Origin of the sequence: Anaerococcus sp. AGMB09787 (genome assembly GCF_022808955.1) — a bacterium.
Taxonomy (GTDB): domain Bacteria; phylum Bacillota; class Clostridia; order Tissierellales; family Peptoniphilaceae; genus Anaerococcus.
In genome coordinates this window covers 1-57,671 of the sequence record NZ_JAKZEY010000045.1, presented here as the reverse complement: position 1 = coordinate 57,671, position 57,671 = coordinate 1, and the positions used below count along the sequence as shown (strand labels likewise).

Below are 57,671 nucleotides of genomic sequence, written 5' to 3'. Positions count from 1 at the left end.
TTGAGGAAGTAAATAGCAAGCTATCTGATATTATCTTTAGGACTAATATTAGACTTAAGGAAGTTGATATTAACAAGGCTAAGAATAATTTGGTCAAGGTTTTTAGAAAGCTTGTTTCCAAGAGAAAAAGTATTAACTACGAGCTAAAGAAACTAAAGGAAGAAAAGTATAGATAAGTAGGGGCTGGTGAAAACTATGAATAATTATCGTCCCATCCTTAGAAGATTCTCTTAGACAATTTGAGGCAAGCCCGCCGGCTCATGGAGGCAAGCCTGCCGGCTCGTGGAGGTTCTTCTAACGATTTTGGGTCGATTTATTCATTCTGCAACAGCCCCTTTTGTAGGCTTACTTGTAGGGAAGAAGCTTATTATCTATTAGCCTATCTATGGCATGGCCGACTCCTGACCTAAGGTTACTCTTGGTTATAAAGTCAGCCTCATCCTTGACCTCACTTACGGCATTGGCCATAGCGACAGAAAATCCAGCTCTAGCAAGCATGGGGATGTCGTTTTTTTCGTTGCCAATAGCCATTATTTCATCTATACTAACTCCAAGCCTATCTGCCAATTTCTCTATGGCTACCCCCTTGTTGGCAGACTTATTCATAACCTCTATCATAAAGGGGGAAGTTTGGACTGGGTAGTAGGAATTTTTTAGGTCATCTGGCATATTTCTTATAAATCTTTTAATCTCAGATGGTCTACCTAGGATTAGAAATCTCCCAAAGACCTTGTCAGCTGGCCAGTCTTCGTAGGCAACGACTGTAAGGTCTATATTTGAGATTTGGGCATCAATTTTGGAAAAGATACTCGGATTTTTATGCCTAGTATAGAAGCCAAAGTCATCCATAGCAGCAAGTTCAAGCCTGTAGCCATCTAGCATTTTATCAACAGCTATAAGCTCACTCGGTCCTTGGCCTATACTTTCGATGGGTTTTTGCTCCTTATTATCAAAAATATAAGACCCATTTTGGCAAACAGAATAAGAATTGAATCCAGTAAGGTCAAGCTCTTCTAGTAGTGGATAGAGGCCTTTGAAGGGTCTACCAGATACTAGGGTAAGGGTAAGGCCATGGTCTTTGGCTCTTTTTATAGCAGCTTTATTCTTTTTTGTAAGTCTTTTAAGTGGGGTGACGAGAGTCCCGTCCACATCTATTGTAATTAATTTAATCATAAGATAATTATACCTTGCCAGTAAACTTTTTTGAAAAATAAAGTATATTTTTTCTATGGAAATTAACAAGAAAAGATACAATGACCTAGATTCATTTTTCAAAATAAAATTCAAGAAGAAAATTATCAGGCTTCCCCTAGATGGTGGATTTACCTGTCCCAATCGTGACGGGACCATCTCGAGAGAAGGCTGCATATTTTGCTCAGATAGGGGAGCTGGGGAGTGGACCCTGGGAGCTGACTTCTCCATACCTAGTCAAATAAGAGACCAAAAGTCCAAGCTCTCAAAGCCAGGGAGAAAAGAAGGCTACCTTGCCTACTTCCAAAACTTTACCAACACTTATGGCGAAGTCCACAGGTTAAGAGACCTTTATGAAGGGGCCCTAGCAGAAGATGATATAGTGGGGATAGCCTTAGCTACTAGGGGAGATTGCTTGTCTGATGAGGTCCTTGATTTACTAGCCGACCTTAATCAAAAAACTTTTCTCATAGTCGAGCTTGGTATGCAGAGTGTCAATCCAAGGACAATTGATCTTATAAATAGGGGCTACGACCATGAAGTCTTTGATAAGGCTGTGGTAAAACTTAAAAATTTGGGCATAAATGTATTAGTCCACATTATAGTCGGGCTTCCTTACGAAACTTATGAAGACTGGATGGAAGATGTTGACTACATCAACCGTAGAAAGCTTCGGGGAGTCAAGATTCACAACCTCTTTGTAGAAAAAGATTCCAGGCTCATGAACTTTTATGAGAAAAACAACCTATCCTACCTTATGACAAGGGAGGACTATGTAAAAATCTTGGCAGCTATCCTTAGGAGGCTCGATAAAGATATTGTGATAAATAGGCTGACAGGAGATGGGATAAGGGAGAAGATAGCCTACCCAGACTGGTCAAAAAATAAGGCCGGCATCTTGTCATCCCTAGATAAGTACATGAAGGATAAAAATTATAGACAGGGGGATTTATGGACAATTTAGACAGAAAATACTACATGAAAGGCTATGATAGAGATAGTGCTACCTACAGGAAGGATGAAAAAATCTTGCTCCTGGTTGTAGACGAACAACCAAAGCTAATGAATACCATGGACAAAGGAGAAGAGGCTATAGCAAACACCCTAGTCCTAATAAAGACCTTCAAGGAATTTAACCAACCTATCCTTGCAACAGAGCAATATCCAAAGGGACTTGGTAGGTCTGATGATAGAATCCTAGAAGAACTAGAAGAAGATCAATTTATAGCAAAAACCGTATTCGATGCAGCAAGACCAGAAGTCATCGACTTCATAGAAAAAGAAAACATCAAAAAAGTAGTCATAACAGGAGCAGAGGGCCATATCTGTGTTTACCAAACAGCAAGGACTCTACTAAACAAGGGCCTAGAAGTATATTTGCCAGTCGATGCCATAGCATCATTCAAAGATAGCCAAAAAGAAAGGGCAGCCAGGACCAACGAAAATATGGGAGCAGTCCTAGTATCCACAGAAACAATCCTCTACGACCTAGCCTACGACTCAAAAGACCCACATTTCAAATTCATCTCAAACTTAGTGAAGGAGCTTAGAAAGTAGGTAATATAAAATTAAATATCAACCAGGCGGACTTGCATGATGATAGCAGGTCTGCTTTTTATTTAAAATAACCTCCCTAAAAAATTTTTTAGTATTGACAAGTTTTAAAATAGTGATATACTAGAATTAATTAAAACGCTTTAATGAGGTTAATTATGCCAACTATAAAAGATGTAGCCAAGCTTGCTGGTGTTTCTATAACCACAGTATCCATGGTGCTAAATAAAACCAACCACAAGATATCTGATGGAACCAAGAAAAGAGTTATAAGAGCGGCAGAAGAAATAGGATATAGGCCCAACAATATTGCTAGGAGTCTAGCTACTAAAAAGAGCAAGTCCATAGTTCTTATAATTCCAGACCTGGTAAATCCCTTTTTTAGTTTCCTATCAGATAGAATTACTATGTGGGCAGAAAAGTTAGGATATTTTTTGTATATCTACAATAGCCGCAATCAAAAGCTCGATGAAAAATCTTTCACCTCCCTAGTAGAGAGAAATTATATTCAATCAGCTCTAATAGTCGATAGGCGAATCAAAACATTTGATGAAGAAATTATTAGTAGGCACAATATCGTTTTCTTAGATGAATTTGACTACCAAAAGAAGGACATTAATATTGTTACAGGCAACAACGAAGAAGGCGGCTATATAGCTACACAGTTTCTAATTGATAGGGGCTTTAGAAATATAGGCCTAAATATTGGCCCGTCCAACACAGCCAACTCAACAAGGAGATTGTCAGGGGCACTTAAGTGCATGATTGACAAGGGCATTACCTACGATGTTAAAAATATCTTCCATGGTAATTACACCTATGAAGGAGGTTTTGAGGCTGGACGCTACTTTGCTCAGAGGAAGGTAGATGCAATCTTTTCCTTTTCAGATATGAGTAGCTACGGGATATTGGAATATTTTAAGAAAGTTGGGATAAGGGTACCAGATGATATATCTTTGATAAGCTACGACAACCTTTTTATAAACGATATACTAAGTCCCAAGATAACTTCAGTAGATCAAAATATAGACGAGATAGCCAAGCTATCTATCCAGATGATAGACGACTTACTTAATAATAATCTCAAAGAGAAAAAAATTCTAGTAAGCCCTAAAATTATAGAAAGGGAAAGTGTAAAGGAGGATAAGGGGTGAAGATTTTAAATTTTGGCTCAATAAATATTGATAAAGTTTTTTCCCTAGATCATATAGTAAGACCAGGGGAAACCATTGATTCAAAGACTTACGAAGAAAAGATAGGGGGCAAGGGGCTAAATCAATCAGTAGCCTTAGCCAAGGTATCTGACCAAGTCTACCATGCAGGAAAACTGAATTATAAGGATTCTTTCATAGTAGAGTACCTAAAAATAAATGAGGTAAAGACTGATTTTATAAAGATGTCTGATAAACTTACTGGCAGCGCCTTTATCCAAGTTGATAAAAATGGAGAAAATTCCATAGTACTTGACCATGGAGCAAACTTCGCCATAGACAAAGAAGAAGTCGATTATGTCCTAGCATCCTTTGGTGAAGGGGATATACTTATTTTACAAAACGAAATAAATAATTTATCCTACATTATTGATGAGGCTAGGAAGAATAATATGCTAATAGTCCTCAACCCTTCTCCTATAAATAGTGATCTATTAGAAATTGACTTAAATTTAATTGATCTAATTATAATGAATGAGTATGAAGCAAGGCAAATTACTAATAAGGATAAAGAAAACGATATTATTTCAACTTTGAAAGAAACTTACCCTAATACAAAATTTGTCATCACTAGGGGTAGGCAGGGATCTATATATTTTGATAAGGAGCTTTCTTTAAGCCAAGAAATATATGAGGTAGATACTATTGATACTACAGGAGCTGGGGATACATTTACAGGCTACTTTGTGGGCCTTATATCAAAGGGATATGAGATTAAGGAATGCTTGAAATATGCTTCAGCTGCTTCAGCACTTGCAGTTACACAAAAGGGAGCAAGTAATTCTATACCTGATTTTAATAGGGTAGAGCAATTTTTAGAGGAGAGCTTATGAAAATAAAGGGGATTTTAAATAGCGACATAGCTAGGGCCTTGGCAGATCTAGGCCATACAGATTTGATAGCTATAGGCGACTGTGGACTTCCCATAGATAGGGATAAAAAGATTGATATTTCGTTAAAGTTGGGCGTGCCTTCTTTTATAGAAGTCCTAGAGGAAGTATTGAAAGATTTGTCTGTGGAAAAATATATTTTGGCAAGTGAAATAAAGGATGAAAATCCTAACCAAGAGAATAATATCAAGAATTTACTTGAAGATGTAGATTGTCAATACATAAGCCATGAAGCCTTCAAGGAGAAACTAAAGGATGTTAAGTTTGTAATAAGAACAGGAGAGAATACACCCTATTCAAATATAATCCTCCAATCAAAGAACATATTTTGAGGTAGTTTATGAGAGTAGAATTAAAAGATATTTATAAAAGTTTTGGAAATAATGATGTGTTGAGGGGAGTAGACTTTGATATAAGGGAGGGAGAGATCCATGCCCTGGTCGGAGAAAATGGTGCAGGAAAGTCTACCCTAATGAATATATTTACAGGTCTTCTTCCAAAAGACTCGGGAGAGATTTATATAGACGGTAGGAAAACTGATATAGATTCGACCGAAGCTGCAAGTGATTTAGGGATAAGATTTATCCACCAAGAACTAGTTGACTACCCACAATTAACAGTGGTAGAAAACTTATTTATGAATAAGGAGCTCAAAAAGGGCTTTTTCCTAGATTATAAAAAAATGGAAGAAGAAGCGAGGGAAATATTTAGGGAACTAGACTTAAATATTGGCCCTAATGACTTGGTCAAAGACCTCTCTATTGGTCAAAGGCAAATGCTTGAAATAGCTAAAGCAAATATGGGTAAGATCAACATCCTTATCCTCGATGAACCAACTACCGCCTTAACTAATGTCGAAATCGATAAACTTTTTAAATTGATAAAGAAGTTAAAAGACAAGAATGTATCCATGATCTACATATCCCATAGGATGGAAGAAATATTTGCCCTAACCGATAGGGTTAGTGTAATGAGGGATGGTAAATCAGTTGGAGTCTTTAATACTAGTGAAACTAATGAAAGCGAGCTAGTAAAGCACATGGTTGGTAGGTCTATTGGAGATTTTTACCCCACAATAAAGTCTAATCCTGGGAAAATAAGATTAGAAATTAAAAATTTCACTAGAACAGGCTACTTTGAAGATATAAATCTAAATGTCAGGGCCAATGAAGTTATAGGTATAGGAGGCCTCATGGGAGCTGGAAGAAGTGAGATATTTAGGTCTGTTTTTGGAATAGATGAGAAGGATTCAGGAGAGATTTTCTTGGATGGGGAGAAAATAGATATAAAAAGCCCTTCCGATGCCATGAAAAATAACATTGCCTTCCTAACTGAAAATAGAAAAGAAGAAGGGCTTATCTTAAATGAAACAATTAGGGAAAATATAAGCCTTACCAATATCGATGAGATTAAAAAAGGCATCTTGCTTGATCTAGATAAGGAAAAAAGTATAGCAGAAAACTATAAAAGCGGTCTAAAAATTAAGTGTGAGGGAGTAGAGGATAAGATAGAAGACCTCTCTGGTGGTAATCAACAAAAGGTAGTCCTTGCAAAATGGCTCGGTATCAATCCCAAAGTTTTGATCCTCGATGAGCCGACCAAGGGAGTCGATGTAGGAGCCAAAAGAGAAATCTATGACCTAATCAATAAGCTTGTAGAAAATGGCCAATCAGTCATCCTTATATCTAGCGACCTACCAGAGTTACTAAGCCTATCTGATAGAATATATGTAATTTATGAGGGCAAGCTTCAAGGAGAAATAGGAAAGAATGAGAAGAGTCAAGAGAGGGTTATGACTCTAGCTACTGGAGGAAAGATATGAAAAAAGTTAAAGGGAAGTCTCTAAAAGACAATCCAAATTTTGGTACAATTATAGCTTTGATTTTGCTTGTTGTAATTGTTAGCATTCTAAATAGCAATTTTCTACAAGTATCAAACTTAATGAATCTATTAAGACAATTAATCATTAATGGATTTATTGCTTTGGGCATGACTTGTGTAATCCTAACTGGAGGTATAGACTTATCAGTTGGATCTACCCTGGCCTTTACATCTGCAATCTTTGCAAGCCTATTAAATAATGGTCTCAATTCAATTCTAGCAATCCTTGTAGCGGTAATTATAGGAGGAGGCTTGGGCTTTATAAATGGAATGTTTATAACAAAGAGCAAACTAGAACCCTTTATAGTAACCCTCGCTACTATGACAATTTATAGGGGAGCGACCCTAGTCTTTACTAAGGGAAGACCAATTCCTGGACCTAGGGATAATTTTATATTTGCCTTCTTAGGTAGGGGAAAGGTATTTGGGATACCATTTCAAGTGATAATGTTTGCAATAATTTTTGTCATCTTAATGGTTATTTTAAGCAAAACATCCTTTGGAAGAAAGGTCTACGCTATAGGGGGCAATGAAAAGGCAAGCTTTATTTCTGGTATAAAAATAGACAAGGTAAAGTCTATGGTCTACACAATATCAGGTGTACTTGCGACTATATCAGGTCTTGTTCTTACATCTAGACTAAACTCTGCTCAACCAACAGCTGGATCTGCTTATGAGATGGATGCTATAGCGGCGGTAGTTTTAGGTGGCACAAGTATGACAGGTGGTAGTGGATCTCTAGTCGGAACCCTAATAGGAATTTTGATCCTAGGAGTATTAAATAACGGACTAAACCTACTAGGGGTATCAAGTTTTTACCAACAAATCGTTAAGGGTGTTGTTATCCTAATAGCTGTACTTATAGATAGGAAGAGAAATAAATAAAATTTACTTAACTAAGTTTTTACAGAGAAAGTCAACAAGAAATTAATATGTACCAAAAAAGATTTTTCTATCACTAAGTGGCCATATAACTATAGCTAATAAATATTAGGCTAAGGCTAAATTTATATCCTTAAAGGAGGGGGAGATAGGCCAATAGTCATTAGAAACTAATATTTAAGTTAAAATCACTAGGTTGTATCTTCTATATTTAGATGGATTAATCTTTGTGGGGCATAAAGAATATTTAAAGTCAGGCTAATACTTAAAATTAATTTATTAGGAGGAAAGTATGAAAAGAATTTTAAGAACTATATCTACTTTAGCGCTAACATTATTGGTACTTGTTGGTTGTAGTATTGAGGGTCAAGAGAAAGCAGAAGAAGCTAGCACAGAGAAGGCTCCAGCAAAGCAAGAAGCTAATTCTGACGATAATTTTACAGTAGGTGTATCTATATCAACCCTAAACAACCCATTCTTTATTTCATTAAAAGATGGTATCGAGGCTGAAGCCAAGGAAAAGGGACTAGAAGTAGTAATAGTAGATGCACAAAACGATAGCTCTACACAAAGTAATCAATTAGAAGATCTAATAACCCAAGGTGTTGATCTAATAATTATCAACCCAGTAGACTCTACTGCAGTATCTCCTTCAGTCTTATCTGCTAATGAAGCTAATATACCAGTTATTTGTGTAGATAGGGGCTCTGATGAAGGTGAAATAGTCAGCTTTATAGCAAGTGATAATGTCGAAGGCGGAAAAATGGCTGGAAACTATATACTTGAAAATATAGGTGAAAATGATAAAATCGCCCAATTAGAAGGAGTTCCTGGAGCAAGCTCAACTAGAGAGAGGGGAGAAGGATTTATCCAAGCCATAGAAGGTAAAATTGAACTAACAGCATCTCAAACTGCTAATTTTGATAGGGCAGAGGGCCTAACAGTTATGGAAAATATGATTCAAGCAGAACCTGATATTAAAGCAGTATTCTGCCAAAACGATGAGATGGCCCTAGGAGCTGCAGAAGCCCTATCAGGCAAGGACAATGATATAATCATAGTAGGATTTGACGGAAACGAAGATGCCATAGAGGCAGTAAAAAATGGCAGCCTATCAGCAACAGTTGCTCAAAAACCAGAAGAGATGGGTAAGATTGCCCTAGAAACAGCTTCTAAATACCTACATGGCGAAGAAGTAGACGAAAAAATTTCTTCACCACTAGAATTAATAACCCAATAAGTAAATCCAGAATAAAGGCTATTTAAATAGACCTAAGCCCTAAGTTTTCTTACATTAAGGATTTTACAAAAACTTCAATGTTAATTAAAACATATGACTTTAAAATTTATAAGTAGGTGGTGGGATATTCTGCCACCTATTTTTGTACAAAAAAGAGGCGTTAGTGCCCCTTTAATGTGCTTATAGGCTATAAGCTACTATTTTGTTTTCGTCTAGGATCCTTAGAGTGAAGGATTCTGATATGAATAGGCCTACATTTTGTGGGTCAGCTTGGTGGTAGCCTATTGATAGGTCATGACCTAGGGTAAATTCGTAGTCATCATGCTTGTGGGCTAGTAAGATGGCACCATTCGAGGCCTTTGATTCGATTACTTCTCCTCCTAGTTTTTTCCTTACTATGTCTAGGAGGTAGGCTCCGTCTACTACCCTATTTAGTAGGTCGTAGGCTTCTTATGATACTATTAGGTCAAAGTCACCTGATACATAAGAATTTTTGAGATCTCTTAGGCCTTGGCCGATATTTTTTAGGATTTCGTTGGCATCCCTACCAAGTTGGTACTTGTGGCCTGCTCCTTGGCTAAGTCCTACTATTTGGTCCTTGTAGCCGTTAAATAGAACATTATCTTCGAAGAGGGCAATTTTTTCACAAGCCTCTTCTAGCTTATCTAAGTCTGCATCCTTTGCTCCACGGTCTAGGTTATCAAGTTCAAACCTATTTAGGTTGAAATTAATCCTTGCTTCAAGAAGTGGAGCTACTTTGTAGGTACCTGTACATACCTTAGATACTTCTGTATCATCTCTGTCTTCTTCTATAATATCTAGGCGACCCTCTGCTACAGCTGGGAAGTCCCAACCCTTTGGTCCATTTATTTTTAAGGCCCTCTTGCTCTTAGGGTATTTACTAGTACGTCTCTTGCACTTTCATCAATTTCCCTCCAAGCTTCTTTGGAAATTGGTGCTTCTTCTCTTTTTAAAATATTCACAGTGTCCTCCTTACTTATTTCTATCTTAAAGTTCTCCTATACCTAGGTCGCTTGCATCTTCGCTTGATGAGTGATCCTCTTCATTTTCTTCGGCATCCATTATAGAACCATCTGTAAATAGGTAGGTACGCATTTGCTCATCCCAACCATCTTGGTGGCGGCGTACCCACTCTAGACTCATCATGGCATGTTCCATTTCTTCAACGGCATTGTGCCACATTATTTCCTTTAATTCTTCGTCATCTGATACCTCAACTCTTTGAGTGTACCAAAAAACTGCTTCTATTTCCTCTATTAAAGATTTAAGTCCACGAATAATATCTCTTGTTTCGCTAGACATTTCTCTTGCTGGTTCATGATAATCTGACATTCTTTCCTCCTTAAGTGTACTTGTATTTTCCTCTTTATTTTATTCTTGCCCATTAATCTTTGCAGCAAACAAGTTAAATAAATTTTCCTGTTAGCAAAAGAATGCTAATTTAGTTTCATTATACTTAAGTAACGATTATCTTTTGCCAATGGTAATCTCTAAAAAAATGTGTATACTTAATATAAGTAGGTTTCTATAATTAAATTATAATATTTTAGTGAGGATTTTAATGAAGGACGCATTATTTTTTATAATATCAGAAAAAAAGAAGGCTAACAGTATCCTGGCAACTATCCATGAGATAGGTATTGGTGGAGGCACTGTTGTTCATGCTGAAGGAATAGCACCGGAGAGCTTCTTGTCGAGGCTTGGATTAGTTAAGAGGGATAAAGAGATGATTATGCTTACCTTTCCTAGGTCAAGAGAAGATGATATTATCAATATTTTGAGAGATAAGTATCACTTTGATGAGAAGAATACGGGGATAGGATTTTCTATGCCCATCCTTAGCTTTAATGGCCACTACAATGACAACATCGAATCTAGTGACTTGTACTGCCTCTTTGTAATTATTGAAAAGGGACAAAGGTCCAAGGCAACCAAGGCGCTCTACCAGGCAGGTCAAAGAGGAGCAAGTATTTTAATAGGAAGGGGAGCGGGCCTTCCTACATCATATGCCTTTGATTTTGTCATAGAAGAGGAGAAGAATATCTTGCTTATGGTAGTAAATGCCAAGGATAAGGATAGAGTTGTGAAGGAAGTAGGCGAAGAGCTTGATATAGAAAAGAGGGGAGCAGGCTTTATGTTTTCTGTCCCTGTTTTATCTACTGTAGGTATCAATAAGGAAAAGGAGGATTTAGATGGAACTGATTAAGGAAAAAAGTAAGGAAGTCTTGGCATCCTTGCTCCCTATTATGGGCTTAGTCTTTGTAATAAATATGACCCTAGTGCCAGTTGACTTAGATCTTGTAGGGAGGTTTATCCTGGGTGGTCTCTTCCTCTTTGTGGGTCTAAGTGTATTTTTGATAGGGGTCGAGGTCTCCATGGAGAAGATTGGTAAGTATATGGCTGAGGAGATAGTTACCTCTAAGTTTATCCTAAAGGCCATAGGGCTTACATTTGTCCTTGGATTTTTGATAACTGTAGCTGAGCCTGACCTCTTGATCTTAGGTAAGCAGATAGAAGATGCCAGTGGAGGAGATCTTGGCTCTAGCCTTATAGTCTATGTGGTAAGCTTTGGTGTAGGTCTTATGATATCTCTTGGTATAGTGAGGACCTTTAAAGGATTTGCCTTCAATAAGTTAATGGCTATAATTTATGGCCTTATCTTTGTCCTTACGATTTTTGTAGCAGAAGAGTTCCTTGCCATATCCTTTGATGCTAGTGGGGCAACTACTGGAGCCTTGACCACTCCCTTTGTCCTAGCCCTTGGTAATGGGATAGCCAGATATAGGGGAGGAGAAAATAGTGAGAAGGATTCCTTTGGTCTGGTAGGCCTTATGTCATCAGGACCAATCCTTGGAATCATGTTCTTATCCATCCTAAGTGGTCAAAGTAAGATAGAAGGAGGAGGGGAAGCCTTTGAAGTAATCGAGGGGGTCTTTGCTCCAGTCTTTAGCGAGCTTCTTTCAACCCTACCCGAGGCCCTTACGGCAATCTTGCCCTTGGTCTTACTTTTTCTTGCCTTTAACTATTTTAAGTTTAAACTCGATAAGGAAGAGATTTATGCCATCCTAGTGGGAATAATTTTTACAGTCCTAGGTCTGGGCGTCTTTCTCGCAGGAGTCAATGCAGGATTTATGGAAATGGGGAGGACCTTAGGCATGGGACTTGGAGAAAATTATGTAAAGCTCCTTCCTATCATAGGCCTTATTATGGGGATGATAGTCGTCTTAGCTGAGCCTGCTGTCCATGTACTTGGAGAGCAAATAGAGGATGTAAGTGGTGGATCTATCCCACAAAAGGCAATAAAGATTACCCTATCTATAGGGGTGGGAATAGCTATCGGCCTTTCTATGCTTAGGATTATGATAGTTGACTTAAAACTATGGCACTTCCTCTTGCCAGGCTTTCTCCTTGCCATTATCCTATCCTTTTATGTTGATCCAATCTTTGTTGGGATAGCCTTTGATGCAGGGGGAGTAGCTAGTGGGCCGATGACTGCAACCTTCATCCTTGCCTTTGCCCAAGGGGCAGCAGAGCTTATAGACAGTGCTGATGTCTTGGTGGATGGCTTTGGAATAATAGCCATGGTAGCCATGACTCCGATCTTATCAATTATGCTCCTCGGTGCCTTATTTAAACTAGAAAGGAAGAAGGCAGACCTTGATGAAGTCCAAAGCTATGAGCCATCCGAAATCCCAGCCTATGCCTACCAAGATGTGGCTGTAGTAGCCATAGTTGATAGGGGGAGGGCTGATGAAGTAGTAGACATAGCAAGGTCTGAGGGAGCTACTGGAGCGACCATCCTCCATGCTAGGAGGTCAGATAACCCAGCCTCAAGAATCTTTGACCTAGAACTTCAAGCAGAAAAGGAGATAATCTACCTAGTAACAGACCTTGGCTCATCTCATAATATAGTAAATGCTATAGTTGATGAGCTTGATCTAAGCCATCATAGCGAAGAGCTAATCTTTGTCCTACCGGTAGAAGCTTCCATGTCAACAGCCCTATAAACCACGCTCCAGGCTAAGTAAACTGACCCCCAAAAGTTTGAACTAAAAAATAACTTAAGGAGGTCAGTTTTTTAGTGGCAAAATATAGTACAGAATTCAAAATTAGAATCGTAAAAGAATATTTGGAATCTAAAAATTCATATAAATATTTATCAGAAAAATATTGTATCCTGGTTAGGATATAATAAATAGGAAAAATTAAAACTGAATAGATATAATAGAAATAATCCACATACCCCCATACACACCAGAAATGAACCCCATAGAACAAATAGGCAAACAAATAAGGACTATGGGATTTAAGAATGAATCATTCAATTCATTAGCTGATGTAGTTGATAGGCTATGTCAAAGAATAAATAAATTAACTAAATAAATGGTTAAAAGTATTACTCATAGGGATTGGCTATCATGTCTATATTCAACAGGATATAAGTAGTAAATAAAAATTTTAGACTCCTTAATAAATTATTTTAGTATTTACTAGCAATCAAATGTTTAGAGTTAATAAGTTTGTGGTATATAATAAAATGACAGTAGCAATGAAGTAAAAATATAAGGAGATATTATGGATATTAAAAAAGTAGTAGTATGTGGCGGTGGAGTTTTGGGAGCACAAATCGCTCTACAAGCTCAATATAGTGGATTTGATACAACAATTTGGTTAAGAAGTGAAGGTTCAGTAGAAAGAGCTAAACCAAGACTTGAAAAATTTACTGAACAACGCCTTAACGATCTAGAGCTAATGAAAGAAGAACAAACAAAATTCAATTTTGCAGGTGGTCTTGTTGACTCTTACGATGATTTTGATTATGAAGCAACAGTAGAAAAAGTTAAAAAAGCTCATGAAGAGCTAACTCTTGAAACAGATATGGAGAAGGCTTTTGATGACTGTGATTTAATCATAGAAGCTATGACAGAAAATCTTGATCAAAAGAAAGAATTCTATGAATCTATCCAAGAATACCTACCAGAAAAAACAATAATTTGTACAAACTCATCTTCACTACTTCCATCAGAATTTATGGAAGCTACAGGAAGACCAGAAAAATTCTTAGCCCTACACTTTGCAAATGGTATCCACAAGATGAATGTTGTAGAAGTTATGAGAACTTCAGAAACTGAAGATGAATATGTGGAAATAGTAACTCAATTTGCTAAGGATATTAGAATGCAACCTCTAGTACTTAAGAAGGAAAAAGCAGGATATCTATTAAACTCACTACTAATTCCATTCTTAACATCAGGTCTTGACCTATATGCTACAGGTGTTGCTGACATTGAAGATATAGATAATGCTTGGAAGATAGGAACAGGCGCTCCAATGGGACCTTTTGATATATATGATATTGTAGGTCTAAAGACTCCTTATTCTATAAACGAAGATTTAGCTAAAAATCCAAAAGAAAACTTCGTATATGACTTTGATAAAATGCAAGCTGTATTAAAGGAAAAAATAGATGATGAAAAAATAGGTGTAGAAACTGGAGAAGGATTCTACAAATATGATGAAGATGGAAACAAAATAGACTAAGTAAAATAGAAAGGTGATGTTGTAAAATAGGTAATTCTATTCTGCTCATCACTTTTTTTTGCCCACTTAAGTGAGTTGAGCGAACGAAAGAGAGCAAAACAAAAAACACCTGTGCTTGAGGTGGAGGAAATTAGCTTCAAGCACCAAGAAAGCCTCCTTAAAGTATAACTGTGATAATCACACGCACAATTAAATAGGAAGTAATCATAGCAAAAAATACTTTATCACATAAAGCCTACGATGCAAATATCATATAGTATTTGCACCAATAGACAACTACGAAAAGGATATAGCTAGTATACTTAGAGAATTATGTTCAAGGATATAAATAAACATAATAGAAGCAAAATTGTGTCCAGACCATGTCAATATGTTAGAGATACCACCGAAATATTCAGTATCAGAAATAATGGGATACCTGAAAGGAAAAAGCTCATTAATAATCTTTGATAGACATGCTAACTTGAAATACAAATACGGAAACAGATATTTTTGGTGTAGAGGATATTATGTGGACACAGTTTATAGGAATGAAAAGAAAATAAAAGAATATATACAAAATCAATTAAAAGAAGATTATTAAACAGATCAAATAAGTATAAAAGAATACTATGCTCCTTTTACGGATAAGGAAGTCAAACAAAAATAAAGGAAACTCTAAAGCAGTAGTTGTGATAGTGGTGCATGTGAAAAAATATTCGACAGCCCCAATAGGGGCGTGCCGGTATTAGCTCATTTAGGTGCTGTGGAAACTTTAAGCTTTGTTGATAGTTTTGATTTTATGGACTTTTGCAACAGCCCTTGCTATCTCTCGTCTAATTTAATATATTTATTATTTTTTGAAAAAGATTTGTAAGCTGGTCTTATTATTTTATTATCTTGAATTTGTTCTAGTCTATGTGCGGACCAACCACTAATTCTAGATATTGCAAATAGTGGGGTATAAAGCTCTTTTTCTATATCAAGTATTTCATAGACGAATCCAGAATATAAGTCTACGTTTGCACAAGCAGGGTAGGGATTTTTATATTTTTCTTGGATTAGTTTTCCTCCTATTTCTTCTACGGATTCTATGAATTTGTATTTATCTATGAAGTTTTTTTCTATTGCAAGCTCTTTTGCTTTTTGTTTTAAAAGTTTCGCCCTAGGATCTGATAAGGTGTATACTGCATGACCTAGTCCGTAGATTAGTCCTTTTTTATCGAAGGCTTTTTTTTCTAATATTTTATTGAGGTAGTCTTCTATGGATTTTTTGTTTTCTATATTGTCAATATTTTTTTCTATATCATCTAGCATTTTGGATACTTTTAGGTTGGCCCCACCATGTCTTGGACCTTTTAAGGAAGCTAGTCCTGTAGCTATGGCTGAATAAGTATCTGTTCCTGAAGATGATACTACATGAGTTGCAAAGGCGGAGTTGTTTCCTCCACCATGTTCTGCATGGATTATTAGTAGTAGGTCTAAGATTTTTGCTTCTAGGTCAGTATAATTGTCTTCATTTCTTATAAGGTGGAGGATATTTTCTGCTATTGATTTTTCCTTTTTAGGATAATGTATTACTAGGGATTTTCCATCTATGAAATGTTTTTTTGCTTGGTAGGAATATGCCATTATAATGGGCATTTTTGATATTAGAGATATACTTTGTTTTAAAACATTTAGGGTATCTAGATTATCAGGATTTTCATCATAAGAGTATAGGTTTAGCATTGAAAGCATCATCTTATTCATTATATTTTTACCGGGTATTTTTAATAAGACATCTTCCAGAAAGTTTTCTGGTAGTTTTCTTTCTTCAACTAAGATTTCTTTGAAAAAGTCAAGGTCTTTTTTACAAGGAAGTTTATTAAATAGTAAAAGGTATATAACTTCTTCAAATCCAAATCTTTCACTTTCATCAAAATCTTTTACAAGATCATTTATTGAATAGCCTCTATAAAATAAGGATCCTTCTGAGGGGGTTTTTTCCCCATTTTCTATTTTATATCCAGATACATCTCCAACAGATGTTATCCCTACTAAAACACCTGTTCCATCTTTATTTCTAAGTCCTCTTTTTATGTCGTATATATCATATAGGTTTTTATCTATGGAATTATATTTTTCTATATAGTTAGCAAGTTTTTTTATTGATTCATCCATTTTAAGCTCCAAGATTTTCTATTATTTTTTCAGTGAAATTTGAAGTGGAATTTTCTCCTCCTAAGTCTCTTGTGTAATTTTCTTTAAAGGATAGGCTTTTATAGATTGCCTTTCTAATTTTTTGAGAAATTTCTATCTCTCCTATATCATCTAGCATTAGGCAGGCTGTTAATATCATGGCTGTTGGATTAGCTAAGTCCTTGTTGGCTATGTCTGGAGCAGAGCCATGGATTGATTCGTATATAGAAATATTATCTCCCTTATTAACTCCAGGCATTAGACCAAGTCCTCCAACTAAGCCGGCTCCTAGGTCAGATAGGATATCTCCATATAAATTTTCTGTTACCAATACATCAAATTGTGATGGATTTTTTACCATTTGCATTGCACAATTATCTACTAATATTTCTTCGAATTCTATTTGTGGATAGTCTTTGGAAATTTTCCTAGCACATTCTAAAAAGAGACCATCAGTTAGCTTCATTATATTTGCCTTAGTTACTACGCTTACTTTTTTTCTTTTATTATTTATTGCATATTCAAAGGCAGCTTTTATTATTCTTTCTGATTTTTTTCTTGTTATAATTTTTATTGAATGATATTCATCATCTGAAATTTTTTCTTCAATACCAGCGTATAGGTCTTCTGTATTTTCCCTAAATATAGTAAAGTCTACATTATCATATTTTAAATCTAAAGGCCCTGGCGCTTTTATAGGTCTAATATTTGCATAGAGGTCGTATTTTTTTCTTAATTCTACATTTATTGACCTAAAGCCATGACCTATGGGAGTTGTTATAGGCCCTTTTATGGCTATTTTATTTTTTTCTATTGACTTATATACATAATCAGGAATATAAGTTCCTTCTTGTTTAAAAACAGTCTCTCCAGCATTTACTTCTTCAAATACTACTTTAGAGCCAGCTTTTTTTAAAACTTTTTTCATGGCTTCTGCTACTTCAGGGCCAATTCCATCTCCCTTTATTAGTGTTACTAGCATATTAATCTCCTAAATTTAAATTTTTGGCGTAATTTAAGTACCCGCCTTCTAATAATATTTCTTTTTCCCTTTTTGAAAAATCACCAATAAGTTTTATGGATATATTTTTTGTTTTATCTATCAAGGTGAAATTTTTTGAATTTAAACTGTCAAAAGTATTTGCTATTTCTATTTGATCAAATTCATCAATTTCTTCATAGTCATTTTTATCTTCAAATACTAGGGGAATTATTCCAGAATTTATTAAATTAGACCTGTGAATTCTAGCAAAAGATTTTGCCACAACTGCTTTTATACCTAAGTAAAGAGGGATAAGGGCAGCATGCTCTCTTGAAGATCCTTGACCATAATTTTCTCCAGCAACTATAATACCACCATCATTTTCCTTACATCTTTGGCTAAAATCATCAATTATAGTTTTGAATGAAAATTCAGAAAGATAAGGAATATTTGACCTATAAGGAAGAAGTTTTGCATTTGAAGGGCATATATCATCAGTAGTAATTCCATCTTTTCCCTTAAATACAACTTTTTGTTCTATTTTTTCTAAAAGAGCTCTCGCAATAGGATATGGCTTTATATTTGGACCTTTTATAGTTTCTTTTGGTCTATCTTCCTTTTTTAAAGGCTCAATGAAGAAAGATTTAGGATGGTTAAAATTTTTTGGATTTTCAAATTCAAACTCATATTCTAGTTCACTTGGATCTGCAATATATCCTAAAATCGCTGAGACTGCACAAGTTTCTGGACTTGCAAGATAAATTTTTGCATCTAAGGTTCCAGAACGTCCTTTAAAATTCCTATTAAAGGATCGTAAACTTACCCCATTTGATTTTGGAGCTTGTCCCATACCTATGCAAGGGCCACATCCTGCTTCTAAAATTCTAGCTCCAGCCTTAATCATCTTTGCTAAGGCACCATTTTCAGATATTTTTTCTAAAATTGTAGCTGAACCAGGTGATATAACAAGTGATACGTCAGGGTGAACAGACCTACCATCCAAAATAGATGCTACCTTCATTAAATCTTGAAAAGATGAATTTGTACACGATCCTATTGCAACTTGGTCAACTTTAATTTTATCTAAATCTTTTACTTTCTCAAATTGATCAGGAAAATGAGGTTTTGCCACAGAAGGAACTATTTTAGAAAGATCAATTTCTATATATTCATCATAAGAGGCATCTTCATCTGCAAAAATTTCCATATAATCATCTTCTCTATTTTGACTTTTTAGATATTCCAAAGTATTTTCATCTGATGGAAAAATAGAAGTTGTAGCACCTAGCTCTGCTCCCATATTGCAGATGGTTGCCCTATCTGTTACTGAAAGAGATTTCACACCTTCACCAGAATATTCCATTATATATCCTGTAGCACCTTTTACAGTTAACTTTCCCAAAATTGTTAAAATAAGGTCTTTAGCATTAGAAGTTTTTGGAAGGCTATTTATAAGTTTTATATTGAATATTTTTGGAAGCTTAACAAAATAAAAACCCTTTGCCATAGCAACAGCAACATCAAGCCCACCTGCTCCAATTGCAAGAGAAGAAAGGGCTCCAGCTGTTGGAGTATGTGAATCTGAACCTATAAGGGTTTTTCCTGGTTTTGCAAATTGTTCTAAGTGAACTTGGTGGCAAATGCCATTTCCTGCTTTTGAAAAAGTTATTCCATATTTTTCACAAGCAGTCTTTATAAATAAATGATCATCTGGATTTTCAAAACCAGTTTGTAAGATATTGTGGTCTATGTAGGCTAGAGATTTTTCAGTTTTTACTTGGTCAATATCCATGGCTTCCAATTGTAAATAAGCCATAGTACCTGTAGAATCTTGTGTTAAAGTTTGATCTATTTTTATTGCTACTTCATTTCCTTCTGTTAGATCTCCTGAAAGAAGATGCTCTTTTATAATTTTCATAGAAATTGAATTTCCCATAAGTACTCCTATTTATTAATTTAACTCAGAATTAATATAATTCTATATTGTAATAAATTATATAAAATATTAAGTTATAAGTCAAGAATATTAGTCCATAGTATAAAATATTATGTGTAAAATAGAAAAAGAGAACTCAAACTTGTAAAGTTTTGTTAAGAAATAAAAGAAAAACATAAACTAACAAGGAGTTCTCTTATGAATAATTTTAACACAGATTTAATGCAAATACTAGCCCAAGGATTAGATATTAATGAATTTTTTAGGCAACAGTTAGAAATAGCTATTAATGATTTACTAAAATCAGAACTAACAGTATTTTTAGACTATGAAAAATGGGAATATAAAGGCTATGGCTCTGGCAATTCTAGAAACGGATATTATCACAGAAGCTTAAAAACTAGATTTGGAGAGCTTGAGCTTCAAATGCCAAGAGATAGAGCAGGTGAATTTAAGCAAGAAACAGTAAAGGCATATGCTAGAAACACAGATAATCTTGAGAATATGGTCATCACTCTATACAAGAAAGGTATAACTACAAGATAAATAGCAGATCTATTAGAAAAAATGTATGGAAACAATTATTCTCCAACAACCATATCAAACATCTCAAAGGTAATGAAAAATGAAATAGAAGCCTACCACAATCGCAAAATCAAAAAAGACTTTGTAGTTTTGTATTGTGATGCTACATACTTACCAGTAAGAAGAGATTCAGTAGCAAAAGAAGCCCTACATGTAATAATCGGTATAGATCCAAAAGGAAACAAAGAAGTATTAAACTATTCATTATTCCCTGAAGAATCAGCAAATAACTACAAAGAAATGCTAATAAATTTAAAATCAAGAGGATTAGAAAATGTACTGCTTTTTGTAAGCGATGGACTTGTAGGATTAAAAGAAGCACTTACAGACTTATACCCAAAATCAAAACATCAAACATGCTGGACACACTTAATTAGGAATATAGAAAATAAAGTAAGGGCAAAAGATAAACTAGAAGTAGCAAAAGATGCTAAACTAATATATAACTCAGATAATATAGATATAGCAGAAAAAAGATTAGCAGAATTTTTAACGAAATGGTCAAGAAAATATCCAAAACTTAGAAAAATGCTAGAAGGTAAAGATAATTTATTCACCTTTATGCTATTTCCAAAAGCAATAAGAAGAAGTTTGTATACCAATAATATATGTGAAAATTTCAATAAAGATATAAAAAGAAAATTAAAACAGAAAGTTCAATTTCCAAATGAAGAAAGCCTTGATAAAGCAATTTATATACTAGTATCAGAATATAATAATAAATTTTCTAATAGGACCCATCTTGGATTTGGATTGGTAAGATATGAGCTTAAAATGATGATAGAGGAATTAAGATAACAAAATTTATAAGTTGGAGTTTACACAAAAAATTTGACAATACCTAATTTTCAGATGGATACTGGGGGAATTGAGAAGAAAGAAAAAGAAGACTAACTAATGCTGGATATGATTATTATGTTATTCAGAGAAGAGTGAATGATATGTTACAGTTTTAGAGAATGAAATTCTATATAATTATGAAAAGTCAATAAGTATCCAGACATAGTATTATTGGAAAAATTTTGTGATAAATAGACAATATATACGTGGATATATAAAATTTAAAAATTCCAATGAGCAAATTTGATTTTGATTTTGGATAATTTCTTGATGTTGGAGTTAATGGATCTGTGAAAAGTTTTGTATATTAGATATATGTGATAGCTTACTAAAGTAGAAATTGATTTGACGATATAATAATATATGAGATATACTATTAGTAGTTGGCAGTGCAATATAGTATTCTACAAAATTTATTAGGAGAAGATATGAAAATTAAAGATTTTGAAGTAAAAGATGATAAAAGAAAAAAAGAACTTGAAGAAAAACTAAAAAATAAAAAAATAGAAAATGTATTGAGCTTATGGTATTTAATTAGATCAAAATCTAGATCTACTATAGCTGGTTCAAAGGACTGATTTTAACTAGGTTTATATTGCACTGTTAATGTTTATAAGAAGGAGTAAATGATTGGAATTAAAGGATTATTCATTAAAATTCAAAGATAATGTTTTATTTGAAGATTTAAACATCACCTTTAGAGAAAAAAAAATACACCATATATTAGGTAAAAATGGATCTGGCAAGTCTTCCTTTGCAAAGTCTGTTTTAGGGGCAGTCGATTATAAAGGAATGATAGATGTAAATAATAAGAGAACTATAGTAATAGGGAGCTATACAAATATACCTCTTGAATATAAAGTAAAAGATATTTTAGAAATTTTAAAAAATAAGTATAAAAATAAGTATAATGTTAATATTTATGAAAAAATTATAATAGCCCTAGATATAGACAGTATTCCTAGTGAAAATAAATTAGGAAATTTAAGTGATGGACAAAAACAAAAATTGAAATTATTATTTTTTTTGTCAAATAAGCCAGAATTGATTGTTTTAGACGAATTCACAACCTCTTTAGATAAAAAAACATCTATTGAAGTTTATAAATTTTTAAATGACTATATTGTAAATTTTGAATCGACAATTATTAATATAACTCATAATCTTTCTGACTTAAAGTACATGCCAGGGGTGTATTATATAGTTAAAGAAAGAAAGATACAAGGGGGCATAGATATGAAAGATGCGATTGACTTTTATATAGGTGGAGATATTTATGAAGAATGAATTTATAAGAGCGTTTAGAAATAAGTTTTTTTTATTTTACTTAGGAATTGGATTATTGTTTATTTTACTTGGTTATATATTATTAATCACTATAGATAATGTTAAAAATATAACTTTTCCAGATTTATCTTTAAGCGTGTATACGGTTTTTAGCCAATTTGGTCCAATGATATACACAGCTTTAATTATAACTACAATTAGTTCTGATTATAAGGACAAGAATATAGTATTCTATAAAGAAATGGGTAATAGTTCTGTCAAATATTTTTTGAAAAAAGTAGGTGTTATTTTTATAATATCTGTTTTTACTAGCTTCCTAGTTTCATCTATAGTGTGTCTTTTATATAATAGAATAGATATGTTATTGCCATACTTATTGAAGCTTGAAGCTTTGCTGTTATCTTTTGGCATACTAAATCTTATAATAGTTTTTGTTTTTAAAAATTTTACAAAATCATTCTTCATTAATCTTATGTTGTGGATAGGTGGCATTGTACTAGCTGGTACTAATGATAATTTATCATTTCTAGCATATTTTGATGCTTCTATGAATAATTATAATACTTTTGAACGAATTATAGATAAAAAGATTTTAAACCCTTACACTCTAGTATTAAATGATTATTTATTTGTATTTATTATATTAATACTAGCAATAGTAATGTCTTATATATTAAAAAAAAGGTGGTGGAAAAATGGAATTCAATAATGTTGCTATACTATTAACTGAAAATTGTAATGCTAGATGCGAAATGTGTTGTGATAGTAGAGGTCACGTTGTAGGAAAGACTTTAGATATTGACGAGATTGATTTGATTTTACAAAATATTTATGATGTAAGATCTATAAATCATATTAGCATAACCGGTGGGGAACCAATGCTATATAAAGATAGAATCGAATATATATTAAATTATAAATTTGATAGAAAAGTAAATATAAGCTTAAAATCTAATGGGTTTTGGGGAAAAGATTACTCGAAAGCAGAAAAATTTATATCTAAATACGCAAAAAAGATATCAAAGATATCTTTAAGCTATGATGAGTTTCATATACCTTTTATCAATGTAGATAGTTTAAGAAATATAATAAAGATTTCAACTAAAAATAATATTCCAACTGAAGTTGTAGCTTGTTTTATAAAAGATTCAATGAAGCCGGGAGATATATTAGATATGTTAGGAGATGATAGTTACTATACAGATTATTATTTCCAACCAGTTATAAAAACTGGCTCAGCTAGTAAATTTGATAATGATAAGTATATAAAACTGTTAGATGCAGATAGTGATGTTTTAGCTTGTATATCAACTAGCGACCCCGATCTAACCATAAATCCTAATCTTGATGTGTTTCCTTGTTGTTCTCAAGTTATAGAAAATACAATTTTAAAAATAGGAAATTTAAAAGAAAGTAACTTAATAGATATAATTCAGTCAATTTTACATAATGAAGTTTTTTGTACACTGTTTACTGAGGGATTTACCCCATTTTTGAATCTACTAAATAAAAACGATATTAACTATCCTAAAAAACTTGCGAGTCCCTGTGAATTTTGTGAGTTTTTGTTTAAATCAGATTGGTTTTTAAAAATATTGGAAAATGAAAAATTCTATTCATCTTCTAAGAAGCAGTGACAAAGAAATAATGGTTGGGGTAGATGAACAAAAATGCATAGTAAAATTAGATACAAATTATTATTTCTTAAATCATGATGAGTATAAAGTATATTTTAGCGATTTTAAATTATATGACATGGGCACTATACAAGATTCTCCTATTTTAGCATTTTTTATGTTAAGCACTATAATTTTTACTATTGTTGTTTATTTTTGTAACTTTAATTATAAGTTATATGATAATAATTTTATTTATGCAAATATCGTGTTGATACTAAACATTGCAATACATGAATGTGGACATGCCTTAATATTAAAGGGTTTTAGAAAGGAAAGTAAAATAAAGATTGGGTTTAAAATTTACTTTATATATCCAGCTTTTTATGTAGACACATCAGATAGTTATTTCCTTCCTAAGTATAAGAGAATAGCAGTATACTTAGCTGGGAATTTTTTTAATTGCATTTATATACTATTAACATGCTTGTTTATGCCAAGTATTGTAAAATACAATTATGTGCTAATATCCACTATTTTAATAAATTTTTTACCTATAATAAAATCAGATGGATACTATACAATAAAAGCCTTTTTTGGCAAGTACAACTTCGACATGTCGAAAAAAATAAAATTTATAGATGATACGGTCAGAGGTATGATAATGTTTATTCTTTTATATGTAATTAGCAAAATTTAATATAAGTGCATATTAAATTAAGATTATAATCTTTTGATAAAGTCCGTATAATTGTGTAAAAAGAAAAGGTCATTCAAAACCTAACTGGTACAATGTTTTTAACAACCAAAACTAAACCAGGAGGAATCAAATGACCCAATTACATTTTACGATTAGTTCAGAAGATATTCAAAGTTTAATTAAGGAATCTGTAGATAATAAAATAGCTAGAGATATACTAACTAAATTGTTCAATCAATTAATGGAAAAAGAAAGAAACGAATACTTAGAAACTGAAGCTTATCAGAGAGACCCAGATAGAAAAACTTACCGTAATGGATACTATAATCGTGCCTATACAACAAAAATAGGTAGCATAACTCTTAGAGTTCCCAGGAGTAGAGATGGAAAATTTTCTACTGAACTTTTTGAAAGATATCAAAGAAATGAAAAAGCTTTAATCTCGACCATGCTTGAAATGTATGTTCAAGGAGTATCAACTAGAAAAGTAACTAAAGTTATGGAAGAATTATGTGGACAAACCTACTCAAAGTCCTTTGTATCATCTTTAACAAAACAACTTGATAAAGATGTAAATGAATGGCTTAATAGAGACATAAGTATAATTAAATACCCATATCTTCTAGTAGACGTAGTTTACATAAAAGTAAGAGAAAACAGGAGAGTAGTATCTAAAGCTTGCCAGATTGCAATAGGAATAAGTGAAAAAGGTAAGCGTGAAATACTAGGTCTAGATATAAGCCAAGGAGAAACAGTAAGTAGTTGGTCCAATTTCTTTGAATATTTGAAAAAAGAGGGATATCAGGACTTAAAATGGTAATAAGCGACTCACACAAAGGTTTAGTTAGGACAATAAAAGAATCTTTTACAAATGTTTCTTGGCAAAGATGCCAAGCACATTTTATTAGAAATATATTAGAAAGATCACCAAAGAAAAATACGGAAGAATTTAGAGCCGATGTTAAAGCCTTATTTAAAATCAAAGATATCAAATTAGCTAGAAAAGTTAAAGATGAAATTTTCAACAAATATGAAAAAGATAAGAGATACGAAGCAAGTCTAAAAATATTAGATGAAGGATTTGAAGATTCAATTTGTTACTTGAGTATACGTAATTCTCATTCAAGATTAAAAACAACGAATTGTCTTGAAAGGCTGAATCAAGAAATTAGAAGAGGTGAAAAAGTGATTAGGATATTTTCTAATGAAGATTCAGCTATACCATTAATATCTAGCCCGTCGGCTTTTGGAGACCAATCCTCATTGATATCAATGAGGACCTCCTAACATCATCTAGATTGTATATCAAAATATAATAACGAATATTGTACTAGACTTATTTACACAATATTAAGGACTTGACTCTTTAATAGTTCCAAGAAAAATCTTTACTATGTTTAAAAACTACTTTAAATAAAAAGTATCCAATGAAAAATAATATTAGTGACAATGTAGATAAGAAAAGTAAATTTATACTTATATTTTCTCCCTTTATAATTTTAGGTAAAATTATAGTAGTATAACTTATGGGATTTGTTAAAGCTACACTCCTAGGTAGGTTCATAATTCCTCCCGACAGAAATAGTACTATATAGGATATAATTGTCTCAAAGGACGCTGTCTTAGTATATATCAATGTAAGAGCAGACATAACAAAAGATATCCCGAAAATTCCAACACTTTCTAATAGGATAGTCGCCATGATGGGTAAATTTATTAGCAATTCATTAAAAACAAATATTTTAAGAATTATAGAAATTATCATGATTTTTATAAAATTAAATAAATACCAGATAAAAACTTTAGCGAATATAATTTGAAATATTGTATAAGGCTTAATCATTAAATTTTGTAATGTTCCTAACTGTTTTTCAGTCGATATACACATAACTGATTCCGATAATATCCCACTTATCAGCACCCACGATACATAGGAAAAGTAAGTTGAGTTCAAATCATTTCCTAGTCTAAGTATTACAAAAAGTATTAATAGCTGTACTACAGTTCCTACTATATAATCTGGATAGTAAAATTTCATTTCTTGTTTAATCTTATTAAATTCCGCTTTTATTAGATTCATTTAATTTCTCCATTAAAATTTCTTCCAAATCTATCTCCGCTCTATTAATTTCAATAATATTTTCTAGTTTTATGCTATATAAAGTGTTTATTATATTGCCACTAACTTGTTTACTAACTATCTTGGACCCTTCTTTATACTTTATCATAAATTTTTTCTCATACTCATGTAAACTAAAGTCTTCAATCATACCATCTTTTAATAAAATAACTCTACCATTTATCTTTTCAACAACATCTATTTGATGTGTTGTAAGTAGTATAGAAATTTTCTTTTGTATGGCTAAATCTTTTAAAATCTTAATAATTGATACTTTACTTTCTATATCTAACCCTAAAGTAGGTTCATCTAAAAGTAGTAATTTAGGTTCAGATAATAAAGAGATTATTATAGCTAATTTTTGTCTCATTCCTAAAGAATATGTGCCTACCTTTTTATTCTTAAACTCATAAATAGAAAACTTGTTTAATAAGAAATTTACATACTCATAGTTAACATCTATATTGAGTAACCCAGAAAAATACTCTATATTTTGCATAGCTGTTAGATAACTATAGACATTAGCAGATGACTCTAGTAAAGCTGATACTTCAGAAAAGTATTTTTTAGAATTGTAGTCAGATATCTCTATATTATCAAATAGTATATGACCTGAGTCTTGCTGTAACATTCTTAAAATACAATTTATTAGAGTAGATTTTCCAGAACCATTTTTCCCTAAAAGGCAAACAATTTCTCCGTTCTCCAGTTTGAAGTTTACATCCTTTAATACTTCATTATCCCCAAATGTTTTTTTTAAATTACATACCTCTAGCATTAGCAATTTCCTTAATGATACCTACCTCGTTTTTCAGAATAAAGTCTTTATTACATTTAAATCCATTTATCTTATTCTGGTAGTCGCATCCACCAAAACATATAGGAAGAATTTCACAATTTTTACATTCAAATGATAACGAGTTTATCTTTTCATTAAAATTATTTATTTTTTTCTCTTGCAAAGTCTCAACATCACTTGATTTGTCGCTAATTAAATAATTGTCATTTTCAATTGCGTTTATGCACGAATAAATCTCACCTTCTGGATTTATTATATAATAATTACTTTGAGTCATCGCACATCCTAAATACATATCTCTGTAAAAAGGTAAATAATCATTTCCTTTTTGAATAGCATATTTATGAGCTTGATACCATATATCTCCTGTATACTGAATACTATTATTTTGATCATCGTTGCTATCAAATATAAGACTAAAGAAAACAGGGTAATTTATATTATTAACTTCAAGAAAATCAATAATTTTATGAACATTTTTATAATTATATTTAGATATATTACAATTTAATAAAATATTAACATCACAATAATATTTTTGTAGATATTTTAAGTTTTCAATAATACGTTCAAATGACCCACCACTATTATTATTTCTAAAATTATCATGATCCTCTTTTAAGCCATCTATTGTTATTTGAAAATTTTTGATATCATGGTCTTTTAATTGATTTATAATACTTGCTTGATTTAACAGTGTACCATTAGTTACTAATGAGTAATAAATTCTTTTATTCATATTATTAGAGGATATAAAACGAGATATCTTTAATATATCTTCTAAATACATCAACGGTTCCCCACCTATAAAGCAAATATCAAGATCTGAAAATTCTTGATTTTGTATAATGTTTGAAACTACTTTAATTATATCTTTCACATTATTATCTTTATGATCTTTAATATTTGACTGATAACAATAAGAACAACTTAAATTACATCTATATCCCAAATGTATCATAAATCTTCCGACCTCATCTTGAGTGTTGAAATCATATGCTATTTTAACTAGATCTTCATAGTTATTTGAGTTATTCTCTGAAATGATAAAATGTTCTTTTAGATACTCAAGCTGATTTTCATCAATGTCTTCATCAATAGTGTTCCCTCCATTAATAAAAAAACTATCTTCTACAATCAAAAAAGTCTTACTAATTAGATTGTACAATATATATCCTTCGTTATGTTTAATTTTTATAGTGTACTTATTTAATTTCATTTTCACATTCCTCTACAATATTTATTAGCTTATTAAGATTGCTTACACTTTTTATGCTAACATCTGTTTTGTTCAAATCTGATATATTACCATATGGAACTATAAAATAATCCAAATCTAAATTCTTAAACAAGCTATATTTTTGTTTCACTCCACCTATGGAATACACATTACCAAATAGATCAATCTCCCCAGTAACCATGTAAGTTTTCTTTAATTCCATATTATTAATAAAAGAGAATAGAAGTAAATATATTCCTAAAGAAGCAGAAATTCCCGCTTTTCTATAATTATAATCTTTAAAATGTATATGTAAAAACTTTGGGATACCAAAACCTAAGCGTTTTAGATTACTTAAACTTAGATATACTGACTCCTCGATTTCTTCATCAATTAGGCCAGTTATAATTAGGTTATCACTGTTATTATCTTTCAATATTTGAACTTCTATAGTTTTCCCATCTGTAGCACTTACGGAAGGTATAAATATATTATTCATCTTATTCTCCTAAATATGTAATATGTAGTAAAGAGATTTGAAGCTCAACTACTTTATATTAGTATTGCTGATATATCATTCTTTGTGTTTTTTGACAACATGAGTATTCTTTTTTTAGATTTCTTAAATCTTTTCCTCTATTAACCACAACAATCTTTTTATTTTTTTTACCATTAAATTTAACTTTTTTATTCATATTCAAACTCCTGTTTTAATAAGTGGATTATATACATAATAAATAGCATTATGTACTTTAATTAGCTTCAAATCTCCTAATTATAATTATAACATACTTTAAAAATATTTTTTATAATTAGCATCATAGTATAAAATATTATGTGTAAAATAGAAAAAGAGAACTCAAACTTGTAAAGTTTTGTTAAGAAATAAAAGAAAAACATAAACTAACAAGGAGTTCTCTTATGAATAATTTTAAAACAGAATTAATGCAAATCCTATCCTAAGGTTTAGCAGGCTAATAGTATAATATCAATTAAATGTTTAGAAGGACTTATTTTAAGGTATATATGTAATAATACTAAAGAACTTAACATAAGGAGAAATTATGGAAATAAAAAAAGTAGTAGTATGTGGAGGAGGAGTCCTAGGAGCTCAAATCGCCTCCAAGTAAATTCATGGAGAAACAACTGGGCTGAATTATCAACATATTTCAAATATCCAGAAGGAATAAGAAAACTAATATATACAACAAATAGCATAGAAAATTTTAATAGACAACTTAGAAAAGTAACAAAAAACCAAACAATATTTCCAAGCGACTATGCCCTACAAAAAAGCTTGTATCTAGCGATGGTAGATGCTTGAAGTAAATGGACGATTAGAATAAGAGGATGGGATCAAATATTGTCACAACTATCAATATTTTTTTAAGGCAGAATTTAAATTTTACCATCAAAATAATAAGAAATCCAATTAGGAAAAAAGGGAGATTTTTAGAAAAATTTTGACCTTTTAGTTTAATTGTGCCAAAACTAGGTTACAAATATCTGAACTTTCAGATTTTAGTAATAAAAGTATATTTTTTTAAAAATATTAGCTCACAACCTATCAGGAGGAGCTGATACACAAAACTTTTCACATACCCTAGACAAACCCTAGCCTTTTGCCGGGGTTATTTCTACTATTTAGTTTAATATTAAGCTCTTGCAAAAATCTCATTATAAAATGGTGGGGTTTGACCCCCATTTCCTAATATTTTATCTAATAATATTGCTAATTTCATCATATTCAGGCACGCAAAACTGAGGGCTGCTTTCAGATCCACTTTTGCTTTTCCTATCATATTTGTATATATAAAGCCATGGTATTCTTTCGCACTTCCAAATTGTCTTTATATTGTTTCTTTTCTTAATTTGTAGTCTTCTTTACTTCTTTTGTTAGTCTATACTATTTACAATAATCTAGGTAATATTGCCATATATGTCTTGTTATTACTTTTTGATGTGTTTTACTTACTATACATCTTTTTAAATTTGGACAATTTTCACAGAGATTCTTTTTACTTTTGTCCATCTTTGTTCGTTGTTGAGTACAATATTATTTTATTTTATGGGCAGAATAGCAATAGTTAATTTCATCATATCTATATTCTATCGGATAAAATGAGTTTTCTAATTTCAAAATTCATTTGGGACTTGTATATGGGAATACTGGCATTATTGATTTATATATTAGTTCTTTTGCTATTTTGCTGTTTCATGCATCCATTATTATTTTATCCAGGTCATATTTTTCTAGTCTTTCTTTTAAGAATGTTTCAAATGTATTACTATCATTAAGATTTCCAAGGTATGTTATATATCATGGTATCCAACCGTTTTTATCACAGGATGTTTGTATTGAATATGCAAATACTTTTTTGCGCTTTCCTTTATGGAACAGTCCACTTTCCAGAGCTATTGTTGATTTAGTTTCTTTTTTATATTCTTTGTTTTCTGGAAAGTTTATTTCATTTTTCCATGTTTTTCTCTATCTTCGTTTATTTCTTTTCCAGTTTCTTTTGATAACTTTTTGTTTTATATTTACTTTTTGATTTTTGTGCCTATTTGCATTAGCTTTTATATGTGTTGAATCTATAAATTGTATTTTTTTTATCTACAAATCCATCTTTAAGTGCTTGATTTAATATGTTTTTAAATATGTGATTGAATATGTTTGTATCTTTGAAGCTTCTTTTATAGTTTTCCCAAATGTTGAAATATAAGGTGTTTTATCATAAAAGTCTAATCCTAAAAACCGACCATATGCTACGTTTACTTCTACTTCTCTAATTGTTTTTCTCGTGCTGTTAATATTAAAGAGATATTGTATGAATATTAGTTTGATTAGTATTACTGGCTCAATACTTGGCCTTCCATTATCTAATGAATACTTTTCTTCTACTAGATCATAAATGAAATCGAAGTCTACATATTTATCTATTTTTCTCAAAATATGGTTTTTGATACTAATTGTCTACTGATATCATTTGTATTTGATCTGATTTATTTTATGTAACATATCTGCCTCCATCTATTTAATTAATACCCTTAAATGACTTGATTGAAGCATTTATGGATTAAAAAACAGGTAGATTATGTATTTTCTACCTGTTTTGTCTACAGTCTGGATCCCTTAGGGGATCTTTTTTAGTGGCTATATACCTAGGTAGGCAGATTTTATAGCTGAATCATTCTTCAAATCAGAAGCCTTACCTTCTTTTACAATTTTTCCTGTTTCTAGGACATAGGCTCTATCTGCAATATCCAAGGCAAGGTTTACATTTTGTTCAACTAACAATATTGTCTTTCCTGCTTTTTTAAGGATTTTCAAAGTATCAAAAATTTTTTCTACAAATAAGGGTGATAAACCCATGGAGGGTTCATCTAATAGCAAGACCTTTGGTTGTGTAAGAAGGGCCCTAGCCATAGCTAGCATTTGTTGTTCCCCACCTGATAGGGTGCCTGCTTTTTGGAATTTTCTCTCTTTTAGAACAGGGAAGAGGCCGTATATTTTTTCTATATCCTCATTTATTCTCATATCATTGTTTTTTATAGCTACGGTTGCAACTATAAGATTATCCTCAACGCTTAAATCGCTAAAGATCCTCCTACCTTCAGGAACATGACCTATGCCTGCCCTACTTATACGGTAGGCCTTTTCTTTTTTGATGGATTTTTCCTTGAATAATATATCTCCACTTTTTGCTCTCAATAGTCCTGATATGGCTTGCAAGGTCGTTGTTTTACCGGCACCATTGGCGCCTATCAAGGATACAACCTCGCCTTCTTCGACCCTAAGACTTATGCCCTTTAGGGCTTTGATGTTGCCATAGGCTACTTCTAAATTTTCTATTCTTAATAAACTCATGCTGATCTCCTAACCCAGGTAGGCCTTTATAACTTGTTCGTCTTCGATAACCTCTCTAGGATTTCCTTGGTGAAGGATTTTACCATAATTTAAGACTATAAGTCTTTCCGATACTCCCAAGACCAAGTTCATATCATGCTCTATAAGTAAAATTGAAACGCCAGTTTTTTCCCTTATTGCCTTTATTGAAGCGACTAGCTCTTCTGTTTCAGCATCATTCATCCCGGCTGCTGGCTCATCTAACAAGAGTATCTTGGGATTTGTAGCAAGGGCTCTAGCTATTTCAAGCTTCCTTTGGTTACCATAAGATAGAGAACCTGCAAAGGCCCTAAAGTATTTCTTCATACCAAGGAAGTCTAGGATTTCCTTGGCTACTTGGCTAGCATGATTTTCTTCCTTCCAATATCCTGGAAACCTAAACATACCAGATACAAGACCGTAATTCATATATTGGTTCATAGCAAGTTTTACATTATCTAGAACAGTTAAGTTATCAAAAATTCTTATATTTTGGAAGGTCCTCGCTATACCAAGCTTAGATAATTTATCAGGAGCCATACCATTTATATTTTTACCATCTAATATAATCTCTCCTTTGCTTGGGGTATATATACCAGATAACATATTGAAAAGAGTGGTTTTTCCTGCTCCATTTGGACCAATTATGCCAAGTAATTCGCCATTTTTTACTTGAAAGCTTATATTATCTATGGATTTTAATCCTCCAAAGGATATGCTCAAATTATTCACTTCAAGTACATTTTCATTTACAACTTGCTTTACTTGCATATTCAGTATCTCCTTTCTTGTATCTATCAATATTTAGTAAGTTCCTAATGGAAAACTCACTCCTCCCGAATAGACCTTGTGGCCTACGTATCATCATTACTATTAGTATAACTGCATAGATTACCATCCTCCATTCAGCAAGTGGTCTTAGAAGCTCTGGAAGGACGGTAAGTCCAATAGAGGACACTATAGCACCAGTCATAGACCCCATTCCACCGAGAACTACCATAACTAGGTAGTCAAAAGACTTGTTGTAGTTAAAGATACTAGCTGTAAGGACACCGAAGTTTTGAGCATACAAAGAACCAGCAATACCAGCAAATACAGCTGATAGGGCAAAGGCTAGGCCCTTGTACTTGGTTACATTTATTCCACAAGCCTCTGCGGCTAGTTCATTATCCCTTATGGATAAGACTGCCCTTCCATGTCTACTAGATGCATAGGTAAAAATCAAAGTAACTAATAAGACCATTACAAAGAAAAATTTATAAAAGGTCTTTGTAGTAGGGATGCCAGCAAGGCCCTGAGCTCCTCCTGTTATAGATAGATTTTCTATAAAGACCCTTATTATCTCTCCAAAAGCAAGGGTTACTATAGCCAGGTAATCTCCCCTTAGCCTAAGGGCTGGTATTCCTATCAAAAATCCTGCTATACCAGCTACTAGACCTCCTATTATAAGGCTTATAATAAAGCCAAGAAATCCTTCTATGACCCCTGTCTTCAAAAATATTCCTGCAGAATAGGCTCCCAATGCCATAAATCCAGCATGGCCCAAGTTAATCTGACCTAGGATACCGACTGTTATATTAAGTGAAGTTGCCATAATTATATTGATGCATATTAAGATAAAAATATTTTGCCAATAAGAATTTATTAGACCTAGGCTAATGAGTACTTGGATAAGTAAAAATAATCCAATAACCAAGGCCCCTGTTACACAATAAGTAATTTTTCTATTCTTAGACATATCACACCTTTTCTTTCTCAAGTTTTCCCAACAAACCATTTGGCTTAACTAACAAAACCACTATTAAAATTAGAAAAACTATAGCATCTGCATAGGCACTTGATAAAAAAGCCCTGGTTAGGATTTCTATTATACCTAAGATAAGTCCACCAATTACTGCCCCAGGTATAGAACCTATACCACCGACTACTGCTGCAGTGAAGGCTTTGATACCAAGCATAGATCCCATAAAGGGTTGGATCTGTGGATAGGTCGATACATACAAGACTGAAGCTATACCCGCTAGAGCTGATCCGATGGCGAAGGTCATAGTCATTACCCTATCTACATTTATTCCAATTAGCTCACTAGCTCCAGTATCTTCACTAACTGCGAGCATGGACTTGCCAAGCTTGCTTTTGCTTACAAATAAGTTTAACAAGCTAGTTAAGACTATTGTAACGATAATAGTAATAAGGGTAGATAAGGATAGGTGGATACCGAAGAAACTTACTGACATATCAGGCAATAAGGCTGGTATTGGTTTAGCCGATGATGTAAATATCTTAACAAATAAATTTTCCAAAAATAATGAAACACCAATAGTTGTAATCAAAAGTGAAATCTTTGAAGAATTTCTAAGGGGTTTATAGGCAACCCTCTCAATTAAAATTCCTAGGAGGGTGCAGGCAATTATTGTTGGAAAGATAGATAACCATAGAGGAAATCCCTTATCAAAGATAGGTAAATTTATAACTAAAAATACTGTATAGCCACCTACCATAATGATATCACCATGGGCAAAGTTAATTAGTTTGGCTATACCATAGACCATGGTATAGCCTAGGGCTACTAGGGCATATATACTACCCAGTTGTAGCCCATTAAACAATTGGCTTATAAAATCCATGATATACTCCGATTAGTTAGGTTTAACTATAGAATCAAAGGTATACTTGCCATCATCTATTTTCATCATTACAGCTGATTTTTGAGGATTATTATTTTCATCGAATGAGAAATCTCCTGTGATACCCTCGAAATTTATAGCCTTGATAGCAGCTATCCTATCTTCATTTGAATCAGACTTACTAGCTTCAAATCCGTCTTTGATTATATAAACACTATCATAACCTAGGGCTGAAAAGGCTGTAGGGTCTTCACCGTATTTTTCCCTATAAGTGTCTATGAATTTTTTAACTTCAGGGTCAGTATCTTCTATACTAAAATGATTTGCAAAATAAGCATCTTGAATAATATCATAGCTTGACTCATCCATGGTCTTTAGGATACCATCCCAACCATCTCCACCTAAGAAAGTAGCCTCTATATTGGCTTCTCTTGCTTGAGGGGTTATAAGTGATAATTTTTCGTAATATTCTGGCAATAATAGGACATCAGGCTTAGCACCAGCAATAGTTGTAAGTTGGGCCTTGAAGTCTGTATCATTTTCCCCATAAGACTCATTGGCAACTATTTCTATACCTAGTTCCTTGGCCTTCTCCTCAAAGGCATCGGCTATTCCTGTAGAATAATCGCTTGAAGAATTTTGTAAGATTGCTGCAGTTTTGGCATTTAATGTTTCCTTAGCAAAGGTTGCAACAACAGATCCTAGATATGGATTTGTATAGCAAGCCCTAAATACATTGGCCTTGCCTTCAGTTATGTTGATATCAGCTCCTGTTGGTGTAACTAAAGGTATTCCATCAGCGACAGATGCTTCAGCTATTGCTTGGGTTGGTGCTGATGTATTGGTTCCTATAATAGCTTCTGCTCCATTTTCTACAAGTTTATGATAGCTTGATACAGTATCAGTAAGATCTCCCTTATCATCTAGGGATTCAAAGTCTATTTGTTTACCACCTATACCACCATTGGCATTAATTTCTTCAACAGCCATCTTTACACCATTTAGGGTAGAAACTCCATAATTGGAATATTGGCCAGTAGTTGGGAAGGTTGATCCAATTTTTACTGTGTCCTTATCTGCACTTTCTTCGCTAGTATTTTCGTTAGAGCCACATCCAGCAAAAAATACGCTCGCCATAGCTACCATCATTATAAATTTCTTTTTCATATTTTCCTCCTAAATTTTAGGTAGAAAAAACCCTCCGTCTTTTCTACCAATAGTAGAAGAGACGAAGGGGTATTATAATCATAAATAAATTTTACCTGCTCCGCGGTACCACTCTTCTTCATCAAACGATGCTCTCAATTCATTTAATGAATAACTCTATAACAGGAGTACCTGGCTACATCTACTAATCTTTCAATGCGCTGCTCCGTGGCTAGTTCTAAGATATGTCCCGACATTTTCCACCAACCAATACCTCTCTATATGGGCGAAGTATCTTATAATATTCCACTTCTTAGCATTTATATTCATACTATATACCTAATTATCTATTTGTCAATACAATCATGAAAAAAAATTAATATTTTTTTTGATACGACAATTAGAAAAATCATTAAAACCTACTCAATTAGCCTAAAATTATAATTATCTATCTAAAATTTTTATAATATTCCCAATCAACTTTGGGTATATATTATTAAGGAACTATTTTAGGGGGGAGCTTATGAGTAAACTTAGTGATACGATAATTGTATACTTGAAGGAAAATAATTTGGACCTATCTGACCTTAAGGATCTATTGAAGAAGACGGAGATAGAAGTCCTTGATGACTTGCTTGATTATGACAAAAAATATGTTATCAAGAAGAGCGGTAATATAGAGGAGTATGACCCAGCTAAGATAGAGAGGTCTATTAGAAATGCCACCCATACATCCAAGCAAATACTTAACTCTTCAGATATAGATATAATTATGGTAGATCTTTTTAAGAAACTTGATGGCCTTGATAGGAAGATTTATAGGACCTCTGAAATAAAAGAATTTGTAGGAGAGGCCCTTCTAGATGAAGGCTACAATCTTGTATATGAAAACTACCTATCCTATATAGAAGAGGACTAGATGAATATAAAGATTATTTGTGTAGGAAAGATTAAAGAAAAATTTTATAAGCAGGCTATAGGGGAGTACCTCAAAAGGCTTACTGTATTTAGCAAGGTTGAGATAGTGGAAGTTAATGATGAGAAGGCCCCCGAGGACCTATCATATAAGGAGCTTAGTGATGTAAAGGAAAAAGAAGGAGAGAGGATCTTATCTAAAATAAAAGATGATTCCCTAGTTATAACCCTAGAGATTGGTGGCAGGGAGATGGATTCGCTTGACTTTGCAGACCTTATAAAAGATGAGATGGTAAATGGCTTTGGCAGGGACCTGGTCTTTGTAATAGGTGGGTCCAACGGACTTGGTGAAAATGTCCTAAAGAGATCCGATAAGTCCCTATCCTTTGGCAAGATGACCTACCCCCACCAACTCATGAGGGTTATATTGACCGAGCAGATTTATAGGGCCTTTATGATAATTAATAACCGTACATACCATAAGTAAAGGAGTTTATATGGACAAATTTTTGATACTAGTAGCAGATGGAAATGAAACTATAGAGATCTTGACAGTTTATGATTATTTGAAAAGATCAGATGTTCCTGTAGACCTAGTTTCTACAGAAGATAGCCTTGAACTTGTAACATCCCATGGACTATCCTACAAGGCAGATTTCTTGTTTGATGAGATAAATCCTGATGATTATTTTGGCGTATATATACCAGGAGGTACCAACGGGGCCATAGCCCTTAGGGATAATGATAGGGTAATAAATCTAGTGAAGGACTTTGATGATAAGGACAAAATCATTGCAGCTATTTGTGCAGGTCCAATAGTCCTAAACAAGGCAGGAGTCCTAGAGGATAAGAGGGCAACATCTCACCCAGTAGTAAAAGATGAGATGGATAGGGTAGGATCCTATGTAGAAGATGAATTTGTCGTAACAGATGGCAATATTACAACATCTAGGGGAGCAGCCCTAACTAACTACCTAGCTCTAAGACTTGTTGAAATCATAAAGGGTGAGAAGGCTAAGGAAGAGCTTAAGCCTAAGATTATGCAGTCTGGAGTAGAGGACTATTATTCTTTCAAATTTTAATATAAAAAGCTTCTTGCAGGTTTCTCTAGATTATTCTAGACTCCTCCAAGAAGCTATTTTTATTTGCTATTTTTTTGTAAAGCTTCCTTTATTGCATCATTTAACATATTTTTGTAGGCATCATAGGCATCCATATGACCATAGAAGTGAACCTGATCGTTACCCTCGTAATACTCTGGATGGGCAAGGGATTCCTTTTCCCAATCCATTAGGCTAATGAAGTCATATTCTTTAGCGATTTTTTCCATAGCTACACTTACAGGATGTGGACTAGGGTACCTTCCATCATAGCAAGTAACGAGGATTAGTCTCTTTCCTTCAGGTAGAGCCTCTACTATATTTTTGAGGCTAGTATATGGATCTTCTACTGAATTTGTTCCAAGGGCCATAACTACTATATCACCTAGTCTGCCTTCATTTTCCATATTCCTTATTAGCTCTGCTCCAACTTCTAGCTGTCGAGATTTTTCGGCATTTATACTTAAATTACTGATATTTTCTTCTAGATACTCACTAGGACCAAGAATGATAGAATCTCCTATAGCTGTAATATTCATTTGGGATATCTTACCTTCCAACTCTTTGTCTGTTTTTGCTAGAAGCTCATCTAAGGACTTCTTATCCTTTCTTATAGTACTTATATCGTGGTTTAATGACTTAACCCATATATCCTTCTCCAAAGAAACCATATCCTCACTAGCGTAAGCCACTCCTCCTGCCACTGCAAAGGCAAAGGCAAAAGATACTGCAACTGTTCCTATTCTAGTCTTAGCCTTCGGATCGAAAGTGATTCCTAGACTAGCTATCCTAACTTTCTTACCTACAAAAAGAGGATCAAAGATATAATATTCCATCATAACCCATATACTACTTCCAATGATTGTGAGGATTATGGCAGTCAATGTCCCAAAATGCCCTGATGCTATCACATAGATAGGCCAGTGGATGAGGTAGATTGGATAAGTAAATCGTGCCGCCTTACTTATCATAGGATGCTCTTTTCTTCTCCTGTTGGAATAAGCTGTAAGAATGCCAAGGCCAGTCATAATATCAACTAGAGGAAATGCCAAGATATATGTTAGGTCATTGTCATAAGAAAGACCCAGGGACATAAGTAAGATTATTATTCCTAGTCCATAGGTAAATTTCTTGTAGGGGATTTGCCTAAAGGAGAACCTCCTTACAAAGCAAGCCACCATGGCTCCCATAAAAAATGAAGAAAACCTAGTAAAGTCCGAAAAGTAGACAAAGGACCTCTGACCTCCTACAAGGGTCATTCCTATTGTTAAAAGACTGGTAAGAGCGTAGAGAGCCAAATTTATTAGCAAGAAATAATTAGAAAAGGTCTTTATTCTATTTTCTGCCTTACCCATAAGCCTATATAGAAAATTTATGACCAAGGGCCAGATTAAATAAAAATGGACCTCTATGGCCAAAAACCAAGTATGGACAAAGAGGTGGTCCACAAATTGGGCCTCATAAGAGCCTCCACTTAGAATCTCGTAGTAGTTGGTAGTAAAAGAAAAGCTTGCCAAAAACTGGTCAAAGTAATCTACCGTGTAGTCCTTATTTATAAAAATCGCAAGAACTGATATCGTAAGGAGCATAAAGAAAAGTCCAGGGAAAATCCTTAGAAACCTCTTCTTGTAGTAGCCTCCTAGGTCTAGGCTAGAAGATTCGTAAATCTCACCCAACAAGTGGAAGGTTACCAAAAAGCCAGATAGGACAAACATTATATTTACACCAATAAAGCCTCCTGGAAGAAATTTCCTAAATATATGATAAAGTAAAATTATACCTATTCCATATAGACGGATTATACTTAGTCCATTAATTTTCTCTTTTTTCATCTACTTGCTCCCACTTATCCTTGTCTTTGACAAAAATCCTACCGTCGTTATATTTGATATAGGTATCCTTGCCCTTTCTCATATAATAATAATTATCGCCTATAAAAACTCCATCACCTTTTATAAGACCATCTTCAAAATTACCCTTATAAAGGCCATCTTTGGTTAAAAGAGATCCTTGACCTTGAAACTTCTTTCTTTCCATTTGACCAGTATAAGTCAGATCATCATTTAGCTTATAGTCTTTAACAGTAGATGATCTCCCCCTTAAAAGAAAAATAATAGCAAAAGCCACCATAACTAAGTAAGCTTTGCCAAGATTTTTTATAAATTTATCATAATCCATCCTATACTTCCCTCAAAAATCCATCTACATCTTCTTCGCTTGTTCTAAAGGTAGTAACAAGCCTTGCGATTTTTTTCTCGTCCCTAGCTCCAGTAATTTCAAATTCAGCAATCTCTTGCCAATGACTAAGATCTTTTTCATCCAAGAGTACAAAGACTTGGTTGGACTCGAAGGGATAGGCGAGGTCATAGCCCTTAGCAACTAGGCCCTGGCTAAGTTTCTTTGCCATCTCGAAGGCCTTCCTAGATCCTCTTAGGTAGAAGTCCTCTTCAGAAAATACCCTCTCCCACATAATCCCAGAGATAAAGCCCTTGGCGAGCATGGCTCCCTTTTGCTTCTCTAGGTTAAGGAAGTCCTTCTTTAGCTCATCATTTACTATAACTAAGGCCTCGCCAAAGAGAAAGCCTGCCTTAGTACCACCCAGGTAAAAAATATCACATAAGGAAGTTAAATCAGCTAATCCATAGTCGCACTTATCACTGGCGAGGGCTGCTGCAATCCTTGCTCCGTCTATAAACAAATACATATCGTGAGTCTTGCAGAAGTCATAGATTTCACTTAGCTCTTCCTTCTTATAGACTTCTCCAAGCTCTGTTGTATTTGATATATAGACCTTCTTAGGGTGGGTAACATATTCGCTGTCAAAGTCAAAGAGTTTTTCTTCCAAGTCCTTCCTACTAAGTTTACCTGTAGGAGAAGAAATTAGCTCTATTTTAACTCCTGTAGCTTCGATTGATCCTGCCTCATGACCCTTGATATGGCCAGACTCTAGGGCAAGGATCGAATCTTGCTGGCGCATCCCACAAGTAAGGCCTAGGATATTGGCACTAGTCCCACCTGGCACAAACCTTATAAGGACATCTTTATTTCTTAGAGCCTTCTTTATCAAGACCCTGGCTTTTTCGCTATGATCATCAAATCCGTAGCCTATATTTTTTTCATTTAGACAATCTCTAAAGGCATCTAAAATTTCTTTATAGCAAATTGAATTATAATCATTTACAAAAAAATACATACTTCACCTCTAGGATTTATTATAATATATTTCGATAGATAGTAAAGCTATATGAAAAATTTTGCCCAGGAGGGGAAAGAAGAGAAAAAATAAAAATTTATTGATAATGATATTGATTATTATTTTAATATGTGATATTATTATCATATAGAAAGATATTTTTAGTTATATTTAAATATATTTAAAAAATAAATGCGCATTTATATGGAGTTAATATGTTACTAACATTTTTTGATGAAGGAAGCGAACTAGAGATAGAAGATATCAAGGGCAAGGAAGATATTAGAAAGCATCTTGCAAGCCTTGGCTTTATCAAGGGCCAAAGGTTTAAGATCTACAAGAAGGACGGGGATAATTTTATCCTCCTCAAGGATTCTAGTAGGATAGCGATAAGCTTTGACCTTGCCAGAAGAATACATGTAAAGGAGATAAGATGAAAACACTCAATGAAATATCTGTAGGCTCATCTGTAAAGATAGTTAAGGTAAGTGGAGATATGCCTACCAAAAGAAGGCTCATGGATATGGGTCTTACCAAAAACACAGAAGTTAATGTAGTTAAACTCGCCCCACTAGGCGATCCTATAGAACTTAGAGTCAGAGGCTATGACCTATCTATAAGAAAAGACGATGCTAAACACATAGGAGTAGAAGAATTATGAGAGTTGCACTAGCAGGAAACCCCAACTCAGGCAAGACTACCCTCTTTAATGCCCTAACAGGAGCAAACCAAAGAGTAGGAAACTGGCCTGGAGTTACAGTAGACAAAAAAGAAGGAATACTTAAGGGACACAAGGAAGTAATAATCGAAGACCTACCAGGAATTTATTCCTTATCACCATATACCAGCGAAGAAATTATTGCCAGAAATTATTTATTAGAAGATAGACCAGACCTTATTATAAACTTGGTAGACGCTTCCAATTTGATGAGGAACCTATACCTTACAAGTCAGCTCTTGGAATTAAATATCCCAATGATAATAGCCCTAAATATGACAGACATAGTTGAGGCTAGGGGAGATAAGATCGATGTAAAGGCCCTAAGCAAATCCCTAAACTTACCTATAATCGAAATAGTTGCAAGCAAGGGCAAGGGTATAGACAAATTAAAAGCAGAAATCCTCAAGGTAAATCCAAAAGTCGGCCAGGCATTTAACTTTGATAATAAGCTTGAAAAAAATATTAGAGAAATCGAAGCAAGTTTTGATGGGAAGGTTAGCCCTAGACTTACAAGATTTTTTGCCATAAAGGCTTTTGAAGAAGACAATGAACTTATTTATAAATTTGCTGGGAATAGACTTAGCCAAGATGACTCAAAAAACATTGCAAAAATTAGAAAAGAAAGCGAAGAATACTTTGATGATGACTGCCAATCAATCATAAGCTCAGCTAGGTATGACGCAATAGAAGAAATTACAAGCTCAGTACTAACTAAGGCAGCACCAAAGCAATCCCTAACTGACAAGATAGACAAGGTAGTTACATCAAAGATCTGGGGCCTACCTATCTTTGCAATAGTCATGTTCTTGGTATACTTCCTATCAGTTTATTCAAACTCACCAGGAACCCTAGCCACAGACTTTGCCAACGGACTCTTTGAAGAGAGAATAATCCCAGGGGCAGCTTACTTCCTAGATAGTATTAATGTAAATCCTCTTGTAGCAGGACTTGTAACAGATGGAATACTAGCAGGTGTTGGAGCAGTCCTAGGATTTATTCCACAAATGATGGTACTCTTTGCCCTACTTTCAATCCTTGAAGATATAGGATATATGTCAAGAGTTGCATTTGTTATGGATAGGCTATTTAGAAAATTTGGACTATCAGGAAAATCATTCATACCAGCCATGATAGCTACAGGTTGTGCAGTACCAGGTATCCAAGCATCTAGAACTATAGAATCAGAAAGAGATAAGAAGATTACTATAATGACAGCATCCTTCATGCCTTGCTCAGCAAAACTTCCTGTTATATCCCTAATAGCTGGAGCATTCTTCCCAGAGCATAGAACTGTAATGTCCTTCTCCTTTTATATCATAGGAATACTAGCCATTATAACTTCAGGCATAATCCTAAAGAAATTTAAGGAACTAAAAGAAGATCCAGCACCATTTATCATGGAACTACCAGAATACCATATGCCTAGACCTAAGCAAGTCCTAAGGGATGTACTCTTTAAGACCAAGGCCTACATCAAGAGAGCAGGTACAATAATCCTCCTCTCAACAGTAGTAATCTACATCCTATCTAACTTTAGCTTTAACCTCCAACTAGTAGAAGGAGAAAGTCAAGGATCAATTCTAGGTCAAATAGGATCATTCATAGCACCAATCTTTGCCCCACTAGGCTTTGATAAGTGGGAAGCAGGAGTTGCTACAATCACAGGCTTTGTTGCCAAGGAGAACGTAGTAGCAACCTTGGGAGTAGTCCTAGGAGTAGGATCAGAAGTAACAGAAGAATCAACAAGCCTACTTGCAGCTATGGGAGGACTCCTACCAAGCCAACTAGCTGCTTACTCCTTCCTAATCTTCAATATGCTATGCATGCCATGCTTTGCAGCAGTAGGAGCAATCAGAACGGAGATGGGATCTAGAAAATGGACTTTGATAACTATAGCCTACCAAATGGGCTTTGCCTACCTAGTATCCCTAATAGTTTACCAACTAGGAAGATTCTTCCTATACGGAAGCTTCGACCTAGCTACACTAGCAGGCTTTGTAAGCCTAGCCTTCCTTATAATCATGCTCACAAGAAAAGCCGATACCCATAGGCAAAAAGCAAGCTTTGAAAAATCTATAGCTTAAAAAATTCTCGCCTCCTAGGAGGCGATCAGAGCGTCGACGAACCCACTAATAAATCGGGTTTATCGACGCTCTGACAAGATTTATATTAATCTTATATATGTCTAATGATTATTAACTCCTTGGGGTATAAATTCCCTAAGGAGTTTTTATGAAATATATTTATAAGGAAATTATTAAAGCAAATGGGGATGTCTTGAGGGGAGTATTAAATGCTCCCGATGACTTTGACCAAGGGAAAAAATATCCTCTGCTAATCTTCTTCCATGGACTTTTGGATGATAGGAATGGGATTAATTATATGTCAATCCAAGAATCCAAGTACCTCACTAGTGGGGGAGTTTTGACTCTGAGGTTTGATTTTTCTGCAACAGGGGAGAGTGATGGGTCTATCTTTGATCTGACCTTGACTAGACAAATAGAAGAAGGTTTTTTGATTTATGAGCTGGCAGAGAGTCTGCCCTTTGTTGATAGTGATAATATCTTCCTTAGGGCCCACTCCATGGGATCTGCTACTGGGATAAGTCTTGCAAGTAAGCTAAATCCTCGTGGTCTTATCCTCTATGGACCAGGGGTCTACTTTGATGGGGACCACAACGGACTCCTAAAGGAGCTAGGGGAGATAGAAAATGATCCTACAAGGACTGACAAGTCCCTCGATATAGGTGGCCTTAAGCTTTCTACTGCCCTCTATAAGGATTGTAAAAAGTATAATATCCTAGACCTAGCCGGCTCTTACCCTGGTCAAGTCCTCATAGTTAGGGGAGAAAAGGACAAGGTAATAAGAAGGGCAGATGTAGAAGACCTCCAAAATGCCTTTCCCCAAGCGAGATATATTGAAATAAAGGATACAGCCCACAACTTCACCAACGAAGAAAAAAGATTATATCTCTTTGACCAAACCTACAATTTTATAAAATCCACAATAAAAAAATAGGAGCGAACCCCTATTTCTTAAGTATCCTCATTGCCCAGAGGATGGATATTATAGATACACCCACATCTCCAAAGATAGACAGCCACATAGAGGCGTAGCCCATAAGGCCTAGGATGAGGATAAGAATCTTTACTGCTAGGATGAAGGTTATATTTTGCCTTACTGTCCTATTGGTTAGCCTTGTTATATCAAAGAGGGTGGCAAGCTTTGAGAAGTCTTTGCCAGTTATCAAAACATCACTGGCATCTATGGCTATATCGCTAGAAGTTTCTCCCATGGATATACCCACATCAGAATTTTTGAGGACTGGACCATCATTTATCCCATCACCCACAAAGACCAGGGCCTTGGCATCTGCCTTGGTCTTTCTCATGATGGCAAGCTTCTCATGGGGCTTGACCTCACTATAGAACTTACCTATGCCAAGTTTTTCTGCAATTTTACCTACATTTTCCTTTTGGTCTCCTGAGACTATGGCAATATTTTTAAACCTTTCTTTAAGTCTTCCTATAGTCTCACTCACATTAGTTCTTATCTCATCTTCTATAAGGACCTCACCAGCTATCCTTCCACCTATACTTATAAAGACTGACTTATTTCCTGACTTAGCCCCCACAAAAGCAGGCGACCCGACCTTGACCTCGGTACCTCCATAGGTCACACCGACCATGCCTGAGCCTAGGATATTTTCATAAGACTTAAAAATGTCAGATCTTATCTTTCTATCAAGCTCTCTTACTATAGCCTTCCCTATAATATGGGAAGACATGGACTCAAGGGCCACCAGATAGTTTAGGACTTTTTCCCTATCAAAGCCTTCATATATTTCGATATTTCCAATCTTAAAGTCCCCAGTAGTTATAGTTCCAGTCTTATCAAGAAGTAAAGTATCAGCCTTATCAAGCTTTTCAAAAAACTCACTCCCCTTAATAAGAATTCCCTCACGACTAGCCTGACCCAGACCCGCTATAAAGGATAGGGGAACTGACAGTACCAAGGCACATGGACATGATAAGACCAAGAAGGTCGCAGCCCTAAAGAGGGAGAAGTTGAGGGGCTTATCCATAAAGGCTGGTGGAATTACTGCGATAAGGATGGCAAGACCTACCACTATTGGTGTATAGACCCTGGCAAAGCGGGATACAAATCTCTCAGACTTGGACTTAGAGCTTGCACTATCTTCGATTAGCTCGATTATCTTTGCTGCGTAGGAAGAATCATAGTCCTTCGTAGCCCTTATCTTAATAATCCCTTCACTTACTATAGACGAAGAAAGAACCTCATCATCTGCCCCTACTATCTGACCCAGGCTCTCCCCAGTAATGGATGAGGCATCCACCATGGCCTTTCCTTCTAGGACCTCGCCATCTACTCCGACCTTCTCTCCCTCACATACTAGGAGGATATCGCCAACTTCTACATCATAGATGTCCCTTTCTTCTATAGACCCATCAGGGAGGATGACACTCGCTGTCTCTGGCACTAGGTCGACTAGGGAGGCTATCTCCTCTCTGGACTTCGCTGTTGCCATATCCTCAAATAGCTCGCCAAAAGAATAAAAAATTATAACGGCGACAGCCTCAAAGTATTCCCCTAGGAAAAAGGCAGTTATGGTAGCGAGTGCCATAAGGAAATTCTCATCCATATAGGACCTACGGACTATCCCCATAAAGGCCCTATAGAGAATCTCCCTACCACTATAGAGGTAGATAAGGAGGAAGGCCCACTTCCTGAGATCTCCCAGAAAGAAGAAACGCCCCATAAGAAAGATAGATAGGGCAAGGAGACTAACTATAATTATCTCATAGAGCCTATGCCTATGCTCTTCACTCATATTCCTAAACATAGCTACTTCCTTACTATCTTGCTACCTGGCTCTATCTTATCTGCTATTTGGTTAGACTCATCTATTATCCTATCGAGCGTAGCCCCTTCTGCCAATTCTAGCTTGATACTTTGGGTAAAGTAAGACACATTAGCATCGAGGACACCCTCTAAGTTCTTAATCCTATCTTCTATTTTGTTGGCACAATTAGCGCACCTTAATCCTTCAAACTTAAATCTTTTTTTCATACCTTCTCCTTTATGTGGCAAAGTCCTGTTTCCATAATTATCTTGATATGCCTATCAGCAAGGTCGTAGACCATATTTTTACCATCTCGCCTGGCCCTCACCAAATCCTTATCCCTAAGATAAGAAAGCTGGTGGGAGATGGCTGAATGGCTCATACCAAGCTTTTGGGCAATCTCCTTGACACTAATCTCTCCTCCATAGAGGGTAATGAGGATCTTGATCCTAGTAGGATCGGCAAAGACCTTAAAAAAATCTGCCATATCATATAGAACTTCGCTCTCCAAATTTATTTTAAATTCACTCATGAATGACTCCTCATATGAATTGCTATTCATATATTACAACAAAAATTTTACCTTGTCAATAACTTTTTGGTAAAATCGTCCTACATTGAAAATGATGCAAAGATTAGTATATTTTTAATACAAGATTACTAGGAATTACAAATCATATATGTATATATAAAACATATATTTATATATAAAGAAAGAAGTTTTAATGGAATTCAAATTACATTCATCATACAAACCAACGGGTGATCAGCCCCAAGCTATAGAAAAATTATCTCAAGGCCTTAAGGAGGGAAAGAAGAGCCAAATCCTTAGGGGAGTTACAGGCTCTGGTAAGACCTTCACCATGGCAAATATCATAAGCGAGGTCCAAAGGCCTACCCTAGTCCTTGCCCACAACAAGACCCTAGCCTACCAGCTCTTTACAGAATTTAAGGAGTTTTTCCCAGAAAATGCTGTCGAGTTCTTCGTATCTTATTACGACTACTACCAACCAGAAGCCTATGTAGCTGCGACAGATACCTACATAGCTAAGGACTCATCCATGAACGATGAGATAGACAAGATGCGCCACAGTGCCACCATGGCACTTTTTGAAAGAAAAGATGTCATAATCGTTGCAAGTGTATCCTGCATTTACGGCTTGGGTGATCCTATAGAATACAAGCACCTGGTAGTCTCCCTTCGTCCTGGTCAAGAGATTTCCCCAGAAGACGTTATGAGAAAACTTATAGACATCCAATATGTAAGAAATGATGTCGACTTCACTAGGGGGACCTTCAGACGTAGGGGGGATATCTTAGACATCTTCCCAGCAGGCTTTGACCAAAAGGCCATAAGGGTAGAATTCTTCGGAGATGAGATTGAAGAGATTTCAGAATTTGACTCCCTCACAGGCAAGGTCTTATCCCATATAAGCCATGGCTATATCTACCCTGCCAGCCACTACGCTACATCTAGCGAGAAGGTGGACAAGGCTGTAGTAACTATAGAAAAGGAACTGGAAGAAACCCTAGATATTTTTAATAAGGAAAATAAGCTCCTAGAGGCCCAAAGACTTGAACAAAGAACCAAGTACGACCTTGAAATGCTTAAGGAAATCGGCTACTGCTCTGGTATAGAAAACTACTCCAGACACCTAAGCCAAAGAGAGCCTGGGTCCCGTCCCTACACCCTAATTGACTACTTCCCAGACGACTTCATACTCATGGTAGACGAATCCCACGTTACCATTCCCCAAGTAGGAGGTATGTATGAGGGAGATAGGTCAAGGAAACAAAACCTAGTAGACTATGGCTTTAGACTACCATCAGCCTTAGACAATAGGCCTCTCAAGTTTGACGAATTCGAGGGCCTTATCAACCAAGCCATCTACGTATCAGCCACCCCTGGTCCTTACGAGATGGAAAAGACCTCTGGCAATCTTGTAGAGCAAATCATAAGACCAACAGGCCTCCTAGACCCAACTATCGAGGTTAGACCAACAGAGAACCAAATTGATGACCTAATAGAAGAAATCCACAAAACCATAGATAGGGGGGATAGGATCTTGGTCACAACCCTCACCAAGCGTATGGCAGAAGACCTCACCACCTACCTAACAGAAGCAGGTATCAAGGTGAGATACCTCCACTCTGATGTAAAGACCATCGAGAGAAGCGAAATAATTAGAGAGCTAAGACTGGGAGAATTTGATGTCCTAGTCGGTATCAACCTCCTTCGTGAGGGCTTAGACATACCAGAAGTATCCCTCATAGCAATCCTCGATGCAGACAAGGAAGGCTTCTTAAGGTCTGAGACCTCCCTCATCCAAACCATAGGAAGAGCAGCGAGAAACTCAGAGGGTAGGGTAATCATGTACGGCGATAGGATAACCAAATCCATGCAAAAGGCCATAGACGAAACAGGCCGCCGTAGGTCCATCCAAACAGCCTACAACCAAAAAAACGGCATAACCCCTACCACCATCAAAAAAGACGTAGCAGAGATAATCCAAATCACCAAGAAAAACGACCAAGAAGAAGTCCAAGAATTTAGTAAGGAAGACCTAGGAGCTATCCTCATCAACATGGAAAGCGAAATGTATAAGGCAGCTGAAGAATTGGACTTCGAGAGAGCAGCCAACCTGCGTGACCAAATAGCCAAGATGAAAAAAGACTTTGGAGGCGATATAAATTGACAGAACATAAGATAGTTATAAAGGGAGCTAGGACCAACAACTTAAAAAACATCGACCTAACCCTCCCTCGTGACAAGATGATAGTATTCACAGGCTTATCGGGTTCAGGCAAGTCCACCCTTGCCTTTGATACCATCTATGCAGAAGGACAGAGAAAATACGTAGAGTCCCTCTCATCCTACGCTAGGCAATTCCTAGGTAACATTGACAAGCCTGATGTCGACTCCATAGAGGGCCTATCCCCATCTATATCTATCGACCAAAAAACAACCAACAGGAACCCTAGATCTACTGTAGCCACTGTTACCGAAATCTACGATTACTATAGACTCCTCTTTGCAAGGATTGGCGATGCCTACTGCCCAGTCTGTGGCAAGCCTATAGAGGCCCAAACCATAGATCAAATGGTAGATAGAATTAAGGAATTAGAAGATAAGACTAGGATTCAAATCCTAGCCCCAGTCATCCGAGGCAAGAAGGGCACCCACAAAAAGGCCCTAGCCAACATCCAAAAACAAGGCTATGTCAGAGTCATGATAGATGGAGACAGATACGACCTAGACGAAGACATTGACCTCAACAAGAACCAAAAACACGACATATCAGTCCTAGTAGATAGGATAGTCATCAAGGAAGGTATCGACTCAAGACTGGCTGACTCCATAGAAACAGCCCTAGGCCTCGCAGATGGTCAGCTCATAGTCAACGTTATAGACGGAGAAGACATACTCCTCTCATCAAGACTCGCCTGCCCTGATGGCCACGTATCCCTGCCAGAAATCACCCCAAATATGTTCTCCTTCAACTCTCCCCTTGGTATGTGCCCAGACTGTAACGGTCTTGGCTTTCACCTAGAGGCAGACAAGGACCTCATCATCCCCAACTACAAGCTATCCATAAACCAAGGGGCTATCGACCCCTATGCCACAGCATCCAAGAGAACCTACTACTACGAAATCATAAGAGCCCTATCCGATCACTACGACTTCGACTATGACACCCCCCTCAAGGAGGCACCAGAGGAATTAATCCACGATATCCTCTATGGAACTGACTATGATATAGCCGTAACCTTCGATTCCCGTTACTCTGGTCGCAAGAAATACAAGGGCAAGTTTGAAGGAGCTATCAGAAACATATCCGATAGGTTCAACAGAGCATCATCCGACTCCCAAAAGAAAAGACTCGGCCAATACCTTAGCGAGATTGAATGCCACACCTGCCATGGGGATAGACTAAAAGACGAAGTCCTTGCCATCAAGGTAGGAGGAGTAAACATAGCAGAGCTAACTAGGCTCTCCGTAGCCAAGTCCGTAGACTTCTTTGACAAGCTCGAATTATCTCCAATGAAGGCCCAGATAGCAGAACTTATCATCAGAGAAATCAAGGCCAGACTAAGCTTCCTCAAGGACGTGGGCCTTGACTACCTAACCCTAAACAGGTCAGCAGGTACCCTATCAGGTGGGGAGAGCCAGAGAATAAGACTTGCTACCCAGATAGGATCAGGCCTTGTAGGAGTATCCTACGTCCTCGATGAGCCTTCCATTGGCCTTCACCAAAGGGACAATGATAAGCTAATCAAATCCCTAAGAAACCTAACCGACATAGGCAACACCCTCATCATAGTAGAGCATGACGAAGACACCATGAGGGCAGCCGACTACCTAGTAGACATTGGCCCAAGAGCCGGAATAAATGGGGGAGAGATAGTAGCAGCCGGTAGCCTAGATGATATCATCAAGACCCCAGAGTCCATCACAGGAGCCTACCTCTCAGGCAAGAAACAAATCCCAGTACCCAAGGAAAGACGCACATCCGATACCTTCATAGAGATAAAGGGGGCTAGGGTCAACAACCTCAAAAACATAGACGTCAAGATTCCATTAGGCACACTCACCACAGTAACAGGAGTGTCAGGCTCAGGCAAGTCCTCACTAGTCAACGAAATCCTCTACAAGCAAGCCACCAAGACCATAAACAGGGCGAGGATAAGACCGGGAGACCATGACGATATCCTAGGACTTGACCAAATAGACAAGGTCATAGCCATAGACCAATCCCCTATAGGCAGGACTCCAAGATCTAACCCTGCCACCTACACCAAGGTCTTCGACTCCATAAGAGATGTCTTTGCCATGACCAACGAAGCTAAGATGAAGGGCTACGACAAGGGTAGATTCTCCTTCAACGTCAAGGGTGGTAGGTGCGAAGCCTGCAAGGGAGATGGAACTATCAAGGTCGACATGATGTTCCTCCCTGATGTCTACGTCCCATGCGAAGTCTGCCATGGCAAGAGATACAACAGAGAGACCCTCGAAGTAAAATACAAGGGCAAGGACATATCCGACATCCTCGATATGACAGTAGAAGAAGGCATAGAATTCTTCCAAAACCATCCTACCATAGTGAGAAAACTCCAAACCCTCTACGATGTAGGCCTTGGCTACATCAAAATAGGCCAACCATCCACCGAACTATCAGGAGGAGAAGCCCAAAGAGTCAAACTCGCCACAGAACTTGCCAAGGTCTCCACAGGCCAAACTCTCTACATCCTAGACGAACCAACCACAGGCCTCCACACAGCAGACGTCCACAAACTAATCGAAGTCTTAAACAGACTCGTAGACCAAAACAACACCGTAGTCATCATAGAACACAACCTAGACGTAATCAAAGTCTCAGACTACATCATAGACCTAGGACCAGAAGGAGGAGACGGAGGAGGAAACGTCGTAGCAACAGGGACACCAGAACAAATAGCTACAACCAAAACTTCCTACACAGGCCAATACCTCAAAAACCTACTCTAAAAAGAAAATATTAAAAATTACCATCTGCCAGAACCTAGCCCCACCGAATTAAACAGGGGAAATGAACCATCCGGCCACAAAAACTCCCCTACCAGGACCTGGTGCAAAACCATAAATAAACATCGTCCCATCCTTATAAGATTCTCTTAGACAATTGGAGGCAAGCCCGCCGGCTCTATGAGGCAAGCTCGCTGGCTCGATGAGGCTAGCCTGCCGGCTCGATGAGGCTAGCCTGCCGGCTCGTGGAGGTTTCTAAGGATTTTGCGACGATTTATTCATTCTCCAACAGTCCCTTCGCCCTATATAATTTCTATAATTTTTTTGCAAATCCCTTGCAAAAATAATAACTTAGAGATATATTAAAAATATAAATTGTTAACCATTACTAAAAAGCAAATAAATAACAAAGATAAATAAAATATTCAAGGATAAACCATAGAAAGGAAAAAATAATGCAACTAAACATATCAACCGACTATGCCCTTAGAATAATCATTTACCTCTCTAAGCAAGACGACCTTGTTACAAGTGAACAAATAGCCGAGAATACTGCTACAGACCAAAACTTTATCATGCGTATCCTTAGAAGAATGAACAAGGCTGGTATAGTAGAAATAGTTAGAGGAAAGGACGGAGGCTACCGTCTAATCAAAGACCCAACAGAGATCTCCCTCTTCGAAGTATTTAATATCATGGAGCCAACTATGAACATCAACCAATGCTTAGATGACAAACACAACTGCTCTCTCAAAGCATACGATACCTGTCCAATTAGGTCTTTCTACCTCAAATTTCAAGAAGAATTCGAAAATACTCTCAAGGGAGTATCTATCCACGACCTCAAAACCAAACAGACAGGCGAATTATTAAAAAGTTAATAATACCATACAAAAAATAAAGCCCCTAGCAGACGGATTAATATTATCCCGAAACTAGGGGTTTTCCACATAAACAAGCCATCTAACCACTATCCATATACCAAAAGTGATAGGCAAATATAATTTTAAAATAACTTCTGTAAATTTAGACATAAAATCTTCATAATTTTTCCTAAATTACTTTTAATACTAAAACCTATCTAAATCAGAACATAATAACCAATCTCTATCAGTAATGCTCCTAACCATTTCTTTCGTTAAATTGTTTATTGTCTAGCATAACTTATTCACTACATCAGATAATGAATTAAAGAGTTCATTCTTAAAACCAATAGATCTTATCTGGTTGCATATTTATTTGGGTTCATTTCTGGTGTGGATGGTGGTATGGGCATTATTTCTATGTTTTATGGTATTTTAAGACAGTTTGCTTTATGACATATTGGTCTATCACATCCTAATAGCATGTTGTCATTTTTGTACTATTTTGATAATTCTTTTATAAAGGAGCTTACAAAACAAATTAAATAATATATAAATATTTATAGGAAAATAAAAATACCGGAGCTATTAACTAACTCCGGTATCAATATTTTATAAAATTAATTGTCCTAATAGATTAAGATAATCTATCTATTATTTTCTTTTCTTGCTAACTGCTAGACCTGCTGAAGCTGCTGCTAAGATGCTTGCTACTCCGATAGATCCTACAACACCTGTCTTAGGGTTGTTTGATTTAGCTACTGCAACCTTTTTAGTTTCAGTTTTGCTAGTATCTTCTTTAGTTGCCTTTGTGTCTTCTTTTACATCTTCCACCATTGATTTAACTTTTTCAGGATTTTTTGCAATGGTTTCTCTTGCTTTGTCATCATCTGCAGTAATTACAGTTTTTGTTCCATCTTCATGAGTAACTGTTATAGAATCTTTTATTTCTATAGCATTGCCTGGATTGTCTGTTAGGTCTTGGTAGCTTGTATCTTCTCCGCCTTCTCCTACTACGATGTTCTCTGAATCTTCTGAACCGCTTGTTAGGTCTTGGTAGCTTGTATCTTCTCCGCCTTCTCCTACTACGATGTTCTCTGAATCTTCTGAACCGCTTGTTAGATCTTGGTAGCTTGTGTCATTTCCGCCTTCTCCTACTACGATGTTCTCTGAATCTTCTGAACCACTTGTTAGATCTGCGTAGCTAAAGTCATCTTCATCTTCTTCTGCTGAAGTTACTACACTGTCTGTATGTGCTCCTATAACTTCCTTAACGTAAGCTTCTATTCCTTCTATTGTATTAGCTTTGTCTATATATTTTGCATAGAAATCTGATTCTATTCCTGCTGCTTTTAGAGCTTTTTTTGCTTTTTCTTTCGCTGCTTCTAGCTTTCTAGATGCTTCTAATTTTTCTGCATATTCACTTTGATAATCTAAGTTATCTGGAATATCACCTACACTACCTTCATATGGTGCTTTGTCTTCTTCTGTTGTTGTTTCTGCATTAATGTCTTCTTCTGCCTTTACCTCAGTAGGTGATACTAGAAGTGCATATCCTAGCATACAAGATACTAAACCTACAGAAAGTTTTCTAGTTGCATATTTAGGATTTTTGTTAGAATTTTCAACTTCTTTTTTTTCAATTACCTTTTTCAAATTTTCTTTGTTAGTCATAATAACTCCTCTTTAATTTTATTTTATTGTTAGTAATACAACTCAAATAAGGTAAAGATTCTAGTCCCCACCTATTTACTATAATCATATCTTATTTCAACAAATAATTCAATACTGTATTATGATATTTTTTATACATTTAGACTTATTACCTTAAAAAAGCCAATTTATCTAAAATAAGTTTGTTTTTTTGTAAATTGTAGATTTAAATCTGCTACTAGACAAATAAGTAAGGGAAAATCGCTTATGCAACTAAACATATCGACTGACTATGCCCTAAGAATAATCCTGTACCTGTCTAATAAAGAATTTCTGCACCAAATTCCAACAAGAACTCGAATATACCCTTAGGGGCATATCAATAAGTGACCTAAGATAGGAAGAAAAACAAGTATAATTATAGAAAATAACACTAGAAAAGCTTATACTTTTAAATAGGATATCATATGGGACACGGGATTCTTACAAATAGGCAAAACTAATATATATAACAAAAGTTATCCTAACATATAAAAGTACCATAATACCAATAAGATTACTTGATTTATTAATTATAATATGGTATTATGTAGAAAAGTTGTACGTTACAATTTTATTTGTAAAAATATTCTCCATATATAAATAATTGTAACGGGGGGGGGGGGGGTAATATAAAATTCAAAAATAAAATACCTAGAAAGACTTGCTTATAAAGCCAAATAATAGCTAATCAATTAAAACAAACTGATAGTGTTTATTATTAATTGTATCCAATAATATACACTACCTCACGAAAACTAGAAAACAGAGAAATAATATTACTAGGAGAGGAAATGGATAAATATTTAGAATTAATAAAACAAAAAAAAGAAAAATCATCTAATAGAAAACCCAAATATGCAACCAGAAAGCTATCTATTGGACTAGTATCATGTATGTTAGGATTCCTAATATTCTCTAGCGAACCAGTAGCATTTGCAGAAGAAGAACCAGCAGCGAATATAACTGATGAATCAGCGGAAACTCCTGAAGAATTTGAAGAAAAAAATTTAGGTAGTGGCGAAGAAAACGAAAAATCTGAAAATTTGAATACAGGCGTTACAGGTCCAGAGACCACTCCTGTACCAACTGTTAGCACCGATACTGTAGAAACAACAACAGAGGAAGCTGATAATATATATCTTGCAAAATCTAAGGAAATTGCTATAGCAAAAATTAATGAATTAGGATTAGGTGATAAAGCAACTGAATTCATTGATAGAGTAAATGATGCTAATGATTTTGACACATTAGAAGCTATAGTAGAAGAAGCTAAAAAAGCAAGCGAAGAAAAATTAGCTGAGCCTACTGATACAGGGGATCAATCTCTTTCAGATACTCCAGATGAAAAAGAAGTAATTGGAAAAATAGTTGTATATGAAAGAAAAGAAAACGGCAAAATAGAACGCCTAACTAGTGAAGAAATTGAACAAACTAATATAGATTTAAGCCAAAGTGGAGTAGAACTGGAAAAAACAATTGAAGCTCAAAATTGGTTTTCTTTCGTAAGTGAAAAATCAGAAAATAATCAATATGAATATAGCATAACTACAAATACGGGTTATCACATAGTAATGGAAGATGTAGAATTACCACCATCTTTAGCAACATATGCTAAGCAAATAACAACAAATAATGGTACACTAACATTAATGGAAGGAACACAAACATATTTCTTAGTTGTTGAAAAAGACAAAGCACCATATGAAGAGAGTATAGGTGATATTCCAGATAACTTAGATTATCAAAAAGAATATGCAGAAAAATTAGAAGCATCTAGAAATCTAGAAGAAACAGAAGAATATATAGTAAGATATGTTCTAAGAGATAAAGATGGAAAAGAACTAAAAGAACTTCAAACAGAAACATGGACAAACTGGGAAGCAATGGAACAAGCTTCAGTAGCAACAGCAAATACATTCAAAGAAACATATGGAAACTTTGATGTAGAAGCAACAGATAAAGGTCTAACATATGTTTATACAGAAGAAGACAAAGCACCATATGAAGGTAGTATAGGTGACATTCCAGATAACTTAGATTATCAAAGCGAATATGCAGAAAAATTAGAAGCAACTAGAAAACTAGAAGCAGCTAAAGAAGAAGCAAAAAAAGCCTTAGATGAAGCAGGAATAGAATCAGATTACTTCGATAAATATATAGACAGTGCAAAAACAATAGAAGGCTTAGAAGCATATGTAAAAGAAGTAATAGCATCTCACGAAGCAACAGAAGCAGACAAAGCACCATATGAAGGTAGTGTAGGTGATATTCCAGAGAACTTAGATTATCAAAGCGAATATGCAGAAAAATTAGAAGCATCTAGAAAGCTAGAAGAAGCAAAAGAAAAAGCCAAAAAAGCTCTAAAAGCAGCAGGAATAGAATCTGATTTCTATGCAAAATATATAGACAAAGCTAATACAATAGAAGGAATAGAAGCATACGTTAAGGAAGTTATAGGAGCACATACAGACAGTGTAGTAACTTCAGCAGAAGAAGATGACTTC

General features: G+C 35.1%; 53 protein-coding genes, 5 pseudogenes and 1 other annotated feature (1 of these 59 running past the window's edge). Of the genes and pseudogenes, 34 read left to right on the top strand and 24 right to left on the bottom strand.

Annotated features, from left to right (window positions below; translation table 11 throughout):
* On the top strand, window positions 1-176 hold the 3' end of the coding sequence (locus MUN42_RS08130; RefSeq protein WP_243344230.1) for a hypothetical protein. It extends 313 nt beyond the left edge of the window; 176 of the gene's 489 nt are visible here — the last part of the coding sequence; the start codon falls outside the window, past its left edge; its stop codon occupies window positions 174-176.
* A gap of 169 nt (window positions 177-345) precedes the next feature.
* Here MUN42_RS08130 and MUN42_RS08125 read toward each other — a convergent pair whose 3' ends face one another.
* Window positions 346-1,173: a Cof-type HAD-IIB family hydrolase gene (locus MUN42_RS08125; protein ID WP_243344228.1), complete on the bottom strand. Its 828-nt coding sequence runs from the start codon at window positions 1,171-1,173 to the stop codon at window positions 346-348.
* Between the two features lie 55 nt (window positions 1,174-1,228).
* On the opposite strand from MUN42_RS08125, the gene MUN42_RS08120 reads away from it, so the two are divergent.
* The 8 genes from MUN42_RS08120 to rbsB all read left to right on the top strand — a co-directional run bounded on the left by MUN42_RS08120 (window position 1,229) and on the right by rbsB (window position 8,849).
* Entirely contained in the window at window positions 1,229-2,155 is a 927-nt protein-coding gene (locus MUN42_RS08120) for a TIGR01212 family radical SAM protein (RefSeq protein WP_243344225.1), read from the top strand.
* Window positions 2,143-2,748, top strand: coding sequence for an isochorismatase family protein (locus MUN42_RS08115; protein WP_243344223.1), 606 nt, complete (start codon window positions 2,143-2,145; stop codon window positions 2,746-2,748). Before MUN42_RS08120 ends, MUN42_RS08115 begins: the two co-directional genes overlap by 13 nt.
* Before the next feature lie 155 nt (window positions 2,749-2,903).
* Complete coding sequence (locus MUN42_RS08110) at window positions 2,904-3,899, top strand: LacI family DNA-binding transcriptional regulator (RefSeq protein WP_243344221.1); 996 nt, start codon at window positions 2,904-2,906, stop codon at window positions 3,897-3,899.
* Complete coding sequence (locus MUN42_RS08105; RefSeq protein ID WP_243344219.1) at window positions 3,896-4,789, top strand: ribokinase; 894 nt, start codon at window positions 3,896-3,898, stop codon at window positions 4,787-4,789. Before MUN42_RS08110 ends, MUN42_RS08105 begins: the two co-directional genes overlap by 4 nt.
* A complete protein-coding gene (gene rbsD / locus MUN42_RS08100; protein WP_243344216.1) occupies window positions 4,786-5,178 on the top strand; it encodes a D-ribose pyranase in 393 nt (130 codons plus the stop codon). The genes MUN42_RS08105 and rbsD overlap by 4 nt, the downstream gene beginning before the upstream one ends.
* Before the next feature lie 8 nt (window positions 5,179-5,186).
* On the top strand, window positions 5,187-6,668 hold the full coding sequence (locus MUN42_RS08095) for a sugar ABC transporter ATP-binding protein (RefSeq protein ID WP_243344215.1): 1,482 nt from the start codon (window positions 5,187-5,189) through the stop codon (window positions 6,666-6,668).
* Window positions 6,665-7,612 (top strand): ribose ABC transporter permease, encoded by a 948-nt coding sequence (gene rbsC, locus MUN42_RS08090; RefSeq protein ID WP_243344214.1) that lies wholly within the window; start codon window positions 6,665-6,667, stop codon window positions 7,610-7,612. Before MUN42_RS08095 ends, rbsC begins: the two co-directional genes overlap by 4 nt.
* A 289-nt stretch (window positions 7,613-7,901) precedes the next feature.
* Window positions 7,902-8,849, top strand: coding sequence for a ribose ABC transporter substrate-binding protein RbsB (gene rbsB / locus MUN42_RS08085; RefSeq protein ID WP_243344213.1), 948 nt, complete (start codon window positions 7,902-7,904; stop codon window positions 8,847-8,849).
* An 872-nt stretch (window positions 8,850-9,721) separates the two neighbouring features.
* Here the strand turns inward: rbsB and MUN42_RS08080 are convergent.
* Window positions 9,722-9,832, bottom strand: a complete 111-nt coding sequence (locus MUN42_RS08080) for an encapsulin (protein ID WP_243344212.1) — start codon at window positions 9,830-9,832, stop codon at window positions 9,722-9,724.
* A 25-nt stretch (window positions 9,833-9,857) separates the two neighbouring features.
* Complete coding sequence (locus tag MUN42_RS08075; RefSeq protein WP_243344211.1) at window positions 9,858-10,202, bottom strand: encapsulin-associated ferritin-like protein; 345 nt, start codon at window positions 10,200-10,202, stop codon at window positions 9,858-9,860.
* Between the two features lie 229 nt (window positions 10,203-10,431).
* On the opposite strand from MUN42_RS08075, the gene MUN42_RS08070 reads away from it, so the two are divergent.
* The 5 genes and pseudogenes from MUN42_RS08070 to tnpA all read left to right on the top strand — a co-directional run bounded on the left by MUN42_RS08070 (window position 10,432) and on the right by tnpA (window position 15,060).
* Window positions 10,432-11,076 (top strand): hypothetical protein, encoded by a 645-nt coding sequence (locus tag MUN42_RS08070; RefSeq protein WP_243344210.1) that lies wholly within the window; start codon window positions 10,432-10,434, stop codon window positions 11,074-11,076.
* On the top strand, window positions 11,063-12,877 hold the full coding sequence (locus MUN42_RS08065) for a DUF1538 domain-containing protein (RefSeq protein WP_243344208.1): 1,815 nt from the start codon (window positions 11,063-11,065) through the stop codon (window positions 12,875-12,877). The genes MUN42_RS08070 and MUN42_RS08065 overlap by 14 nt, the downstream gene beginning before the upstream one ends.
* Window positions 12,878-13,130: 253 nt before the next feature.
* Complete coding sequence (locus tag MUN42_RS09815; RefSeq protein ID WP_279323823.1) at window positions 13,131-13,253, top strand: hypothetical protein; 123 nt, start codon at window positions 13,131-13,133, stop codon at window positions 13,251-13,253.
* A 192-nt stretch (window positions 13,254-13,445) separates the two neighbouring features.
* Window positions 13,446-14,411, top strand: a complete 966-nt coding sequence (locus MUN42_RS08060) for a 3-hydroxyacyl-CoA dehydrogenase (protein ID WP_243344206.1) — start codon at window positions 13,446-13,448, stop codon at window positions 14,409-14,411.
* Between the two features lie 206 nt (window positions 14,412-14,617).
* Window positions 14,618-15,060: pseudogene (gene tnpA, locus MUN42_RS08055) on the top strand (IS200/IS605 family transposase).
* A 155-nt stretch (window positions 15,061-15,215) separates the two neighbouring features.
* Here tnpA and MUN42_RS08050 read toward each other — a convergent pair.
* Genes MUN42_RS08050 through MUN42_RS08040 form a run of 3 tightly spaced genes read right to left on the bottom strand, consistent with a single transcriptional unit; the run spans window position 15,216 to window position 19,489 of the window.
* The gene (locus tag MUN42_RS08050) at window positions 15,216-16,553 is read right to left on the bottom strand and encodes a citrate synthase (RefSeq protein ID WP_243344204.1); all 1,338 of its coding nucleotides are present in this window, start codon (window positions 16,551-16,553) and stop codon (window positions 15,216-15,218) included.
* 1 nt (window position 16,554) lies between these two features.
* Entirely contained in the window at window positions 16,555-17,553 is a 999-nt protein-coding gene (locus MUN42_RS08045; protein WP_243344203.1) for an isocitrate/isopropylmalate dehydrogenase family protein, read from the bottom strand.
* Between the two features lies 1 nt (window position 17,554).
* Entirely contained in the window at window positions 17,555-19,489 is a 1,935-nt protein-coding gene (locus tag MUN42_RS08040; RefSeq protein ID WP_243344202.1) for an aconitate hydratase, read from the bottom strand.
* Window positions 19,490-19,687: 198 nt separating this feature from the next.
* On the opposite strand from MUN42_RS08040, the pseudogene MUN42_RS08035 reads away from it, so the two are divergent.
* The 8 genes and pseudogenes from MUN42_RS08035 to MUN42_RS08000 all read left to right on the top strand — a co-directional run bounded on the left by MUN42_RS08035 (window position 19,688) and on the right by MUN42_RS08000 (window position 25,833).
* Window positions 19,688-20,872, top strand: a pseudogene (locus MUN42_RS08035) (IS256 family transposase).
* Between the two features lie 56 nt (window positions 20,873-20,928).
* Window positions 20,929-21,030, top strand: a pseudogene (locus MUN42_RS08030) (lysozyme); the annotation flags it as partial.
* 312 nt (window positions 21,031-21,342) lie between these two features.
* Entirely contained in the window at window positions 21,343-21,492 is a 150-nt protein-coding gene (locus tag MUN42_RS08025) for a hypothetical protein (RefSeq protein WP_243344201.1), read from the top strand.
* 52 nt (window positions 21,493-21,544) lie between these two features.
* Window positions 21,545-22,201 (top strand): ATP-binding cassette domain-containing protein, encoded by a 657-nt coding sequence (locus tag MUN42_RS08020; RefSeq protein ID WP_243344200.1) that lies wholly within the window; start codon window positions 21,545-21,547, stop codon window positions 22,199-22,201.
* On the top strand, window positions 22,191-22,910 hold the full coding sequence (locus MUN42_RS08015) for a hypothetical protein (RefSeq protein WP_243344199.1): 720 nt from the start codon (window positions 22,191-22,193) through the stop codon (window positions 22,908-22,910). Before MUN42_RS08020 ends, MUN42_RS08015 begins: the two co-directional genes overlap by 11 nt.
* Window positions 22,897-23,838, top strand: a complete 942-nt coding sequence (locus MUN42_RS08010) for a radical SAM/SPASM domain-containing protein (protein WP_243344197.1) — start codon at window positions 22,897-22,899, stop codon at window positions 23,836-23,838. Before MUN42_RS08015 ends, MUN42_RS08010 begins: the two co-directional genes overlap by 14 nt.
* A 10-nt stretch (window positions 23,839-23,848) precedes the next feature.
* Window positions 23,849-24,517 carry a hypothetical protein gene (locus tag MUN42_RS08005; RefSeq protein ID WP_243344194.1) on the top strand — a complete coding sequence of 223 codons (669 nt, stop codon included), beginning with the start codon at window positions 23,849-23,851 and terminating at the stop codon, window positions 24,515-24,517.
* Between the two features lie 130 nt (window positions 24,518-24,647).
* Window positions 24,648-25,833 (top strand): annotated as a pseudogene (locus tag MUN42_RS08000) (IS256 family transposase).
* A gap of 738 nt (window positions 25,834-26,571) precedes the next feature.
* Here MUN42_RS08000 and MUN42_RS07995 read toward each other — a convergent pair.
* The 4 genes from MUN42_RS07995 to MUN42_RS07980 are packed head-to-tail and all read right to left on the bottom strand — an operon-like array spanning window position 26,572 to window position 29,349.
* Entirely contained in the window at window positions 26,572-27,414 is an 843-nt protein-coding gene (locus tag MUN42_RS07995) for an ABC transporter ATP-binding protein (RefSeq protein ID WP_243344192.1), read from the bottom strand.
* Window positions 27,398-28,654, bottom strand: a complete 1,257-nt coding sequence (locus tag MUN42_RS07990) for a radical SAM protein (RefSeq protein WP_243344191.1) — start codon at window positions 28,652-28,654, stop codon at window positions 27,398-27,400. Before MUN42_RS07990 ends, MUN42_RS07995 begins: the two co-directional genes overlap by 17 nt.
* Window positions 28,641-29,153, bottom strand: a complete 513-nt coding sequence (locus MUN42_RS07985) for a S16 family serine protease (protein WP_243344189.1) — start codon at window positions 29,151-29,153, stop codon at window positions 28,641-28,643. Before MUN42_RS07985 ends, MUN42_RS07990 begins: the two co-directional genes overlap by 14 nt.
* Before the next feature lie 58 nt (window positions 29,154-29,211).
* A complete protein-coding gene (locus tag MUN42_RS07980; RefSeq protein WP_243344188.1) occupies window positions 29,212-29,349 on the bottom strand; it encodes a hypothetical protein in 138 nt (45 codons plus the stop codon).
* 431 nt (window positions 29,350-29,780) lie between these two features.
* Here MUN42_RS07980 and MUN42_RS07975 point away from each other — a divergent pair.
* A pseudogene (locus MUN42_RS07975) lies at window positions 29,781-29,963 on the top strand (transposase); the annotation flags it as partial.
* 346 nt (window positions 29,964-30,309) lie between these two features.
* Here MUN42_RS07975 and MUN42_RS07970 read toward each other — a convergent pair.
* The 7 genes from MUN42_RS07970 to MUN42_RS07940 form a co-directional block, all read right to left on the bottom strand.
* Window positions 30,310-30,456 carry a hypothetical protein gene (locus MUN42_RS07970; RefSeq protein WP_243344185.1) on the bottom strand — a complete coding sequence of 49 codons (147 nt, stop codon included), beginning with the start codon at window positions 30,454-30,456 and terminating at the stop codon, window positions 30,310-30,312.
* An 839-nt stretch (window positions 30,457-31,295) separates the two neighbouring features.
* Window positions 31,296-31,604: a transposase gene (locus MUN42_RS07965; RefSeq protein ID WP_243344183.1), complete on the bottom strand. Its 309-nt coding sequence runs from the start codon at window positions 31,602-31,604 to the stop codon at window positions 31,296-31,298.
* Between the two features lie 204 nt (window positions 31,605-31,808).
* Window positions 31,809-32,522, bottom strand: coding sequence for an ABC transporter ATP-binding protein (locus MUN42_RS07960; RefSeq protein ID WP_243344182.1), 714 nt, complete (start codon window positions 32,520-32,522; stop codon window positions 31,809-31,811).
* A gap of 9 nt (window positions 32,523-32,531) precedes the next feature.
* On the bottom strand, window positions 32,532-33,311 hold the full coding sequence (locus tag MUN42_RS07955) for an ABC transporter ATP-binding protein (protein ID WP_243344180.1): 780 nt from the start codon (window positions 33,309-33,311) through the stop codon (window positions 32,532-32,534).
* Window positions 33,286-34,278, bottom strand: a complete 993-nt coding sequence (locus MUN42_RS07950; protein WP_243344179.1) for a branched-chain amino acid ABC transporter permease — start codon at window positions 34,276-34,278, stop codon at window positions 33,286-33,288. The genes MUN42_RS07955 and MUN42_RS07950 overlap by 26 nt, the downstream gene beginning before the upstream one ends.
* A gap of 1 nt (window position 34,279) precedes the next feature.
* Window positions 34,280-35,167, bottom strand: a complete 888-nt coding sequence (locus MUN42_RS07945) for a branched-chain amino acid ABC transporter permease (RefSeq protein ID WP_243344178.1) — start codon at window positions 35,165-35,167, stop codon at window positions 34,280-34,282.
* Window positions 35,168-35,179: 12 nt separating this feature from the next.
* Entirely contained in the window at window positions 35,180-36,334 is a 1,155-nt protein-coding gene (locus MUN42_RS07940; protein ID WP_243344177.1) for an ABC transporter substrate-binding protein, read from the bottom strand.
* Window positions 36,335-36,388: 54 nt separating this feature from the next.
* Window positions 36,389-36,637 (bottom strand) — a binding site (T-box leader).
* A 199-nt stretch (window positions 36,638-36,836) separates the two neighbouring features.
* Between MUN42_RS07940 and MUN42_RS07935 the strand changes: the two genes are divergently transcribed.
* From MUN42_RS07935 to MUN42_RS07925, 3 genes are read left to right on the top strand one after another with little or no spacing between them, the layout of a single operon-like run.
* The gene (locus MUN42_RS07935) at window positions 36,837-37,232 is read left to right on the top strand and encodes an ATP cone domain-containing protein (protein ID WP_243344176.1); all 396 of its coding nucleotides are present in this window, start codon (window positions 36,837-36,839) and stop codon (window positions 37,230-37,232) included.
* A complete protein-coding gene (gene rlmH, locus MUN42_RS07930; RefSeq protein ID WP_243344175.1) occupies window positions 37,233-37,715 on the top strand; it encodes a 23S rRNA (pseudouridine(1915)-N(3))-methyltransferase RlmH in 483 nt (160 codons plus the stop codon).
* Window positions 37,716-37,725: 10 nt separating this feature from the next.
* A complete protein-coding gene (locus tag MUN42_RS07925) occupies window positions 37,726-38,310 on the top strand; it encodes a DJ-1 family glyoxalase III (protein ID WP_243344174.1) in 585 nt (194 codons plus the stop codon).
* 59 nt (window positions 38,311-38,369) lie between these two features.
* Here the strand turns inward: MUN42_RS07925 and MUN42_RS07920 are convergent, their stop codons facing one another.
* The 3 genes from MUN42_RS07920 to MUN42_RS07910 are packed head-to-tail and all read right to left on the bottom strand — an operon-like array spanning window position 38,370 to window position 41,521.
* On the bottom strand, window positions 38,370-40,160 hold the full coding sequence (locus MUN42_RS07920) for an acyltransferase family protein (RefSeq protein WP_243344173.1): 1,791 nt from the start codon (window positions 40,158-40,160) through the stop codon (window positions 38,370-38,372).
* Window positions 40,141-40,506, bottom strand: coding sequence for a hypothetical protein (locus MUN42_RS07915; protein ID WP_243344172.1), 366 nt, complete (start codon window positions 40,504-40,506; stop codon window positions 40,141-40,143). Before MUN42_RS07915 ends, MUN42_RS07920 begins: the two co-directional genes overlap by 20 nt.
* A gap of 1 nt (window position 40,507) precedes the next feature.
* On the bottom strand, window positions 40,508-41,521 hold the full coding sequence (locus MUN42_RS07910) for a beta-eliminating lyase-related protein (RefSeq protein ID WP_243344171.1): 1,014 nt from the start codon (window positions 41,519-41,521) through the stop codon (window positions 40,508-40,510).
* A 215-nt stretch (window positions 41,522-41,736) separates the two neighbouring features.
* Here MUN42_RS07910 and MUN42_RS07905 point away from each other — a divergent pair, with 215 nt between their 5' ends.
* The 4 genes from MUN42_RS07905 (at window position 41,737) to MUN42_RS07890 (ending at window position 45,260) form a co-directional block, all read left to right on the top strand.
* Window positions 41,737-41,958, top strand: coding sequence for a FeoA family protein (locus tag MUN42_RS07905; protein ID WP_243344170.1), 222 nt, complete (start codon window positions 41,737-41,739; stop codon window positions 41,956-41,958).
* Complete coding sequence (locus MUN42_RS07900) at window positions 41,955-42,182, top strand: ferrous iron transport protein A (RefSeq protein WP_243344169.1); 228 nt, start codon at window positions 41,955-41,957, stop codon at window positions 42,180-42,182. The genes MUN42_RS07905 and MUN42_RS07900 overlap by 4 nt, the downstream gene beginning before the upstream one ends.
* Entirely contained in the window at window positions 42,179-44,326 is a 2,148-nt protein-coding gene (gene feoB, locus MUN42_RS07895; protein ID WP_243344168.1) for a ferrous iron transport protein B, read from the top strand. The genes MUN42_RS07900 and feoB overlap by 4 nt, the downstream gene beginning before the upstream one ends.
* A 148-nt stretch (window positions 44,327-44,474) precedes the next feature.
* A complete protein-coding gene (locus tag MUN42_RS07890) occupies window positions 44,475-45,260 on the top strand; it encodes an alpha/beta hydrolase (protein ID WP_243344167.1) in 786 nt (261 codons plus the stop codon).
* 10 nt (window positions 45,261-45,270) lie between these two features.
* On the opposite strand, the gene MUN42_RS07885 is transcribed toward MUN42_RS07890, so the two are convergent.
* The 3 genes from MUN42_RS07885 to MUN42_RS07875 are packed head-to-tail and all read right to left on the bottom strand — an operon-like array spanning window position 45,271 to window position 47,638.
* Entirely contained in the window at window positions 45,271-47,106 is a 1,836-nt protein-coding gene (locus MUN42_RS07885) for a heavy metal translocating P-type ATPase (RefSeq protein ID WP_243344166.1), read from the bottom strand.
* A 2-nt stretch (window positions 47,107-47,108) separates the two neighbouring features.
* On the bottom strand, window positions 47,109-47,333 hold the full coding sequence (locus MUN42_RS07880) for a heavy metal-associated domain-containing protein (protein WP_243344165.1): 225 nt from the start codon (window positions 47,331-47,333) through the stop codon (window positions 47,109-47,111).
* Window positions 47,330-47,638, bottom strand: a complete 309-nt coding sequence (locus MUN42_RS07875; RefSeq protein WP_243344164.1) for a metalloregulator ArsR/SmtB family transcription factor — start codon at window positions 47,636-47,638, stop codon at window positions 47,330-47,332. The genes MUN42_RS07880 and MUN42_RS07875 overlap by 4 nt, the downstream gene beginning before the upstream one ends.
* A 193-nt stretch (window positions 47,639-47,831) precedes the next feature.
* Here MUN42_RS07875 and uvrB point away from each other — a divergent pair, with 193 nt between their 5' ends.
* The 3 genes from uvrB to MUN42_RS07860 all read left to right on the top strand — a co-directional run bounded on the left by uvrB (window position 47,832) and on the right by MUN42_RS07860 (window position 53,490).
* Window positions 47,832-49,802: an excinuclease ABC subunit UvrB gene (gene uvrB / locus MUN42_RS07870; protein WP_243344163.1), complete on the top strand. Its 1,971-nt coding sequence runs from the start codon at window positions 47,832-47,834 to the stop codon at window positions 49,800-49,802.
* Window positions 49,799-52,612: an excinuclease ABC subunit UvrA gene (uvrA, locus tag MUN42_RS07865; protein WP_243344162.1), complete on the top strand. Its 2,814-nt coding sequence runs from the start codon at window positions 49,799-49,801 to the stop codon at window positions 52,610-52,612. Before uvrB ends, uvrA begins: the two co-directional genes overlap by 4 nt.
* A gap of 452 nt (window positions 52,613-53,064) precedes the next feature.
* The gene (locus tag MUN42_RS07860) at window positions 53,065-53,490 is read left to right on the top strand and encodes an Rrf2 family transcriptional regulator (protein WP_243344161.1); all 426 of its coding nucleotides are present in this window, start codon (window positions 53,065-53,067) and stop codon (window positions 53,488-53,490) included.
* Window positions 53,491-54,126: 636 nt separating this feature from the next.
* Here MUN42_RS07860 and MUN42_RS07855 read toward each other — a convergent pair.
* Window positions 54,127-55,146: an albumin-binding GA domain-containing protein gene (locus MUN42_RS07855; RefSeq protein ID WP_243344160.1), complete on the bottom strand. Its 1,020-nt coding sequence runs from the start codon at window positions 55,144-55,146 to the stop codon at window positions 54,127-54,129.
* A gap of 812 nt (window positions 55,147-55,958) precedes the next feature.
* Here MUN42_RS07855 and MUN42_RS07850 point away from each other — a divergent pair.
* The coding region (locus MUN42_RS07850) for an albumin-binding GA domain-containing protein (RefSeq protein WP_243344158.1) at window positions 55,959-57,671 on the top strand (1,713 nt) is incomplete at its 3' end.

Excerpts from the sequence above, each read along its gene's own strand:
- MUN42_RS08125 (WP_243344228.1), bottom strand. The coding sequence starts at position 1,173 with ATGATTAAATTAATTACAATAGATGTGGACGGGACTCTCGTCACCCCA.
- MUN42_RS08120 (WP_243344225.1), top strand. The coding sequence starts at position 1,229 with ATGGAAATTAACAAGAAAAGATACAATGACCTAGATTCATTTTTCAAA.
- MUN42_RS08115 (WP_243344223.1), top strand. The coding sequence starts at position 2,143 with ATGGACAATTTAGACAGAAAATACTACATGAAAGGCTATGATAGAGAT.
- MUN42_RS08110 (WP_243344221.1), top strand. The coding sequence starts at position 2,904 with ATGCCAACTATAAAAGATGTAGCCAAGCTTGCTGGTGTTTCTATAACC.
- rbsD (WP_243344216.1), top strand. The coding sequence starts at position 4,786 with ATGAAAATAAAGGGGATTTTAAATAGCGACATAGCTAGGGCCTTGGCA.
- MUN42_RS08095 (WP_243344215.1), top strand. The coding sequence starts at position 5,187 with ATGAGAGTAGAATTAAAAGATATTTATAAAAGTTTTGGAAATAATGAT.
- rbsC (WP_243344214.1), top strand. The coding sequence starts at position 6,665 with ATGAAAAAAGTTAAAGGGAAGTCTCTAAAAGACAATCCAAATTTTGGT.
- rbsB (WP_243344213.1), top strand. The coding sequence starts at position 7,902 with ATGAAAAGAATTTTAAGAACTATATCTACTTTAGCGCTAACATTATTG.
- MUN42_RS08075 (WP_243344211.1), bottom strand. The coding sequence starts at position 10,202 with ATGTCAGATTATCATGAACCAGCAAGAGAAATGTCTAGCGAAACAAGA.
- MUN42_RS08070 (WP_243344210.1), top strand. The coding sequence starts at position 10,432 with ATGAAGGACGCATTATTTTTTATAATATCAGAAAAAAAGAAGGCTAAC.
- MUN42_RS08065 (WP_243344208.1), top strand. The coding sequence starts at position 11,063 with ATGGAACTGATTAAGGAAAAAAGTAAGGAAGTCTTGGCATCCTTGCTC.
- MUN42_RS09815 (WP_279323823.1), top strand. The coding sequence starts at position 13,131 with ATGAACCCCATAGAACAAATAGGCAAACAAATAAGGACTATGGGATTT.
- MUN42_RS08060 (WP_243344206.1), top strand. The coding sequence starts at position 13,446 with ATGGATATTAAAAAAGTAGTAGTATGTGGCGGTGGAGTTTTGGGAGCA.
- MUN42_RS08050 (WP_243344204.1), bottom strand. The coding sequence starts at position 16,553 with ATGGATGAATCAATAAAAAAACTTGCTAACTATATAGAAAAATATAAT.
- MUN42_RS08045 (WP_243344203.1), bottom strand. The coding sequence starts at position 17,553 with ATGCTAGTAACACTAATAAAGGGAGATGGAATTGGCCCTGAAGTAGCA.
- MUN42_RS08040 (WP_243344202.1), bottom strand. The coding sequence starts at position 19,489 with ATGGGAAATTCAATTTCTATGAAAATTATAAAAGAGCATCTTCTTTCA.
- MUN42_RS08025 (WP_243344201.1), top strand. The coding sequence starts at position 21,343 with ATGAAAATTAAAGATTTTGAAGTAAAAGATGATAAAAGAAAAAAAGAA.
- MUN42_RS08015 (WP_243344199.1), top strand. The coding sequence starts at position 22,191 with ATGAAGAATGAATTTATAAGAGCGTTTAGAAATAAGTTTTTTTTATTT.
- MUN42_RS08010 (WP_243344197.1), top strand. The coding sequence starts at position 22,897 with ATGGAATTCAATAATGTTGCTATACTATTAACTGAAAATTGTAATGCT.
- MUN42_RS08005 (WP_243344194.1), top strand. The coding sequence starts at position 23,849 with ATGGTTGGGGTAGATGAACAAAAATGCATAGTAAAATTAGATACAAAT.
- MUN42_RS07995 (WP_243344192.1), bottom strand. The coding sequence starts at position 27,414 with ATGCTAGAGGTATGTAATTTAAAAAAAACATTTGGGGATAATGAAGTA.
- MUN42_RS07990 (WP_243344191.1), bottom strand. The coding sequence starts at position 28,654 with ATGAAATTAAATAAGTACACTATAAAAATTAAACATAACGAAGGATAT.
- MUN42_RS07985 (WP_243344189.1), bottom strand. The coding sequence starts at position 29,153 with ATGAATAATATATTTATACCTTCCGTAAGTGCTACAGATGGGAAAACT.
- MUN42_RS07980 (WP_243344188.1), bottom strand. The coding sequence starts at position 29,349 with ATGAATAAAAAAGTTAAATTTAATGGTAAAAAAAATAAAAAGATTGTT.
- MUN42_RS07970 (WP_243344185.1), bottom strand. The coding sequence starts at position 30,456 with ATGATAGGAAAAGCAAAAGTGGATCTGAAAGCAGCCCTCAGTTTTGCG.
- MUN42_RS07960 (WP_243344182.1), bottom strand. The coding sequence starts at position 32,522 with ATGAGTTTATTAAGAATAGAAAATTTAGAAGTAGCCTATGGCAACATC.
- MUN42_RS07955 (WP_243344180.1), bottom strand. The coding sequence starts at position 33,311 with ATGCAAGTAAAGCAAGTTGTAAATGAAAATGTACTTGAAGTGAATAAT.
- MUN42_RS07950 (WP_243344179.1), bottom strand. The coding sequence starts at position 34,278 with ATGTCTAAGAATAGAAAAATTACTTATTGTGTAACAGGGGCCTTGGTT.
- MUN42_RS07945 (WP_243344178.1), bottom strand. The coding sequence starts at position 35,167 with ATGGATTTTATAAGCCAATTGTTTAATGGGCTACAACTGGGTAGTATA.
- MUN42_RS07940 (WP_243344177.1), bottom strand. The coding sequence starts at position 36,334 with ATGAAAAAGAAATTTATAATGATGGTAGCTATGGCGAGCGTATTTTTT.
- MUN42_RS07935 (WP_243344176.1), top strand. The coding sequence starts at position 36,837 with ATGAGTAAACTTAGTGATACGATAATTGTATACTTGAAGGAAAATAAT.
- rlmH (WP_243344175.1), top strand. The coding sequence starts at position 37,233 with ATGAATATAAAGATTATTTGTGTAGGAAAGATTAAAGAAAAATTTTAT.
- MUN42_RS07925 (WP_243344174.1), top strand. The coding sequence starts at position 37,726 with ATGGACAAATTTTTGATACTAGTAGCAGATGGAAATGAAACTATAGAG.
- MUN42_RS07920 (WP_243344173.1), bottom strand. The coding sequence starts at position 40,160 with ATGAAAAAAGAGAAAATTAATGGACTAAGTATAATCCGTCTATATGGA.
- MUN42_RS07915 (WP_243344172.1), bottom strand. The coding sequence starts at position 40,506 with ATGGATTATGATAAATTTATAAAAAATCTTGGCAAAGCTTACTTAGTT.
- MUN42_RS07910 (WP_243344171.1), bottom strand. The coding sequence starts at position 41,521 with ATGTATTTTTTTGTAAATGATTATAATTCAATTTGCTATAAAGAAATT.
- MUN42_RS07905 (WP_243344170.1), top strand. The coding sequence starts at position 41,737 with ATGTTACTAACATTTTTTGATGAAGGAAGCGAACTAGAGATAGAAGAT.
- MUN42_RS07900 (WP_243344169.1), top strand. The coding sequence starts at position 41,955 with ATGAAAACACTCAATGAAATATCTGTAGGCTCATCTGTAAAGATAGTT.
- feoB (WP_243344168.1), top strand. The coding sequence starts at position 42,179 with ATGAGAGTTGCACTAGCAGGAAACCCCAACTCAGGCAAGACTACCCTC.
- MUN42_RS07890 (WP_243344167.1), top strand. The coding sequence starts at position 44,475 with ATGAAATATATTTATAAGGAAATTATTAAAGCAAATGGGGATGTCTTG.
- MUN42_RS07885 (WP_243344166.1), bottom strand. The coding sequence starts at position 47,106 with ATGTTTAGGAATATGAGTGAAGAGCATAGGCATAGGCTCTATGAGATA.
- MUN42_RS07880 (WP_243344165.1), bottom strand. The coding sequence starts at position 47,333 with ATGAAAAAAAGATTTAAGTTTGAAGGATTAAGGTGCGCTAATTGTGCC.
- MUN42_RS07875 (WP_243344164.1), bottom strand. The coding sequence starts at position 47,638 with ATGAGTGAATTTAAAATAAATTTGGAGAGCGAAGTTCTATATGATATG.
- uvrB (WP_243344163.1), top strand. The coding sequence starts at position 47,832 with ATGGAATTCAAATTACATTCATCATACAAACCAACGGGTGATCAGCCC.
- MUN42_RS07860 (WP_243344161.1), top strand. The coding sequence starts at position 53,065 with ATGCAACTAAACATATCAACCGACTATGCCCTTAGAATAATCATTTAC.
- MUN42_RS07855 (WP_243344160.1), bottom strand. The coding sequence starts at position 55,146 with ATGACTAACAAAGAAAATTTGAAAAAGGTAATTGAAAAAAAAGAAGTT.